At 37.2% G+C, this 51408-nt stretch carries 27 protein-coding genes; 12 read left to right on the top strand and 15 right to left on the bottom strand.

Translation table 11 applies throughout. The features are described from left to right. Positions 1-191: 191 nt before the first annotated feature. From QZ379_RS02440 to QZ379_RS02370, 15 genes are all read right to left on the bottom strand, one after another. On the bottom strand, positions 192-1643 hold the full coding sequence (locus QZ379_RS02440) for a sulfatase-like hydrolase/transferase (protein ID WP_291557932.1): 1452 nt from the start codon (positions 1641-1643) through the stop codon (positions 192-194). Between the two features lie 8 nt (positions 1644-1651). Further along, positions 1652-3229 carry a sulfatase-like hydrolase/transferase gene (locus QZ379_RS02435; RefSeq protein WP_291557929.1) on the bottom strand — a complete coding sequence of 526 codons (1578 nt, stop codon included), beginning with the start codon at positions 3227-3229 and terminating at the stop codon, positions 1652-1654. Positions 3230-3313: 84 nt separating this feature from the next. Further along, the gene (locus QZ379_RS02430) at positions 3314-4654 is read right to left on the bottom strand and encodes a hypothetical protein (protein WP_291557926.1); all 1341 of its coding nucleotides are present in this window, start codon (positions 4652-4654) and stop codon (positions 3314-3316) included. A gap of 79 nt (positions 4655-4733) precedes the next feature. Further along, entirely contained in the window at positions 4734-6572 is a 1839-nt protein-coding gene (locus tag QZ379_RS02425) for a hypothetical protein (RefSeq protein ID WP_291557925.1), read from the bottom strand. A gap of 27 nt (positions 6573-6599) precedes the next feature. Continuing rightward, on the bottom strand, positions 6600-7496 hold the full coding sequence (locus QZ379_RS02420; RefSeq protein ID WP_291557923.1) for a DUF1735 domain-containing protein: 897 nt from the start codon (positions 7494-7496) through the stop codon (positions 6600-6602). 17 nt (positions 7497-7513) lie between these two features. Continuing rightward, the gene (locus QZ379_RS02415) at positions 7514-9262 is read right to left on the bottom strand and encodes a RagB/SusD family nutrient uptake outer membrane protein (protein WP_291557921.1); all 1749 of its coding nucleotides are present in this window, start codon (positions 9260-9262) and stop codon (positions 7514-7516) included. 24 nt (positions 9263-9286) lie between these two features. After that, positions 9287-12097, bottom strand: a complete 2811-nt coding sequence (locus QZ379_RS02410) for a SusC/RagA family TonB-linked outer membrane protein (RefSeq protein ID WP_291557919.1) — start codon at positions 12095-12097, stop codon at positions 9287-9289. A gap of 15 nt (positions 12098-12112) precedes the next feature. Next, positions 12113-13948, bottom strand: a complete 1836-nt coding sequence (locus QZ379_RS02405) for a RagB/SusD family nutrient uptake outer membrane protein (RefSeq protein ID WP_291557917.1) — start codon at positions 13946-13948, stop codon at positions 12113-12115. A 14-nt stretch (positions 13949-13962) separates the two neighbouring features. Beyond that, positions 13963-17022, bottom strand: a complete 3060-nt coding sequence (locus QZ379_RS02400) for a TonB-dependent receptor (RefSeq protein WP_291557915.1) — start codon at positions 17020-17022, stop codon at positions 13963-13965. Between the two features lie 376 nt (positions 17023-17398). After that, a complete protein-coding gene (locus tag QZ379_RS02395; protein ID WP_291557913.1) occupies positions 17399-18988 on the bottom strand; it encodes a sulfatase in 1590 nt (529 codons plus the stop codon). 30 nt (positions 18989-19018) lie between these two features. Further along, positions 19019-20632, bottom strand: coding sequence for a sulfatase (locus QZ379_RS02390; protein WP_291557912.1), 1614 nt, complete (start codon positions 20630-20632; stop codon positions 19019-19021). 88 nt (positions 20633-20720) lie between these two features. Next, a complete protein-coding gene (locus tag QZ379_RS02385; protein WP_291557910.1) occupies positions 20721-22109 on the bottom strand; it encodes a hypothetical protein in 1389 nt (462 codons plus the stop codon). Positions 22110-22498: 389 nt separating this feature from the next. Beyond that, entirely contained in the window at positions 22499-24286 is a 1788-nt protein-coding gene (locus QZ379_RS02380; protein ID WP_291557908.1) for an alpha-L-fucosidase, read from the bottom strand. Continuing rightward, complete coding sequence (locus tag QZ379_RS02375) at positions 24283-26751, bottom strand: glycoside hydrolase family 2 TIM barrel-domain containing protein (RefSeq protein WP_291557906.1); 2469 nt, start codon at positions 26749-26751, stop codon at positions 24283-24285. Before QZ379_RS02375 ends, QZ379_RS02380 begins: the two co-directional genes overlap by 4 nt. 408 nt (positions 26752-27159) lie before the next feature. After that, a complete protein-coding gene (locus QZ379_RS02370) occupies positions 27160-27654 on the bottom strand; it encodes a carbohydrate binding domain-containing protein (RefSeq protein WP_291557904.1) in 495 nt (164 codons plus the stop codon). A gap of 222 nt (positions 27655-27876) precedes the next feature. Here QZ379_RS02370 and QZ379_RS02365 point away from each other — a divergent pair, with 222 nt between their 5' ends. The 12 genes from QZ379_RS02365 (at position 27877) to QZ379_RS02310 (ending at position 51247) form a co-directional block, all read left to right on the top strand. Further along, entirely contained in the window at positions 27877-29739 is a 1863-nt protein-coding gene (locus tag QZ379_RS02365; RefSeq protein ID WP_291557902.1) for a hypothetical protein, read from the top strand. 239 nt (positions 29740-29978) lie between these two features. After that, positions 29979-33002, top strand: a complete 3024-nt coding sequence (locus QZ379_RS02360; protein ID WP_291557900.1) for a TonB-dependent receptor — start codon at positions 29979-29981, stop codon at positions 33000-33002. A 30-nt stretch (positions 33003-33032) separates the two neighbouring features. Next, complete coding sequence (locus tag QZ379_RS02355) at positions 33033-35486, top strand: RagB/SusD family nutrient uptake outer membrane protein (RefSeq protein ID WP_291557898.1); 2454 nt, start codon at positions 33033-33035, stop codon at positions 35484-35486. 17 nt (positions 35487-35503) lie between these two features. After that, complete coding sequence (locus QZ379_RS02350; protein WP_291557897.1) at positions 35504-36082, top strand: hypothetical protein; 579 nt, start codon at positions 35504-35506, stop codon at positions 36080-36082. Positions 36083-36091: 9 nt separating this feature from the next. Then, positions 36092-38452: a hypothetical protein gene (locus QZ379_RS02345; protein ID WP_291557895.1), complete on the top strand. Its 2361-nt coding sequence runs from the start codon at positions 36092-36094 to the stop codon at positions 38450-38452. Between the two features lie 56 nt (positions 38453-38508). After that, positions 38509-40359 carry a sulfatase-like hydrolase/transferase gene (locus QZ379_RS02340; RefSeq protein ID WP_291557893.1) on the top strand — a complete coding sequence of 617 codons (1851 nt, stop codon included), beginning with the start codon at positions 38509-38511 and terminating at the stop codon, positions 40357-40359. A 197-nt stretch (positions 40360-40556) separates the two neighbouring features. Further along, on the top strand, positions 40557-42416 hold the full coding sequence (locus QZ379_RS02335; RefSeq protein ID WP_291557891.1) for a hypothetical protein: 1860 nt from the start codon (positions 40557-40559) through the stop codon (positions 42414-42416). Positions 42417-42557: 141 nt separating this feature from the next. Beyond that, positions 42558-43898, top strand: coding sequence for a glycosyl hydrolase family 28 protein (locus QZ379_RS02330; RefSeq protein WP_291557889.1), 1341 nt, complete (start codon positions 42558-42560; stop codon positions 43896-43898). 32 nt (positions 43899-43930) lie between these two features. Continuing rightward, complete coding sequence (locus QZ379_RS02325; protein WP_291557887.1) at positions 43931-45424, top strand: sulfatase-like hydrolase/transferase; 1494 nt, start codon at positions 43931-43933, stop codon at positions 45422-45424. Between the two features lie 12 nt (positions 45425-45436). Next, on the top strand, positions 45437-47050 hold the full coding sequence (locus tag QZ379_RS02320; protein WP_291557885.1) for a sulfatase-like hydrolase/transferase: 1614 nt from the start codon (positions 45437-45439) through the stop codon (positions 47048-47050). A gap of 79 nt (positions 47051-47129) precedes the next feature. Beyond that, positions 47130-49631: an exo-alpha-sialidase gene (locus tag QZ379_RS02315; RefSeq protein ID WP_291557883.1), complete on the top strand. Its 2502-nt coding sequence runs from the start codon at positions 47130-47132 to the stop codon at positions 49629-49631. Between the two features lie 62 nt (positions 49632-49693). Beyond that, entirely contained in the window at positions 49694-51247 is a 1554-nt protein-coding gene (locus QZ379_RS02310) for a sulfatase-like hydrolase/transferase (protein ID WP_291557881.1), read from the top strand. The last annotated feature ends 161 nt before the right edge of the window (positions 51248-51408 follow it).

Below are 51408 nucleotides of genomic sequence, written 5' to 3'. Positions count from 1 at the left end.
GATTTACTTGTGCATTGGTGTTTAATGTTACTATGCACATTATAGTAGGTAAAATGGATTTAATATAATTTTTCATAATTGTCAGTTTGAGAATTTAAGTATTTGTTATGACAGCAAAGTTAATGAACGAAAACTACATATTTGGGGGAGAAAAAATACTCATTTAAGTGGATTTTTCTTTTACAGTACTTTTATTTTGTTAAAGGAACAAATCTTTTTAGCTCATTTGCATGCTTTCTGTTTTCGTTTAATGAATTTCGCATTTCCCCCGGATCTTTGTCAGTGTTTACAAAGAATTCATTTTTTTCATTTAGAGTAATAATGTCTTTTTTCATCCTTTTACGATCGTAATAAGAATATTTATAACTGCCGCTTACTATAGTGTAGAAATTATTGTTTTCTATTCTTATAGCCTTTCTTTCAGGAATATCGCCTTTGTTTGTAATTCTTTTTGCTAGTGAAATACCGTCTGTTCTTCCGACTTTGATATTTGCCAGTTCACACATAGTTGGTAATATATCTGTTCCATTGCATACCACAGAATTGTCTTTATCGCCATGTTTAATTCCTGATCCCGAAATAATAAATGGTACTTTCTGACATTCTTCGTAAGGATATCCTTTTGTAATCATCTTGTGTGCTCCAAGCATTTCTCCATGATCAGAAGTAAATATTATATAAGTATTTTCTTTCAGTTTAGGATTATTATCAACCGCATCAAGAATGTCACCAATATGGCTGTCTACCAGTTTAACAAGCTCTCTGTAAATCCATCTGTATCTTCTCCAGTAATTTTCAGAAAAGTTTTTTGATGGCATTTTTATGTTTTGAGGCAGATTTTTTGTTTCTTCAAAATTGAACGGAAGTTCAGGAGCATGTTTCATAAAGAAATCCTTCTCATCTATGGCGTCAGCCTTGTCCCTTACACCTTGAACGCATGCAGCTCTTTCGTTCTTTTTTTCGTTCTTTTGGTCAGCCGGCATTTCTTTTTCTGCCCAAATACCTTCCATACAGATATCGTGAGGATTTATGAATGATGCCACAAGTAAAAACGGTTTACTGCTGTCGTCTGCTCTTTTATTTATAATTTCTGCGGCTTTAGTACCCACAATATCCCTTTCATCTTTAGTGTAATATACATCGAATCCGTAAGTTTTTGGAGGTTCGTACATACTTTTATTTTTAATATCTTCCGAAGAACAGGGCAGATGTACTTTTCCCCCATAGTAAGTGTCATACCCGGCCGACTTGAATAAATTACCCATTGCGCTTGATGGCAGCATATCTCTTATTGCTTTGTGCTTTGTTTCATCCTGTCCGTTATGTCTTATTCCGTAACTGCTGCCATATTGACCGGTAAATAATGCAAATCTTGAAGGCATTGATACGGCATTAGCACAATAAGTATTTGTAAATGATATACCATTTTTAACCAGTCTGTCCAGATTTGGAGTTACATAATCCATATTGCAGTTTGGATACACATCCTTTAAGGCTCCGATTGCATCGTAAGATTGCTGGTCGGTTATTATAAAGATGAAGTTAGGTTTTTCATCCGCTATAGAATTAATGGTTGCGGCCATACATCCGGCAATTATAAAGCCGGATTTTAATCCGACTTTATTTTTTATAAATCGATTCATAAGTTAAATTATTTTACAGGAGCATCATGATCAGTTTTATGTAAGTTGAAATGTGGTAAAATAGATTCCAGTTTTTTCTTTTCCATTTTATGAGCTTCTGATACTTTATTCCAGTCTTTAATAACCGGAAAACTGATAAGGTCTGATGGTGTTTTAGATACATCATACCATGTACCTCTTCCGTCTTTAAGAACATATTTACCTCTAATTAGCTGCATATTGTTTCTATAAGCATAAATCCATTCACGGTGATTGTCTTTCTTACCTGTAAGGAAAGGTACAATACTTTCACCGTTAATCTCATAATTTTTAGGTATTTCCACACCGGCAATTTCTGCAATAGTAGGAAGAATATCAGCCATATTCATCAGTATATCTGTCTCGCCTTTATGTTTAATATTCATACAGGGGGCATATATAATCATCGGAACGTGACAGCCCTTCTGGCAAATAGGACTTCCTTTGCCATATCTTGAAGTACCATTATCGGCACAAATAATGAAAATGGTATTATTATCAATTTTCAGTTCCTTGAATTTCTGCAAATACTTCCATATCTGATAATCAAGATATTTTATGTGATTGTGTATGCCTTCGTCAGAAAGAGAATTATTAAGATTATATTCTCCATTGTCGCCTGTTATTTGAGGAGCAGTTCTTACATACCTACCGTTTTTCCATTCTACTTTAGGTGTAGCAGGCCAGTGATTTTTGCTGTCAGGGTTTATAAAGTTGTATGCATCGTGCCCCAAGTGCGAAGTATGATAAATCATAAAAGGTTTACCGTCTTTCACCATTCTTTTCATAAAGTCGAAAATAAATTTCTGTTCAACATCCGGACCATAAGTATTCACACCGTATTCTTTTTTATCTTTATCTTTAAAAGGCCAGAAAGTAACTTTCTTTTTTGACTCAGGGTTGTTAACCAGCACTACCGACGGTTGCCAGTAATACGAAGTTTGCATATATGTATCTACAATTCTACCGTTGTCCACTATTTTATACATAGATTTTCCCTTAGCCTTTTCCATAGTAAAATCTGTGTGCGGATTATCCATGCTTAATTCGCCGGGAGTATAGCATCCTTCGTCAAATCCGTATTTTTCGATATCCGTACAGTTGGGCATTTGAGTTTTTCCTGCCCACATAGTGGCATAACCACCTTTTTGTGCAATATGTCCTATCAACATAGGTGAACTTTCATATAGAGGCCATTTTTCCTTTTTACCTTTTTCATTTGTATATGTACCTATATCTTTATTGTGCCACCATTTATGCAGATGCGCATACCTTCCCGTCTTCATCATAGCTCTACTTGGTGAAGATACAGTAGCAGCCCAACATGTCTTTACCATGCATCCATCTTTTGCTATCATTTCCATAACTGGGGTTTCTGCTCTGAACCTTAAATCTTGTGTGTCACCCCCATCAGGTTTCGACCATACAGATGATCCATACACCGGAAATTCTCTTGCGCTGATGTCATCTGCAAATAAAATTACAATATTAGGTTTGTTCTCTGCATGTAAATAAGAATTGGCAGATATTAGGAAGCAATAAGAATATAATAATTTCTTGTTTTTCATATTATGACATAAAGAGTGTTTAAAATAAATAGGTGCACCTTTATATGAAAATGTACCTTATATAATCTGACAAAGTTTAATTAATTATTTAATACATTTGAAACCGTATGAGTCTATTTCATAAGCTGAATTCAAATCGTCAGAAGCAGCTGGAAGTATATACGCAACAGCATAATATATATTATCAACAGACATTATGGCTTCTGTATCAGAAAGATTTATTTTTGCATATCCCGCATATAAATTATATGATTGTTTTGTAATCTCATTTTTGTTAACATCATATAAAGCAAAGACAACTTTACAGTTTTTGTCAGATGCATAAGTAAAACTGAAATTATACTTATTGTTTTCTTTATAGAACATTACTGCATGTTTATTGTTGAGATTTACTTTGTAACCGAAAACTTTTTCAACAGTAGGTTCAGGATATTCTTCATTTAAATCCTTAAGGATATATGAACGTATCCAGTCATAATAAGTCTTGTTTTTACTATCATCAGCCAGTTCTTCATCATTCGGCAATTCGATCCAAGGAGTTGGGTAAGTTTCAACTACCATATTAATTCCCATAGGTTCTGTTAAATAGAACGGGGCATTAGTATTTCTATTTTTGAATTGAATAGTCTTTCCTGACTTATTATTTAGATAGAATGTTGCAGAACTTTTGTCGTGCCACCAGCATCCGTAAGTATTAAAGTCATCCGAAGGAACTTTTCCATCGGGAAGGCTGAGTTTTGATTCTTCTGCTCTAATATCTTGTCTTTCGCTTCCGTCTGCAGGATCAAACCAGTAGTGAACGTTTGAATTCATTCCTTCATAGAAATATTTGCCGGAGAAATCACCTGTTCTGCCTATTGTTTCGCATATATCTAATTCTTGACTAAATCTCCCTGGTGCAGAATCTTCTGGTTGCTTTCCTTCTACAGGAAATGTACCAGTTCGGGTAGACATCCAAAATGTAGATGATAATGTAGTCTTGTTGGCCTTGAATCTACATTCATAGTAACCATAGTGTGCTTTTTGTTCCTTTGACACTACTGCTGCGCAAGATATGTTAAATTCTGTTCCATTGACGATTTTAGGTTCCTCCATTTTTATACCTTCAAGAACCATACATCCGTCTTTAAATGAAACACGTTCCTTTTCAAATAGTCCAGGAGCACGTCCTATCCATGTAGGATGTGGAGTTACCCATTTTGATTCATCGAGTTGACTGCTATTGAATTCGTCAGAAAACTGTTCGTTCAGTACCCATCTTTGTCCATCGGGAGGTAGTGGAATCGAATTTATAGGTTCGCTTTCATCAAATATACTGGGAACAATAATAGGACCAGGGCTTGAGTTATAATCGTCATCGTCACATCCTGTAGTTTGCAATGCTGATGAGAATAAAAGTACGTATAATAGATAATTTTTTTTCATGTTTTTTGTATTATAATTGTTAGGATTAAAAGAATCATAGTTCATGTTTTTTCATATGAACTATGATTCTTAGTATTCATCACTGAGCCGGACGGTATAATCTTTGTTTGAGAGTTATATTATCAAAGTATAGAACATGTCCAGGTTTTGATTTGAAATTTAGTGAAATGTTTGAATTGCCAGAGTTATTAATTACTCCTTTAGTAACTTTTGTTCCTTCAACAAATTCAAAGACACCTCCATGTCCTGATACAACTGAAGTATATGTAGATGGTGTGGTTTTTAAAGTATTAAAGCCTTGCCACTTCTTAAATATATCACCGTTTCCATGTTCACTTGCAATTCCAGATGCATATCTTAAAGACATATCATTTATTTTTGCGGTTTCAGTTTTATTTCTGAATGCGTCAAAGGTGAAAATAAATTCAGCGTCACTTGGTAGTTGATAACTTATTATACTTGTGAAATTAACCATCTTATCAGTACTGTTATCAGGCATGTCAATTTTTAATGTGCCGTTTTCCACACTTAAAATATCAATTGGCAGATTGTTATTTCCTGAAACAGCATTGAATCCAACATTACCGTCCTCGAAATCAAGTTTTATTATTGTTTCCGTATAACCTTCATAATTAACATTTTCTGGTGTGAAAATTTTCACATGCTTGTCCCCAATCTTAAATCCTGGATGGAATCCTGTGCGGTTGTAAATAATGTTTATTACATCATCTGCATATACTACTTCGGTTAATGTCAGGTTAAGAGTCTTACTGTCAACATACTCAATAGTTGCAATGGCTGGCATCATGACAGGAATATCATATTTGTTCTTGACTTCCAGAGAGAATGCAGCTACAAACTTATCATCAAATTCTGCAGCTTTTGTAATCCCTTTATCTAATTTCAATTCCAATTTTCGTGGTTCAACTGCTTTAATTGAAGTAATATTTACAGTTTCACTTTCAGGTGCCACTTCTTCTTCAAGATTTTCTGAAGACAAAGCTATGTCGTAACATTGATTTGATTGTAAGTTTATTTCTCCTGTTATGTTGGCGAATTTCTTTAGTCCTATTTCATCTTCCAGAATAATGGAAATACCTTTTTTAAATGTAGTTGGGGCAATTACAACATAATAATCATTACCTTTCACAATATCAGTACTTGTATTTGCCGGTAAAACCATAATTTCCGTAGCTGCACCTTCTTCATTAATGACAGTTGATGCTTCAGTACTGATTACACCATCGGCTTCAGCACCTTCCTTCACTGTAATATCAATGTTTCCTGCAATAAGTTCACCATTGTTTCCTTTAAGAGTTATTTTGTGTACTTCACTGCCAATGTTTTCATTTAAATTAATCTTTATAAAGCTAGCTGCATTGGTAAATTTTAATTTCATAGCAAGAGGATATTTGATTTCCTCCAATAGATATTTTCCAATGGCAACAGACGGATTAAGTCTGTTGTCAAAAGAACCTGCCACAGCTTTTTGAACATTGCTAAGTACTGTTGATATAGTAGCTGTTGATAATCCATTATCATCTACTTTCGTTTCTGATATTTTTGCATCAACATTAAATGGATATAACGCAAAATATGAATTATCAAATAAAGCTTTTCCTTTAAAATTTGCACTCAGGAAAACATTTTCTTCATCTTCATTGTCAATTGTAAACATAGAATTAACCTGTTTCGCAAATACTGATATCATGTCATCCTTACTCCATGAAATCTTATCTCCTTCATAGATGTTTGTTCTACTGAAGCTGCTGTTTTCTGAAGTGAAGACCATATCGATTTTCTCACCTTCTTTCGGTACAGGTGGAACATCTTTATATTGACTGAGGTTATAATCCTCACATCCTGCCGTCATAGCAGCAAATAAGGATAATGCAATTATATTCTTAATATGTTTCATAGTTTTTTTCTTGAGGTTTTTATATTATTACCATTCTTCAAGTTTAAGTACTGTTTTCAGATATATCAGTTCTTCCTGAACTTTATGTTTAAGACCATCCTCATCAGTATATTCATATTCCAGGTTGAAATGTGGATGATTATTCTCATCATAATTGAATTTTCCACTACCTGTTACCGATGATATGACGGAACCATCCATACCTTCTACAGAAACATTATTATCTTCATCAACCGAAATTTTCATAAAATGTTTTTCTACATTAAATCTTCCTATGAATGGAACCTTCAATGAGTTTTTTGATAGTGTAGTAAGTTCATGAATTCTGTTGTTCTGAACAAGGTCATCGGAATTATATTCTACTTTATCTGCTTCTGTACCGTCAGCATTGAATTTAGTATCTGTACCTTTTAGGAAATAAGTAGCATGGAATTTATTGAAATATTTCAATGCTATCAATGAATAATCCTTGTTTTCAAGAATAGAATCCATGTCGCACGATGTAATCTTGACAGGTAAAACATAAGTTCCGTTTAAGCTTTTCGGGTCGCTCATGAATTTATCTTTGTCAATCTTCACTTCTATTTCTCCTAAAATATTTCCTTCAGGCACCACGATATGATTACTGTTGGATAAAGTATAATATTCCTCGGGAAGAAGTTCTTTATCAGGATATTCTTCTAACAGTTCAGGTTGCACTTCATAATAAACATTCCAGTTTTTTTCATTACTGTATACTCCTGCCAATACTGTCCCAAAAGTAAATTTCATATCTTTGTTTTCCTCGTCAACTAAAGTTCTGAGAGGTTTCTGACGTGCGAAATAAGCGGTAGTATGGTCATAATCAAATTTATAATCTTCATAGCATGACTGGAATAACATAGCCATACATGCAACTGCAAATAGTTTTAATAAGATCTTCATGTTTTTTAAGTTTTTAATTACCATCCTTGGTTTTGTGTTATTGCAGGACATTTCAAAATTTCAGCTTTAGGTATAGGTTCATAATACATATAATCTTTATATACAGGAGACTGCACTATAGATATTGTACCCTTTTTATCGTTAGCATCGCTATAAATAATACCTTTTACCGGTTCGTTAAGGTTTTCTTTCCATCTTCTTAAATCGAAGAATCTATGATTTTCAAAACAAAGCTCAATGCGTCTCTCGTTTTTTATCAATTCCATTAGTTCTTCTTTCGTACGAAGAGAGCTCAAGTACTTATCATCACCCGAGCTGGCTATACCGGCTCTTCTTCTCACTTCTCTTATAGCTTGTCTTGCTGTATATCCCAAAACATTGTTGTCAGGACCGTAAGCCATATTTGCTGCTTCTGCAAAATTAAGGAAAACTTCTACTTTACGGATAAGAGCATAGTAGAAAAAGTCCTTAATCTGATTTCCTGCAATCAGATTTGCTTTTGAACTTTGCCATTTTCTTAAGAAATATCCTGTTCTTGTAGTATTTTTATCGTCTACTCCTACAGCTCCAGGCATACAGTTACCGCCATTGTATGTCTGTATTGTTACTCCTTTAAATACATCACCGTTTTTCAGTACAGTCATTGAAAGACGTTTGTCTCTGCCGGCAAACGGATTTTCAGGATTATAATTGCTCAGGCTTTGGTCGGCTGTAATGGGATAACCGTTTGCCATAGGGAAAGCATCTACCAGATTCTGTGATGGATTACATTTACCCTGACCTATAAGTCCTACGGCAGGAGGAAAGTTTCTCTGAGCCATACCTATCTCTCCTGTTGCATCACCTGCAACTCTACGTAATATAACTTCATTGTTTGCGGTAGTTATATTATTATAAAATTTGCTGGAGATATTACCCAAATCATATATATCCGGCAATGTTGTACCAATCATGTCTAAAGCAGCTTTTGCGGCAGCTGCTGCTTCTTCGTAAAGCTCATTTTTATTGTCCAGATTGTATAATGGACTTGCCGCATAGAGCAGAACTCTTGATTTAAGAGCCATACAAGCTATCTTGCTTGGGCGTCCCAATTGTGAACTACCCAAAATAGCATTATCTCCTGTATATTCAATTGGTAAGCCGGCTTCAAAAGCCAGATCCAAATCTTCAACAATTCTTTTAACGCAGTCACTAAATGAATCTCTAGGTTTCATTTCTATATTGTCGATATCCATATTCTCTGTTACAATAGGGAAACCCAGTAATTCACCATTTACGTCAATACCGGAAAAACGTCTTAGAAGTTCAAACTCGTTCCATGCTCTTAAAAAATAAGCTTCACCCGTAATTCTTTTGCGGTATGCCTCATTTTCTTCGGGATTTGTAGCCATATATACAAGATCCTCATCAGTTCCAATTCTTAGGAACTCATTTAAGTTTCGTATATTTTCGTAAGCGGCATTCCAGTTGTTGAGTGGGCTGTTTACGTCTGTCCAGTATCCATCCTGACCACTCATCTTGTTCATATTTCCATTCAGATTGTTTGATAATGCGTTATCTGTTGCACAATCCAGAAAATCACTTCCAAATGAATCAAAATTAGTAGGTATTGATCTGTAGGCAAAAGTTATCAGTCCTCTGATTACTCCTGTTTGTTCTGTTAATTGCTGTTCTGTCTTCTCGTTAGTAAGTTTTGTGTCAAAGAAACTGTCGCACGATGATAATAACAACAGTGAGCAGCAAGATGTTATTATAAACTTTTTCATTATTGTTTTCTTTTAGTATATAAATTAATAAGTTATATCAAATCCAAAAGAGAATGAACGGAACATAGGGTTACCGGTTATACCTGCATTTATATTCTCTGGGTCAACGTCTTTTATTGACGATAGAGTAAATAAATTGTCACCCTTTGCAAAGAATTTCAAGCCATTGGCACCAAATTTCTTACAAACTTTTTTAGGTAGTTGGTATGCCAGTTCTACTGTCCTTAGTTTGAAATATGAACCATTTTCCATCCAGTAATCAGAGTTTCTATAACTGTGACCTGTTGAAAGACTGGTCAAACGTGGGTATGTTGCATTGTCCTGGATGTTCCCAGTTTCAGGATTTACAATAGCTGTTCCAAGTACATTTACAGAGTATTTGTTTTCTCCTGTACAGAAATAGTATGAATTAGTCATCATTCTGTCAAATCCTGCAACTCCTTGACCTAACATATATAAAGAAAAACCTTTATACTCCAAATTGATATTAAGCGCATAGTTTACTCTTGGGAATGAGTTACCGATAAATACTTTATCATAATCATTGATAACATTGTCATTCAAGTCGTTTGTAACATTCAGGAACCTTATATCACCAGGTTTAATTTCTCCGTACAATGATGAAACGCCGTGGTCATCTATTTCTTGCTGGTTCTTATAAAGACCGTCCGAAACCCAACCCATAATGGCATCTGTAGATTTTCCAGTACGATTCTGGTGCTCATACAGATTATTTTCATCATAGACTTCGTGTATAGCTCTTGTAAACATAAAATTACCACCTATCTGATATTTCAGTTCACCAATTCTGTCTTTCCAGCTCATACCCACTTCAACACCTCTGTTACTTATTTCATTATAGTTAAGCATAGGATATACACTGCCATACCCTACATAACCCGGTATTAAGGTTTGAACATTTGTTGGTATATCATATCTATATTCATAGAAGAAGTTACCTTCCATGCTCAATCTGTTGCTGAAGAACGTACCTTCAATACCAATATTGGTTTCCCTTGATTTTTCGAAAGTGAAATTCTTGTTACCTATCTGGCTGGGTTTGAATCCATATTCAATTTCTGAGTTATTTTCGCCTACTCTATAGTTACCGTTTGCTGTGTAGAAGTTATCATAAACCATATAAGCAAAATTGTTGTCATATCCCATAACACCAAAGCTGCCTTTCAGTTTTAAGAAGTCTATCCATTCAATATCTTTCATAAACTCCTCATTAGATATATTCCAGGCAAGTCCGACTGCACCAAACAATCCCCATCTGTTTTCTTTCGTAAATTTGTCCGAACCCATCAGTGAACCGTCTATTTCAACAGCATATCTTCTGTCGTAAGCATAGTTGGCACGTAAAGCTATATTCATTCTTTTGTCATCCTGTACGGTTTTAGGACCGTCAAGAAGCATTTTGTCCATCTTTCTCTGTACGTTATAAACGAGGTTTGAAAGCACCTCATGCTTATCCCATCCTCTGCTGTAGTCTATTTGTCCTGTGACCCCAAAATTTCTGTAAGTATTATCACTGAATTTTGTTTCACTACCTTTTACTTCATCTTCACCAACCTTTGTAAAAGTCCCGTCATCTTCAAGGCGTAGTCTGGAATATTTATAAGTCTTACCTTTTGACAAAGCCGAAAATGCATCGTACGACATAAACAGTTTTGCTTTCAGTCCCGGAGTAATTTTATATAAGTTAAAATTTAAACCGATATTGGTCTGTGCATACGAGTTTTCATCGTCGGCATATCCTTTTCTTGTAAGTTCACCATAAAGGTTTGTGCTTTGGTTTTTACTCCATCCCAGCATGGTGTCGTCGCCATATTCTCCCATAAACAAAGGGTAGTCGTTAGGTCGGTGAGTGGAAATGGCATTGAAGAAATTATTATATGATATATTAGGACGTGACCACATATCCCAGCGTGCAGCAATATCCAGATATGCAGACATAAAGTCGTTAATCTTGTAATCAAGATTACTTCTTAAATTAAGTCTGTCGTACGAAGTTGATTTACCTACAGCTTCCAGACCGCCTTCGCCGTAATAACCAAGGTTAAGAAAATACCCTACGTTATTTTTATTACCGTTAACCTGAACATTTGCTCTGTAAAAGCTAGTATTAGGTTTAACAAATGTATCATAAAAATCCACATTCGGATAACGTAGTGGGTCCACACCTTCGGCATAACCAATCATATCTTCTTCTGTATAACGTGGAGTCAATCCGTCATTAATCATTGCCTGTCTGAAATACTTTACATAGTCGTATGATGAAAGATATTCAGGTGTTCTTGTTGCTTGTTTGAAACCATATTCACCTGTTGCCTTATATGTAGTTTTGCCTTTACCGCGTTTGGTGGTTATCATAATAACACCATTGGCAGCTTTGCTTCCGTACAGCATTTTTGCGGTAATGTCTTTCAATACCTGCACTGATTCTATTTCTTCGTTTGTTATACTTGAAAGCGCACGGTTGTTCATACCGTCAATAATAATCAACGGTCCGTCACCATTGTTCCCTCTTGAAAGTCCTCTTACTTTCCAAGTAAATCCTTCTGCACCGGGATTACATGAGCCGTTCATTACAATTAATCCTGTAGCCAGTCCGTTTATGGCTGAGTTCAATCCGAATTTATTGCTATGACTTAGCTGTTCTCCCGTAACAGTGCTTACAGCTCCCACATGTCTCTCTTTGTCTATCTTAGTATATGGGAGCGATATAATACTATCCTGCTGTCCGTCGAAAGATACAGGAGTATTATTTTGCGCGTATATGACACTTGTACCAAAACAAGTCATCAGTATAGATAAATATATATTTTTCATAATACTTTTTATAAATTACCAACCTGGATTCTGTTTGAAAACTGACATCATATTCATTGTAGCAATATCAAATGGATACCAGTAATGTTTATCTTCAAATACTCTGACAGCTACATCCAATAATCTTTTCTCGTATTTAAGTTCTCCGTTTACACTATGGATGTATGCACCGTATATACAATTTACATCTTTGAACAAATCTTTAGCTATTCTCCATCTTCTGATATCTGTCCATCTGTGGAACTCCTGATATAATTCTACAGCTCTTTCGTTATATATCCTTTTTCTGAAAGTTTCTTTATCTGTGGTATATTCAGGTCTTACGTCACACATACCTACTCGTCTGCGTACAATGTTTATGGCCTCTACTGCTGTTAAATCTGTATTTGGAACAGCTCCTGTAGGTCCGTATACTTCGTTTGCAGCTTCAGCAAAATCAAGGTACAACTGTGCTACCCTTATAAATGGGAATATTCTGTAATATTTTAATACGTTTTCCAGATTATTGTTTCCATTCCAGCGGTGCTTGTGATGGATATAACCTGTAAAAGTCAATTGTCTATTTTTAAACTGATTCCAGTGCCATGAACCTTCACTTGCGTCAAGTGTTTTAGGATGTTTGGCATCAGTCTTATCTTTCAAAGGATACATATCATCTCCGTGACAGTAGATAAACATTTTCAGTCTTGGGTCTCTGTTTGAGTATGGATCGTCAGGGTTGAAATCACCGCGTGAATCATTAACATCCCATCCTGTAGATGTCTCAAACCAGTCAACAGCATTCTGGGTTGGAGAATTGAATACTGTCCATCCCCCGTCAAAGAACGGAAGATACCATCCTGTGCCACTTCCACCATATTGTTCGATTACTGTCGTGTGAGTTAGAGGTGGTTGAAAGAGTGCTTCATCGCTTATTGGATGGATTTTTGAATAGAAATTCTCAAAATAGTTTTCCTTGTCATACATTTTATATCTTGTACCCTCCAGACTCTTTATAGCTTCTATTGATGCTTCAACAGCCCGTTTGGCCATATCTATATTATACAATTTTGAGTCAGAGCCGTATGGATTAAGGTCAGGATTCATGTTAGGACTTGCCGCATAAAGCAACATCATGGCTTTTAGAGCTTTTGCCGAAGCCTGAGTGGGACGACCTTTATCACTTGCATTTTTCCATTCTGTAGGAAGATATTTAATGGCTTCATCCATATTGCTTATCATCCATTCAGCTGATTCCAGATATGTAGGTCTGGCTACATCAAAGTCCTCATTATTATCGAAAACTCTGTCCATTATAGGCATACCTCCATATCTGTTTATTATCTGGAAGTAATGCCATCCTCTCAGGAAATAGCATTGTCCTAATAACTGGTTCTTCAATTCTTCGGGAGTATAACCGATTTCTTCGGGGAAAACAGTTAGTAAATCTATATTTGCAAGACATTGATTTACTGCACGGATGGCAGCTACAGCTTCACCGGCAGGCTCTCTGTTGTATCCTCTGTTGGCCGCATTTGTTGCAGAAGATTCATTCTGATTTTTAAAACCGAAATCTCGTCCTTTATAATCCAACCATAATCCCGGATTTACAGAATTTACTGTAGGCACACCTCCTTGCGCAGCCTGAGCTTCATCCGAAAACCCCCCAACTTCACAGTCCCAGTCGAATCTGTCAAATACGTAATTATGAACCAAAGCCGTTGCTCTGTCCATAGCCCCCCTAAAATTGTAATATTCGCCATATACTTCTTCCTTGGTAATACCCATCTCAGGATTTACATCAAGAAAATCCTCACAAGAGGTCATGGCTGCTATTGCTAAACTGTAGAGTATATATTTTTTTATTTTCATAATCATTCTTTTTTTTATAAAGTTAATCTGAAACCAAAATTAAATCTCTTGGATATAGGGTAAACTTCAAGTTTATTAGCTTCCGGGTCAAATGAATCTGGCAAGTCTGACCAAGTAAACAGATTCTGACCGTTAGCATAAACTTCTATGTTTTCCATCAAGAAATTCTTTTTCTTTAACAGACTTCTGAAACTATATTTCAATTCGAGATTACGTAAGCGCAAAAATGCACTGCTTTGTGTGCAATATGTACTTGTCTGCTGGTTATGGCTGTGCTTTTCGGCATGTAGAATCGGATGACTTGCATCAGGATTTTCCGGACTCCAGAAATCAAGCTGTTCGTTGTTATGAAGCATAAATCCTGACTGAACTGTTGTATCCCATTCCCAAAGGTATGCTCCTGAAACATATTTTGAAAGTCCGAACATACCGTTGAACATTGCGGAAACACTGAATCCTTTATATGAGAACCCTAATGAAAATGCATACGTTTTGGTCGCATAACTAGGATCTTTAATTGGAATCCAGTCATTCTTGTCAACAATACCATCGCCAGTGTAATCCATATAAATAAGGTCGCCCGGTATAAGTCCTGTTGTATTATATGAAGATACCGGATAGTTATAAATATCATCCCAGTTCTGGTAAAGTCCTAAATCAACAAGTCCTGAGCGCCATCCGATAGGTTTCCCTGCCTGGCGAAGGTATTCCGGAGTTGATTTGGCATCATCTCTGAAAACTATTCGGTTTTCTGTGAGCGACATATTTCCGGTAAACCAATAGTCAACCTTTCCTATTTTGTCATTCCATTTCAGCTCAATATCAATACCGTGATTCTTTGTTTTACCAAGATTTGCCTTTGGTGCTGAGTTTCCGAACCAATATGGTACAGTATTTCTTTGCATCAGTATTCCTTCACGTCTTTCGTTAAACAAGTCAACCGAACCTCTTAGTCTGCTTTTTAGGAATGTCATTTCTATACCGATATTCTGTTTGATTGCTGTCTCCCAAGTATTATTTACATTTGCCGGTGTTCCTTCAACATATACAGTTCCTATACCTGAAACCGGTTCGCCGTAATAAACATTACTGTTGTACGATGAGTATGTTGAAAGGTATGAATATCGCTGTCCGCCAAGTCCTCTATCGGAACCTATTTCTCCATACGAATATCTGATTTTAAAGAATTCCAGTTCTGGTAAATGATCTTTAATAAACTTTTCTTCCGAAACAACCCATCCCAACGCTACTGAAGGGAAGAAACCGAAACGCTTGCCCGGTGCAAAATTTTCATTACCATTATATGCACCGTTGAATTCAAACAAATATCTGTTGTCATATCCGTATGTTGCTCTACCAACCCACGATTCTTCCAGATTTGGGAATGAAACCTTACTTTGGTATTTTCTTCTGTTCATCAACGCTAAGAGACTGAAATCATGTTTACCAATTTTATTTTTATACAGTAATGAAAATTCGTAGTATAGACTCTTGTTGTAGTCTGCCAGATATTCAGCATTTACTCTTGGTGACTCAGGTAATTGCAGAGGGTCTTTCTGTATATATCCTGTATTATCCGGATTAGGGTGATAATATATTGGTTTAGCATCAATTGAACTGTCGTATCTTCTGTAATAGTTGTACGATAGTTTGGCAGTAAACTCAAGTCCTTTGATAATCTGCTGTTTAAGAATAAAGTCGGAGTACAGTCTGTTGCTTCTCCTCATCCACTGTCCTTCTTTTTCCATCATTGCCCAGTAATTAGGGTTCTCTGGAGTATTAGGTTCTGTACCTATAAGTCCGTCACTGGTAATAGGAGGAGCTCCAACCATTGCAAACTGATATAGACGAGCTAAATTTTCACCTCCTTGGGCTATACCACCATTACTTCCTTGTGTAATATAGTTACCATTCCAGTCCTTAACGTCGCCCGACAGTTTCACAGAGAATTTTGTAGTCTTTGTAAGATTGAAGTCCAGATTACTTCTCCAGTTATATCTTTTCTGGTAAGTACGCGGGTCAAATTCACTCTGTTTTTTTATGTCGAAGATATCACCGTCGTAGTTATAACCAAATGAAGTAAAATATTTCACAAAGTCATTTCCACCAGATATATTGAGGTTATAAGCCTGCGACTGACCATTTGTAAGAAGATAATTAATAAAGTTAGTGTAAGAGTAATAGTCCATATCTCTGTTCGGATCTTCCCATCTTGCAATTTCTTCTTGTGTATGAAGTTTTGAGAAACTGTTTTCATTTATAAGAGCCAGATTATGATGTCTGAGATTTGTAGGGTAGTCAGTAATATAATCTGTATCAATAGTAGGACTCTTTATACCAAAATTAGCCGAGAAATTAATTTTGGTTTTACCCTTTGCACCTTGTTTTGTTGTAATAAGGATTACACCATTTGCCGCCTTAACACCATATACCGCAGTGGCAGACGCATCCTTCAACACAGAAATTGATTCAATTTCATTAGGGTCAAGGTCGTTGAAATCACGTTCCACACCGTCAACCACGAAGAGAGGTGAACTGTCAGTCCAGGTTGATTGTCCGCGAATCAATATATTTGCAGCTGTAGAACCCGGCTGTCCTGCAGCCTGCATAGTAGATACACCAGGCATGATACCAGTCAATGCTTCAGAAACAGTTGTAACATTACCAGCCCTAAGCAAGTCTTCACCTTTTGCTTGAGTAATAGATCCAACGACACTTTCCTTTTTCTGCTGACCGTAACCTACTACAACAACTTCTTCAAGAAGTTCCGAGTTCTCGCTTAATGTTACATTTAATGTTTTCTGTCCTTTGTAGGTAAAAACTTTAGTCTGCATACCTACGTAACTGAATTCAATTTTTTCCCCTTCTTTCAAATTATTAAGAACATATTGACCGTCGAAGTCAGTAATAGTTCCGTCTCCTGTTCCTTTAACTAATACCGATACACCTATCAGTCTTTCATTATTGGTATCAGTTACATAACCTTTTAATGTCTGAGAATAAATTTCTCCCCATAGAAGATTAATACACAGGATAATAAAATAAATAAATTTGTTTGATTTTTCCCGTTGCATAATTAAAATTGTTTTTTTAGTAAAATTATAAGGTAAAAGATTTTATTATTATGATTCCCTAATATTCTAAATCATGGAGATCGGATAGGAATTTGTTTGGTTAAATGATTTAAAAATTGTGTTCTCATAATTGCATTTTTTTGTAAGTTTTTGCAAAAATGCATAAACCAATTAAATTTTATAGGTGTGTTTTTCTTTAATTTTAGAGGGGTATTTTTTATAATAATGCGATATCAGTTATTTATAGTTTCATAATGTAGGGAATGGATATTATGAATATTTATCAAAAATAATTTAATGAACCGTTCTCATTTGTTTAAGAACGGTTCATATCACCAACAAAATAATCATTTTAATTATGATAAAACACAAAGTATTACAATAGTTGCTTCTCTATTATTTCTTTAATTTTCGGATACTCTTCATCAGTATCACCGGTTTGTATTCTCAGTTCTTTAAGTTTTGCTTTCAAGCTTTCGAATACATCCTTGTATTTAGGGTCGTTTACTACATTATGCATTTCCATAGGATCCTTTTTCAAGTCGTAAAGTTCGAAAGCAACAGGAGTAGGAGCGGTAGTATTGCTTCCCTTAGTTTTTCTCTGCCATGGCATAGTAAGTTCGTTCTGTCTGTTTTCGTCATAATGACGTCCATAGAACAGAATAAGCTTGTAATCATTTGTTCTTATACCAATATGAGCAGGAATATCATGATGAATCATGTGCATCCAGTATCTGTAGTATGTTGCGTCCCTCCAGTTTTCAGGTTTCTTTCCTTTGAAAACAGAAGCGAAGCTTTTTCCGTCCATATATTCTGGTGCTTTACCTCCCGCTATTTCAATAAGAGTTGGAGCGAAGTCGATGTTATTAATCATCAGATCGCTATGTTTTCCTCTGTCTTTCTGTCTTGGATCCCTTACTATAAAAGGCATTCTCATAGATTCTTCGTACATCCATCTCTTATCCATAAGGTCATGCTCTCCCAGCATCATACCCTGATCGCCTGTATATACAATAATGGTGTTGTCCCACAAACCTTCTTTTTTCAGATAATCGAAAAGTCTTTTCAGGTTTTCGTCTACACCTTTAACACATTTCAAGTAGTCTTTAAGGTACCTTTGATATGCCATATAAGTATCTTTTTTCTTGTCTCCGGTATTTATTTTATACATATCAACATAGTTCCTGTACTGATGTCTTTGCGAAATAGAAGTACCTATGTAGTGTCTTAAAGAGTCATTCTTTCCTCTTGTTGCTTCCGAGCCCCATCCGTCCTGATTATATAGTGATTCAGGTACCGGTACTTCCACGTCATCAAGAAAATCGGCATAGAACGGATTGTATTCAAACATATCGTGCGGAGCCTTATAATGATGCATAATGAAGAATGGCTTGTTCTTGTCTCTTTTGTTTTTCAGCCAGTCCAGAGTTATGTTTGTAATTACCTCCGATGAATACCCTTGAGATGTAACCTGATTTTTTGGCCATTTTTCCTCCTCTACTTCATTTGTAAGGAAAGTAGGGTTGAAATATTCACCCTGACCTCCGTGACCGTTAAGAACCTTATAGTAATCAAAATTAACCGGTTCATTTTTCAGATGCCATTTACCCACCATGGCAGTCTGGTAACCCATTTTCTTGAATTCTTTTACCAGATACTGTCTGTCGGTACTCAATGAGTCATCTAATGTAAGAACCTTGTTATGATGCGAATATTGGCCGGTCATTATACATGCACGGCTAGGGGTGCTTATTGAATTAGTACAGAAACAATTGTCGAAAATCATACCATCGTTTGCCAAGGCATCTATATTCGGAGTGATATTCAATTCGGCAAGACGGCTACCATATACACCTATTGCCTGCGATGTATGGTCGTCCGACATAATATATATAACATTCATCTGCTTTTCTTCCTTACATGAAACAACAATAGGCAAAGCAGCTAAAATAAGATATTTATTCATCTCCAATAAAATTTTATAATGAGTCCTTGATTATTGATTTTTTAAAGCGTTGTCGATAATTTCTTTTATCTTAGGATAATTCTCGTCAGTATCGCCAACTTTTTCTCTAAGTTTTGCCAGACGCACTTTCATATCTTTCAGAACATCTTTATATTCAGGATCATTTGCTACGTTCTTCATTTCCATAGGATCCTTTTTCAAGTCATAGAGTTCGAAAGCAACCGGTGTCTGTACTACTTTATGACTACCTTTGTCTCTTAGCCACCACATGGAAGGAGTACCCATAGTCTTTTCGTCATAATGTCTTCCGTAGAATAGTATAAGTTTATAATCTTTTGTTCTTATACCGATATGTGCTGGAATATCATGGTGAATCATGTGCATCCAGTATCTGTAGTAAACCTCATCTTTCCAGTTTGCCGGAGTCTTACCTTCAAATACATCGGCAAAACTTTTTCCGTCCATATATTCCGGAGCCTTACCGCCAGCCAGTTCAATCAGAGTAGGTGCAAAGTCTATATTATTTATCATTAAATCGTTGTGTACGCCTTTTTGTTTGGATTTTGGGTCTCTCACAATAAAAGGCATCCTTATTGACTCATCATACATCCATCTTTTGTCCTGCAGGTCGTGTTCACCAAGCATCATACCCTGGTCGCCTGTATAAACAATAATTGTGTTTTCCCAAAGTCCCTCTTTTTTCAGGTAGTCAAACAGTCTCTTCAAGTTATCATCCACGCCTTTAACACATCTCAGATAGTCTTTCAGGTATCTTTGGTATGCTTCGTAAGTATCCTTTTCAGGGTCACCTGTATTTATCTTATAGTCCTCTGCGTAGCTTCTGTTCTCATGTCTTCTTGAAATTGAAGTACCGATGAAATGTCTCAGAGAGTCATTTTTCCCTCTTGTAGCCTCAGAACCCCATCCATCCTGATTATAAAGCGATTCAGGTACAGGAACTTCTACATCTTCAAGATAATATTTATATCGGGGAGCATACTCAAACATGTCGTGAGGAGCTTTATAGTGATGCATCAGGAAGAAAGGCTTGTTCTTGTCACGTCTGTTTTTCAGCCAGTCAATAGTTATATTTGTGATAACATCCGAAGAATATCCATTTGTCTTCACCTGATTTTCAGGCCATTCTTTGTTGCTTAATTCATTTGTAAGAAATGTGGGATTAAAATATTCACCCTGTCCTCCATGACCGTTAAGAACTTTGTAATAATCAAAGTTTGCAGGCTCGTTTTTAAGGTGCCATTTACCCACCATGGCAGTCTGATATCCCATTTTGCTGAATTCCTTCACAAGATATTGTCTGTCCACGTCAAGTTTTTCGTCAAGAGTAAGAACTTCGTTATGGTGAGAGTATTGTCCGGTCATTATGCATGCACGGCTTGGAGTACTGATAGAGTTTGTACAGAAACAATTGTCGAATACTACTCCGTCACTGGCCAGTTCGTCAATATTAGGAGTAGGATTAAGTTTTGCCAGACGGCTTCCGTAAGCTCCAATAGCTTGTGAAGTGTGGTCGTCCGACATGATGAATATCACGTTCATCGGTTTTTCCTGTGCCATACTCCACACAGTAGGTACGGCGGTAAATACTGCAGCCAAGCTGCAGTTAAAATTTAATTTTATCATGGTATGTAAATTTTTTATTTAATGATAAACTTGTTTTCCGGTTGTAATACCCTAAAAATGTATCGTTCATATTTCGTTATATATAGGCTTATAAAGTTTTCAAAACATATGAATCTGTCTGATAAGCCTTATTTATATCAGTTTCATTTTTCGGTAACAGATATGCTACAATATAATATACTTTATCTTTATCATATTGTATACTATATTCAAAATTGAAGCCGGCATATCCGGCAAAGAGTCTTTTCGAATCTCTACAAATCTCTTTTTTGTCTTTATCGTATATTACTAGTACAGCATTACAGTCATAATCTGCAGTATATATCAGCTCAGTGCTATATTTGTTTTCTTTATTTGTGAATATTCTGCTTACCTTATTTGTTATATTAATTTTATTGCCAAACACTTTATTGTGGCTTTCTTCAGCTTCCTTGTTAATATCAATAAGTTTATAAGCTCTTACCCAGTCGTAATATGTTTTGTTTTTTGTTTCATCTGCAAGCTCTTCATCGTCAGGAAGATCTATCCATGGGTATGGATAGGTTTCCACTACCATGTTCACACCCATAGGTTCAGTAAAATAAAATGGTTCATTAGTGTTTCTATTATAGAACTCTACACTTCCTGATTGGGTGTTGTTTAGATAGAAAGTGGCTGAACTTTTGTCTTTCCACCAGCAACCATACACATTGAAATCGTCCGATGGTACACCTCCATCTTCTCTGTATAGTCTTGTCTCCTTTGCTCTAATGTCTTTCTGTACATTTTCTCCCTCGGGAGTAAACCAATAATGAACATTTGAATTCATTCCTTTATAAAAGAAATTCCCGTTAAAATCGCCTGTCCTTCCAATACATTCGCAAATATCAAGTTCTTGTTTATACATCCCTGGGGCTGATCCTTCAGGCTGATTTCCTTTGGTAGGAAATTTTCCACCTCTGTTTGATAGCCAGAACGTCGACGAAAGTGTAGTCTTATTAGCTTTGAATCTGCATTCATAATAGCCATAGTGCGCTTTTTCTTCTTTAGAAACCACAGCTGCGCATGAAACATTGAATTCAGTTCCATTTATAATTTTCGGACTTTTCATTTTTGTACCCTCAAGAACCATACATCCGTCCTTAAACGAAACTCTTTCCTTTTCAAACAGACCTGGCGCACGTCCTTTCCACGTAGGATGTGGATTTATCCATTTTGACTTATCCAATTCACCTGAATTAAAATCATCTGTAAACATATCATTTACAATCCATCTTTGCCCGACAGGTGGTAAGGGAATAGTTTTTATCTTTTCACTAACCGGAAAAGTATTTTCAGGAAGTTCATCAACATTATTGTTATACTCACTTCGCTGATTATTGACAGATTCTTCCAGAGTCTCTTTTTTTTCATTTCCCGCAATAACAACTTCATTAGTATTTGCAAGAGTTATTGAAGTCAAGATTAATAAATTTGTAAGGCAGATTCTTTGTTTCATGATTTTCATTCTAAATTTTACAACAGTAGCAGAACTTAATCTGCCGCCGTTGTAAAAAAAATAAAAAAAATTACTTCACTTGTTTTTCATTTGTAATAAACATATACAAATAAAGTTTGTCTAATATTTATATTTTATAGTAATTGTAATATGTTCAATTCAAATTATGCGTATAGGTACATGTAACTATCTTTGTTTGTATATACTTTCTTAAATATATCTGTGTAACAAAATTATGATTTTCTTATGGATGATATAGTGGGTATTTTAAAAAATAAAAGTAGGTGTTTTCGTCTTTATATAATAATTTTTTTACTTATGGACTGAATTGATATAATATAGTCAGATGCTTACTTAAATATTCAGCATCTGACTATAAAAACTAATTATTATACTTTGTTCTTATAAACAGTGTTATTGTCTGCTTTTAGAACATATGTCCTCATATTCTTTGTATCTACATTATGAGTGAACACTTCTTCTTTTACTGTTGCTCTGTCAATGTTTACGCTCTGCATTTTTCTGTCATCGTCAGCAGTACTTTCCAGATTTACCTTAACAGTTTTGTCTCCGTGGTTCATAATTCTTACTGTAGAAATAAGCTTGTTGTCGGTCTTGTCAATTAACGGTTTAGCAGTTACAGTACCGCTAAGTTCAATTTTAAGAACGTGAGCATAGTCGGTAGGCTGCTGTTTTGGAAATTTCACTTTCAAACCTCCGTCTGTAAGTTTGTACTCAAGATTTTCGTCAGAACCAAGCATCTTTACAGATTTAATTTTGACATTCTCAGTAAATTCTTTTGCAAACGATTTTATCAGCACTTCATCGGCCCAAGCCAGTGATATCGCATACACATTGTTGTCGCGAGTTGTGAATCGGATATCCTGAGCAGTGTATTCGGTTTTTTCATTATCTGTCATGTAACCTGCAGTTCCTTTGTTTTCACCTTCGCCGGGAGTAACCCATGGACGTGAACTGTATATTGCTTCACCGTTAACTTTAAGCCATTTACCTATTTCGATAAGTACATTTTTCTGCTCATCGGTAATTGTACCATCAACTTTAGGTCCTACGTTTAGCAACAGGTTACCGTTTTTACTTACAATATCAACAAAGTCGTCAATAATGTGGTCCGGAGTCTTGTTTTCTTCGTCAGGACAGTAACTCCATGATTTTTTACCTATTGATGTATCGGTTTGCCATGAGTGTTTACGTATTCTGTCGCTCTTTCCACGTTCAATATCAAATACTTGAATATTATCACCATAACCGAATTTTGTGTTTACAACCACTTCCTTACCCCAATCGCGAGCATTATTATAATAATATGCCATGAACTTATAGAAAGTAGGTTGGAACGGATATTTACCTACAGTCCAGTCGAACCATATCAGTTCAGGCTGATATTGGTCGATAAGTTCGTATGTATGCAAAAGGAACTCACGTCTTGACTTTTCATTCGAACCTTCATATTTTCCGTAGTAAGGAGTCATACCTTTACCTTCCGGCTGGTGCAGACGTTCGCCGTAAAGAGAAATACTCATATCCTGAACATCCGATGGAGTCTGCATGCCATATTCATAGAACCAGGCATTTTCGCAGCGGTGTGATGACAGACCGAAATGAAGACCTTCGGCTGTAATAGCTTTCTTCAATTCGCCTATCACGTCACGCTTAGGTCCCATATCCACAGCATTCCATTTGTTGAACGTACTGTTATACATAGCAAATCCGTCATGATGCTCGGCTACAGGTACCACATACTGCGCACCCGACTTCTTGAAAAGCTCAGCCCATTCCTGCGGATTGAAGTTTTCTGCCTTAAACATTGGTATAAAGTCCTTATAACCGAACTCTGTAAGCGGACCGTATGTCTTAACATGATGCTTATTTATGGCATGTCCTTCCTTGTACATCCATCTTGAATACCATTCGCTGCCGTATGCAGGTACAGAATAAACACCCCAGTGAATGAAAATACCGAATTTTGCATCTTCAAACCATTTTGGAATTCTGTAATTCTGCGTTATAGATGCAGAATCAGGCTGGAAAATATTTGTCCCCTTTGGGGAAGCCGTAGTTTCAATGTTCGGTTTATACTCCGTATTGTTACAGGCACATAAGCATGCAAGTGTCGCTGCTGCTATAGAAGTACGTATTGCTTTCATTTCGTTCATTTTTTATTTTTTTTTACATTAACTGTTGTTGTCGCTTGTTCAAGCCCTTTTGATGTGGCTGTAATGTTCGTTATACCTTCTTTGTCTTTGTCCGACTGTACAATAAGCATACACATTCCGCTGAAAGCTTTTCTCTTAGGTTCGATGAATGATTCCAGAGTAGCTGCATTGCCGTTTCCTACAGCTCTGAAGTGTCCTGCACCTTCTACACTGAATTCCACCAGATTGTCGGCTTCAGGGCATAGATTGCCGTCCTTGTCTTCAATTCTCACAGTAATATACGACAAGTCTTTTCCGTCGGCAGTTATTACCTTTCTGTCCGGTATTAGTTTTATCTGTGCCGGTTTGCCTGCTGTCCTGATTGTTTTTTCGGCTTTCAGTTCACCTAATTTGTTGTAAGCCTTTACTGTGAGTTCTCCCGGTTCGAAGGAAACATCCCATGAAAGGCGGTATTTAGACTGGAAAGTTTTCGGTCCGTAATGATTGAACGAAACCAGTATTTCCGTAAGGTCTCTTCCCTTGACACGCTTTCCGAATGACTTTCCGTTCAGGAACAGTTCTGCCTCATAACAGTTGGTATATACATATACAGGTATATTCATCCCTTTTTTCCAGTTCCAGTGTGGAAGTATATGAACCATCGGCTCATCTGTCCATTGGCTTTGGTAAAGATAGAATCGGTCTTTAGGCAGACCGCAGAGGTCTACCGCTCCAAAGTATGATGACCTTGAAGGCCAGTCATCGTTCCAGTATCCGTGAGTTGAGTTGTCCCTTCCTCCGTATGGTGTCGGTTCTCCCAAATAGTCGAATCCGGTCCATACAAATTCACCCATAAATCGCGGGTTCATTTCCTGGAAGTAGAATTCAATATCAGGTGGATATGCCCATTTTGGACCGATAAGGTCGTAGCTTGTAACCTGATTGGTACCATTCTTTTCGTATTTTTCTATAGGCAGGTGATAAACACCTCGGCTGCTTGTGCACGATGAGGTTTCTGAACCATATAAAGGAAGGTCGGGATAAAGTTCCTGTACTTCGGCATATTTGGCCGGTTTATAGTTCATTCCCGCAATGTCTGTCTGCTGCGCCATATTGTTGTGGAATGGGGCAGGGTAATGATTGAACCCACATGTACTTGGACGCGTAGGATCAAGTTCACGGCAAATGTCTGCAAGATATTTTGCTACTGTAAATCCTTTGTTTTTATCACTTTGTTCCAAAATCTCATTACCTATGCTCCACATTATTACCGACGGATGATTTCTGTCGCGCATTATGAAGCTTGTAAGGTCTTTTTTACTCCACTCATCGAAATACAAGTGATAACCGTTGTCCACTTTTGCCTTTGTCCATTCGTCGAAAGCTTCGTCGAGTACTACAAGACCCATCTTGTCGCATAAGTCAAGAAATTCCGGTGAAGGAGGGTTGTGTGATGTACGAATGGCATTCACACCCATTTTCTTCATAATCTGAAGCTTTCTTTCATCAGCTCTAACGTTGACTGCAGCTCCCATAGGACCGTTATCGTGATGAAGACATACTCCGTTGAATCTTATTTTTTCACCGTTAAGGAAGAATCCGTCCTTCGTAAAGCTTATTTTACGGATACCGAAGTCGGTAAAATATGTATCTGTAAGGTTTTTTCCATCATATATTTCTGTTTTCAGTCTATACATATATGGATTCTCCTGACCCCAGATATTCGGATTCGTAACATTTATATATGCAAGAGTTTTTCCCTGTTCCCCGGCAGCTACTTCTACATTATCGTTTAATCTCGCTACCGTTTCCCCCTGAGCGTTGACAATGCTATGCCTGATATCGAATTCCCCATTGCCGGACGTTGCGTTTTTCACAGTTGTTTCTATCTGTACTACAGCTTTTGGCTCGGTTACAGTGGGAGTTGTTACATATACTCCGTGTTCTGGTATGTAAACCTTGTTGTCTACCCTTAACCATACATTTCTATAGATACCCGCACCGGGATACCATCTTGATGACAGATCTCTCGGGGTAAGCTGTACAGCCAATACGTTTTCTTCACCTATTTTGAGATGTTTCGTTATATCTATCTCAAACCCGGTGTATCCGTAAGGATGTTCGCCCACCTTTACTCCGTTTATCCAAACCTTAGCTTCGCTCATTGCTCCGTCGAAGCCTATTCTTACAATTTTGTCCTTCCATTGTGCATCCCCAATGAATGTCTTTCTGTACCAGCCGGTACCATGAAATGGCAGCCCGCCGCATCTTGCGTTGTACTTGCTGTCGAACGGACCCTCTATTGCCCAGTCGTGCGGCAGGTCGAGTTTTCTCCAAGAATCATCATTGAACAAAACCGTTTCAGCTCCTTTGATTTCACCTTTAAAGAAGCGCCAGTTTTCGTTGAACGATATTCCGTCCGTTACGGCTTTTAAGTTATTACCAATCATGGACGACAGGATAATCATTCCTAACAGTCTTTTCATGAAATTTTTCGTTTAAATAATTTTCTCGCTGCTAAGTTATTTTTATATATAGTAATACAAGGGGGGATTTTATATCCATTTAGGGTGAAAAAAAATCCCCCCCCCCTAAATTGTGTTTTTTCTGTCGAACCATTGTTTGGAAAACGTCAGTTCGTTTGAACAAAAACGTCGGTTCGTTTAATTTCAAGCGTCGGTTCGTTTTTGATTACAAGTGTAATATGGGAAATATAAATAACAAACGGAGGATGCCTCTGTTCTGCCTCCTCCGTTTGTTACCCTAAAAACTTCTTTATTATACCTTTAAAATACCTTGTTGACAAAAAAATAATTAACCATAATACTGTGGACTGCAATTAACTGCATCAGTACTTATTGTTGCTTATTTAACTGTTAATCTTGTTTTGATTGTTATTTAATTTTTTCAATTTTTACATCGTCCATGTAGAATGCTCCGCCTTTACCTTTTCCCGGTACAGCTGTAAATCTATATACGAAACCGTTCTTTTTAGCGTCAAACTCTACTACTGTGGCCTTGTAAGCATTTCTGTCTTTGGCAATATTTACATCCTTAATTAATTCCATCTTCTTTGTGTCGGGATTGTAATATTCCACTCTCAGGCACGGAGCTTCACCCCAGCTGTATTTTGTATATGCCGTAATTCTGTATTTTGCACCTTCAGTGTATTTAATGTTAAACCCTTGCCATAAACCGTTGTTAACCATGGCGGCGTATATGCCCGAGTGTACATTCTTTTTTTCTTTGATAACTTTGACTTCTTTTTTCTGCCATGTGTTCCAATTTTCTGTGTTTCCATTTTCGAAACCTGCATTTTTAAATTCCTGAGCATTAGCTGATATTCCTGAAAATAATACAGCCATTAAAGGTAAAATTAGTTTTTTCATTGTTATTATGATTTATTTGTTTCTACGATTGCAAATTTACATATAATAATGTATATGCTACGGGGAATTTTCCCTTCTAAAAAGTGGGGTTTTTGAGTGGGGCGACAGTAAATGTATTAATTGCGATATATCCCCCTATATTTAAGCTTTTATCCCCCCTGCCATTCGCTCATAATAAAGTAATTTTGTATACAGTTAAAATTTAGTGCTAAAAAAGGAAACATGAAAAAATTGGAATTAATAGAAATACACCCTGTCTTGTTTGGTATATTGTTGCCGGTAATGACTTATTCGCAGAATGTCAAAGTAACAGCAGACTTTTCAGTGTCTAAAGAATATGGAGCAGTAAAATCTCTGGAACGTGAAAAATATTTCAATTCACATAATTCTCCGGGAAATGAATTTTCTGCCGAGGAGTGGGATTATCTCAATAAGGTAAAAATGGGGATAGGCAGAGCGTTTATGATTCCGGGTGGTGGTGCATCGGTTGCAAATGGTATGTCGACAGAAATGTTGAAGAAACATGCAGCAAACTGGGGAAAGTTCTCCAAGAAATATCCATGCTATTCGCCCGATATGTATAAGGATATGATAGTGACGTCTCATCCCACTCCCGGTAAAGTGAAGAATTATGCCTTTCACTGGAAAGGTACCAATGCCGATTATACAGAGGAAGCAAAACTTATGGCAGATTTCTTTAAAATTCAGTTTATTGATAACGGATACTCTTTGCCGGGTTATTATGAACCCATGAATGAGCCATACGTTCATGCTTCCGATTACAGAAAAAAAGGTATAAAGGAAGCTACTGATGAAAAAGTAAGGAAGGAAATGGCAAGGTATCATAAGGCTGTTGCTATGGAACTTCACAAGCATTATCCTGAACTTAAAGTGGGAGGATTTGCATCGGCATGGCCATTTGTGGAAGGTTTTCATTCCGACTTCCAGCACTGGAACGAACGAATGAAGATGTTTATTGATACTGTAGGTGATGAGATGGATTTTCTGTCGGTTCATATTTATGACGGAAAGAATGTAAAGGGTGAGGATACTTTCCGCAGCGGAAGTAATATGGAAGGTATTATGGATCTGATGGAAGGATATACATTTATTAAATACGGACATGTAAAACCTTTACTTATTTCCGAACACGGAATGACCCGCCCCGACTGGCTTACACAGCCTTATTCTGAGGAAAGAGACTGGAAGATAATACGTTCGTTAAACCATCAGACAGTACAATTCATGTCGCGTCCCGACAATCTGTTGAAATGTATACCGTTCATATCGGGTAAAGCATCATGGAGAAAAGACCCGAATCCTTATCCGTGGGTAATATCAAAAAAAGATGCAAAAGGAAACTGGGAGTGGACACATCTTGTAAAGTATTTCGAGTTCTGGAGCCGTTTGAAAGGTAATTATTCAAAAATAAACAGCTCGGAGATAGATATTTTACCCCTTGCTTTCGTTGACGGAAAGAAAGCATACGTTGTATTGAATAATCTTGAAGAAAAGAAAACCGTGAATCTTGATGTGGCGGTCTTAAAGAACAATACGGTAAAGAATATAAGTGTTAGTCGCCTGGCACAAAAGAATGGTATTCCGGTGCTTGAAGAAGAAAAGCTGAAGAATGGTAAAAATGTGGTTATAGACATAGATAATGGTGAAACCTGTATTGTGGAGTTTGAGTATAAAAACAGGATTAGCAGAAATGGTGTAATTAAAAACCGCAAATTCTACGCTTCATCATATCTGAAACCTGTTAAGCCGGGAGAAAATATTGGTTTCGATATAAATATTGATAAAGGAAGTATTGACAAAGCCGTATTGCAGATTGGTATAGCACGTCCGGTAGGCCAGAAGGTAAATCCGGAACTGCATGTTAACGGCAAGAAATATCAGTTCCCTACCGATTGGAAAGGTTACGATCAGAAAAACCGTACGAAGGAAGGGTTTTTCGGGGTAATTGATATTAATATTGATAAAAGCGATATAAAAGCCGGAAAAAATAGAATATTGCTCAAATTCACCGACGGTGCCGGAACAGTAAGTACTGCAGCTTTAAATGTGGACTACATTAATTAACAACTATAAAAACTTTTAACCATGAAATTTAAATTAGAAAAACGGCAATGGAGTATACTTCTCATGCTATGGATTGCTTTGGCCGGTTTTGCACAAAAAAAGGGTACGTAAATAGAACTGTGTCAACCCTTTAGCCTGTCATTTTTTGGGTTTAATATTACTTTGGATTTATTTGATTTTCAGATATTTATCCGAAAGTAAAATTAGAGATAATTTGGCTTGTTAGGGATTGACACAGTTTGAATTACTATCTCCAAAAAAATGCAAGGCTGGCAGGAACAGTGCTTTCCGATACAGACGGTATGCCCATTATTGGTGCAAATGTATTTTGTAAAGAGACCAAACAGGGTACGATAACCGACCTTGACGGTAAGTTTTATTTCAACAATCCTAAAAAAATCAAGACTTTAAGAGTCAGTTTCGTAGGATATGTAACTCAAAACATCCAGGTTAGACCCGGTGTGCCGGTAGTGGTAAGTCTGAAAGAGGATATTGCACTTATTGACGAGGTTGTTGTGGTTGGTTACGGTGTCCAGAAAAAGAAAGAAGTGACCGGAGCTGTCGGCTCTGTAGGTGCCGAAGAACTTTTAAAGACAGCCGGAGCCGATATAGGTTCTGCAATGCAGGGACTTGTAACAGGTGTAAACGTGCAGGCTAGTTCGGGTGAGCCGGGAAGTATGGCCAATGTACAGATTCGAGGTATAGGTTCTGTTTCGGGTAATAATCAGCCACTGTACGTTATCGACGGTATACCATACGACGGTGTTCCTTATATAAATTCTAATGAAATTGAACGTATGGACATCCTGAAGGATGCTGCATCGGCATCTATATACGGAACACGTGCATCGAACGGTGTTGTACTTATTACCACCAAGCAGGGGCAGTCGGGAAAAATGAAGGTTAACTTTAATGCATATTATGGTATACAAAACCTTATGCATACCGATATACCGATGTGTAATGTGGCAGAATATAATTATGTAAATTATCTTCGTACCGGCCATAAGAACGGAAATTTAGGATATCTTCAGTTGTACTATAATCCTTACGGGGCCAAGTATGATACAAACTGGCTCGACAAGCTTATCGTAAACAATGCCCCCATGCAGGAATACTCATTAGGATTTTCGGGAGGTAGCAAGGAGTTTGTATATAATCTTACTGCAACATATTTTTCGCAGGACGGTACAATGATAAATTCCGATTTCGACCAAGCTTCGGTAAGATTTAATTCCACATTTACCAGAAATAAATTCAAGGTGATAACCTCTTTGTCCGGTAATGTAAGGAACCGTACCAGATTCCCCGGTCAGGCCATAACATATGCTGTGGCTCAGAAACCGTACTATAATATTCCTTTGGACGGAAGTACAGAAATATTTGTTTCGGATGATGACCCTACATCATCAAGTGCATCGCAGGCGGCTCAAAACATGGCTAATATGAGCCAGAAATTTGTGCAAGAAAACAAAGAAGAAAGTACGTCGGCAAATGCCAATCTGCAGATTATGTATAATCCGATAAAGGGACTTACTGCAAGTGCTAAACTTGCTTACATGATGGGAAATACATTCTATTCGGAATATATGCCAAAGATGACGGTATATATGTCGGACGGTTCTTTGAGTAATCAGAGCGACAAATTCAGGTCTTATCTTATCAACAGATTAAACAGAAGCAACAAAATAAGTATGGAGTATGCACTTAACTACACTGCATCCATAAAGAAAAAACACAATATCAATGCTTTGCTGAACTTTTCGTACGAGAAATCGGAAAACGGAATGTTCTATGCCAAGAACTTTGATATCCTCTCCAATGACATCAAGGTGCTTGATGCGGCAACGGGTAATGCCGTGGCTTCAGGTAATGAAAACTGTGAGGTGCTGATAGGAACATTGGGCCGTTTACAGTACAACTACATGAGCCGTTATATGTTGAGCTTATCGGCCCGTCTGGACGGTACATCACGATTCTCGTCATCAAACCGTTGGGGGTTATTCCCGTCAGTAATGGCAGGATGGAATGTCTCGGACGAAAAATTCTGGAAACCGTTGAAGGAAACTGTTAATACATTCCGTTTGCGTGCGTCTATGGGTATGACGGGTAACAACAGATTCTCCAACCTATACATGGCGCAGACTGTTCTGGAAGAAAAATATAATTATATTTTCGGTGATGAAGAAAAAGTAGCTCTCGGTATGATACAGAAAGCCTTGTCGAACGAAGACCTTAAATGGGAGACATCTATTTCAAACAACATTGGTTTTGACATGGCATTCCTGAACAATAAGATAACATTTGGTGTAGACGCATATATCGCAAACAAGAAAGACATGCTTTTCGATGTTTCTGTACCACCGTCTGTTTCGGGTGCAACAAATCAAAAAGTGGTTTTGAATGTGGGAGATATGAGGAATTCGGGTATAGAATTGGACTTAAAATACAAGATGCTTAGGAAAAAACATAATCTTACACTTGGCTTTAACTGGTTTACAAATTCTAACAAGGTCACTAAAATATCGGATGAAACGGACATGATGTTTATAGGCACGCAAATAAACAGTATCAGTATGCTTGCCATAAAGAAAGGTTACCCAGTAGGTTCATTCTTCCTTATACCTACCGAAGGAACTATAAAGAATGATGAAGAGCTTAAGGATTATATTGAAAGAACAGGCGATGCTACGGCACATGTGGGTGCTATGAAATATGTAGATACCAACGGTGACAAACGAATTAATGACTCCGACAGAGTTTATTACGGAAGCGGAACTCCTGAATGGGAAGCGAGCTTTAACATTAATTACTCATATAAGAACTGGGACTTCTCTGCACAACTGTATTCTGCCATCGGAGGTAAAGTTATGAATGTAACCAAGCAGATAGCTTTTGAAAACGGAACTCACAGAGACCTTATTTATTCTTGGAGTACAAATAATCCTACATCGGACATACCTCTTGTCTATGAATCGAAGGAGGCAAGTTACCGTATATACAGCGATTTCTTCCTTGAGGACGGTGATTTTATTCGTCTGAAAAATGTAACTTTAGGATATACACTTCCTAAAAATGTCTGTACCAAATTGGGAATTTCCAACTGGCGTTTCTATATATCGGGACAGAACTTGCTGACATTGAGCAAATATACGGGTTTCGACCCTGAAGTGGGCGGTAACGGACTGTCAACCAAAGGTATAGACAACGGCAGTTATCCGGTAAGTTCGCAGGTAAGAATAGGTACCCAGCTTACTTTCTAATTCATTCTTTAATAAAAACTGAATCATATTATGAAGTACATATATACTTTACTTTTATTGTTTTTTGCATCCTCATGTGTGGATGACTTAAATCAGTCTAATCCTAATAAAATAGAGAAAGATAGGTTTTATGAGGATATTGACGATGTTAATGCCTCATTAAACTCAGTTTACAGTGTGTTAAGGGCAAGCAATACATTAGGCGTTACTGAGGAACCGTTGCGCAGTGACATTGCCATAACAGGAAACAGACGAGGTGTTACCAGCAGTAATTATCTGTATAACCAGAATTTTGACTTCACTACTGCACAGATTAACAGCAGATGGGCTTATCTTTACAGAGGTATATTCTATTCAAATCAGGTTCTTGAGGCTGCAGACAGGATAGAGAAGCAAAAAGGTGAAGAAGGATTGGGCGAAGCTGATGCTGCCAAAATGAAGCTGATAAGAGCACAGGCACATTTCTTCAGAGGACTGTTTCATTATTGGGCTTCGTATCTGTATAACAACGGTGAGATTATAATAAGGACTTCTGTTCCACAGGATCCTGAAGATTATCCGGCAAAACGTTCCCCGAAAGCTAAGGTTCTTGAGTTCTGTATTCAGGAGTTCCTTACAGCTTATAAGGATCTGCCCGAAAAATGGAGTTCAAAGGAGCTGGGACGTGTTACCAGCGGTGCTGTAGCGGCATATCTTGGCCAGCTTTATCTTTATGAAGCCAATTATGAAGAAGCAAAAAAATGGTTTAAGGTTGTAATGGATCACCCGGACAAACCTACCGAAGAACCGTATTACAAAGAAGGAGCAGAACCTTATAATTATGAGCTTACTCTTAATCTTGACGATAACTTTTATGATGTGCACGAGTTTAACAGTGAGTCTATTTTTGAAGTCAATTATTCCACCGAATTCTATCCTGAAGAAGGCGGTAACAGTGACACAGGTCTTGCAAACTCGTTCTCTAAAGCAATTGCTCCTAACGGACAGGGCAGCAGCATTGGCGGTAATAGTGCTGTTTTGCCTCCGTTCTGGCTTATGGATTCGTTGAGAAACGAAAAAATGGATTTTAACGATACTCGTAACTTTATCAGCTACGATGATCCTGACTTGGGTGAATACCTGAATCTTCCTTATATACTCGATGCTACAGGAAAGAAAATAGTATCGGTAACAAAACATAAAAGGAAAATTCCGTTGAGAGCAGTGCAGACTGTAGCTTTTGTTGATGATGACTGCGAATCTTTATATTATGGATATCCGCCCTACTATTGTGAGAACAGAGTAGCCGGTAAGTCGATAATAAGTTATAACAGTGACAACTATTCTTATTTCAAGAAATTTACCAATTGTAAAACTCTGAAAAAAGAAGATATTGTGCTGAGCCGTTCAGGTATAAATTTCCGTCTGATGAGACTTGCCGATGTGTATCTGATGTATGCCGAATGCCTTATTGAAGGAGGTATCAATGAAGCGTACGTACAGGAAGCTCTTGACTATATCAATAAAATAAGACAAAGGTCGGCTCTGGTACTGCGCGGACACAAATCGGCTTCAACAGGTATTGACGCGTCAAGATATAAATATACAGGTGACGGACCTACATACGATGAACAGGACTATACTGCCGCTCAGGTGATGAATGCTCTTATGTGGTGCGAACGTCCTTTGGAGTTGTGTCTTGAAGGTTTCTCCATGCGCTCGATAGACCTTAACAGATGGGCAAGGCGTTTTAATGACAATGATTTTGTATACAACAGATACAGATACATTAACAGTTTTGAATATCTTAGCAGAACGGTTAACGGTGTGGGACAGAATTATTGTTTTTATGAACAGTACAGAAATGAACCGAATGAATCATTCCTTACCGATGCAGAAAAATCTGCTGGTTATAAGGTACCGGTTACTGCCGCACCGAACTATACCCCTCATATTTATGAACTTTTGAACAGTAACGATGAAGTTGTAGCATATATTCAATTTGGAAACTTAACGCAGTTCCAGCTCCAGAAAGGAGGTACAAACAAGCCTTGCATGGACAATACTCGTGAATATATTCCCGGTAGTGGTATATTTTATATAGACCACTTGGTTAAGCGCTGGAATGACGCTACTGCTTCGCAGATTGAAGACAGAATGCAGTATGTACTGAATTTTACCGACCTGCCTCTGCTGTCGTATAAAAGTACCGAAGAACAGTTTGCCATTGATGCAGCTGCTTTTGGTCTGAAACAGGGACGTAAGATACAGGAAGGTACATATTACGTAAAGAACGAAAAGAACGGAAATATAAAAATAGCTGCCCCAGTAGCTAATGCAACCTACAGGCTTCCTTTACTGGAAGTAGGTGAAGTGCCCGGTACTGATGCTAAAAGCGATTTTGACAATGCAGTCTTGAACTATACGTTTGAAGCGAATTTTACATACCCTATACCTCAGACAGAAGTTCAGAATAACCCAATGGTAAACGAAATTAATGAATAATATTAAAATGAATTATTATGAACAGAATATATTTATTGTTTTTTGCACTGATAACGCTACTTGTTTCTTCATGCTCGAAGGAACCTGACTATAAACTCATTGATTTTGCCGATTTTTCGATGGTACCGATAATGAGACAGCTTGGTGACGATGGTAGCTGTGGGTACCCTAATACAGACAAAGTGGGAAGCGGTGATCCTTATATAATGAAGAATCAGGGTGATGTGTTATCCTTTCTTGACATGTCGGTGGGAATGACCGACCATAAATTCATAATTTCGGAAGGTTGTGAATATATTGATACCGAAGGCAATGCTTTGCCGGGACTTGAAACGGAAGATATAAAAGTGCATGTAAGGTTCACTCAGCCGGGCATTCACATGGTATCGGTGAGAGATAACTTTGACAAGCCTTTCAAATTTGCCTACAATGACTACAGAAAGGACGGAACAACAGATTTCAAGCAAGCCGGTGGAGGTTGCTGGAGTGCTTACGATAAGGATGGAAACACTATAAAATCGGGCGATATAGTAAACGGTGAAATATTTTATACTATTTACATATATGTAAAGGAAGTAGTTCAAACATCTAAATAATAGCGAAAAATGAAAACTTACAGTATTATAAACAGAATATTTTATGCATTGTCGGGTCTGCTGCTCTTCTGTTTTATGGCTATTTCGTGCAGTGATGAAATGAAAACTGATACGGACAGTTATTTTATATCGGAGCTTGTCCCTAAATATGCCAATAATCAGGATACATTAATGATTGATATCATTACAGACGGCAAATGGTTTGTAGAATTTGAATCATCTTTTGAGGATGATGACCTTGCTTGGGTACATCCGTCGGATACCGAGGGTATGGGTAGTGCGCGTCTTACTGTTCTTATGGATGCAAATGACAGAGACGAGCGAGTTCTTACAGTTAATGTAATTACTGACAATGAAACAAAAAGTTATTATGCAAAACAGGATGCCGGCTCCAGAATATTGGGAATTTCAGATATTAGGAAAAAACTCGCAGAATCTTTATCAAGAACCGACGGTTCTACTGTACTGACTTATACCCACAACTGGTTTATTAAAACAATTGTTGCGGCATCGGGTGAGGAAGACGGGTATATGGACGGATATTTAGCCGTTATGGACTCGCTTAAACCTAATTCAGGCTTGGGAATGGATATATCAAACATTACAGATTATATACCTGTTATGGGCGACTCAATTTTAATTCCACTTAGAAATGCTGAATTTACAGTGAATGATGTTTTGAGCTTTAAAATTGCGGAAGAAAAGATTGGATTGCTTAAAAAAATATCTGTAGGCGAGGTTACATATAATGTGATTGAAAATGCAGGGCAGTTGCATGAATATGAATCTATGCCTGTTGTAATTAAACGGCATTTCCAGGCTTCGAACGTAGAACAGATAGGAAAATCTCTATATGAACTTGATAACACTCTATTGACATGCAGCCTGGGAGATGACTTGTCGCAGACTGTAGATATTAAAGTTCCTGCAACTGAGGGTGATAAGAATGTTTTCCTGCCTTCGTCGGCAGCAAGTGAGATAAAAGGTTTTTCGGCAGGAAGCTCTTTGGTTGTGTCGGCCGGTTTTATAAAAGAAAATATGAATGTGGAAAGAATTCCGGCACAGAATGATCCAGCGAGGCCTGTTCTTGGAATTCCTTTTATAGACGGTGTTATTATGAAAGGTACAGGATTATCTGCAACCTTGAATATTCCTTATTCATTTGGTAATTCTACAGAATATACATTCACAGTCGAGTCGGATATAAAAATCATAACTGTTGATACTGAGGGAGTAACTATAGAGAACGGTAAAAGTGGTACTTTGGTTTTCCCTCTGGGAGGGGATTTGCCAAAGGATTTGTCTGGTGAAGAAGTCAACCTCAAGATCTCTGCTACACCGGAGTTGCCTGTTATCAGTTTTACAGCTCCTATAGAAGGGCTTTTACCGCTTAAGATTACTGATGTGTCTTTTGTAGGCGAGTTTCTTAATGCCGGTGAAGCTGTAGGCGAAAGCTTTATCCGACTTTCTTATGAGGACGGATATAAGAGAGAGCTTGTCAATTTAGTTGGTACTGTAAGTGGATTGACTTTACAGGATTTCTCTTCTATTAATGTTGAAATGGGTGCCGGATTTATTGATATTCCTATAACCGGTACAGTTGGGAATATAGGTACAGAGTATTTGTTTAATATCAGCTTTGGGGGATATAATAATGAAACAATGGTTATCCTTCCTGAAAATAATAAAGATTTGACTTTAAGTGTTAAGGTTGAGGATTTAAGACTTGCAGAGTGGAATTTCAGTACTCCAAGTTTTTATGATTCTGCAGCTGCAGGAACTGATTTATTAATTAATGATAATACTAAAATGGCTTGTTGTCCATATTCAACAGATGAATTAGGACTGGATAATGGAGGTAAACCTGATAATCTTGCAGGTAAGAAAAATGGTTATTCGGCATCGGGAATTCCTGCTATTATATTGAAAGAGAATTGTAATAATCAGGTTTGCAAGGCTTCAAAATGGCTTTCTAACATATATAATTATATGGCATTTAATGCTGATGCTAAAACGGAAAGTAAGATAATATTTGAAATACCTTTGCCTTCCGATTATAAAGGAAGTGATATTGAACTTTCGATGGATTTCCGTCCTTTGAGTACATCACCCAAAAGCTGGAAAATATATTGTGCCGACGTGGACGGTGAGATACGAAATTATGATTTAATGAATATTACAGCTTCTAATGCTACACCTAATATAATTGAAAAAGTATTTCCGGTGATGACAGATAATTCAGGTAACCAGACTGTGAGGATAATTTTAGAGCCGATTGGAGAAGTTGCAGGAGCCGCACATAATAATATGGCATTCCTTATGAATAAGGTAACAGTAAAACGTCATTCAACATACGGATTCAGAGAATAAAATATTTTAGTGTAATAAACTTGATGAACGGGGGTTTATAAAATTTAAAAAAAGAAATGAAAAAATTACTGACAACTTTGTCATTACCTTTATATACAATGGCAATGACAGCACAGGATAAACCTGATATACTATGGATATTGACCGATGACCATAGAGCCGATGCCCTTGAATGTTTTAATATGGCAACAAGGGGAACTAAAGAAAGCAGATTGGGTTATGTTTCATCGCCTGCACTGAACAAGCTTGCCTCGGAAGGTGTACTGTTTACTGCTTCGTATTGCAACAGTCCGGGCAGTGCTCCGTCGAGAGCATCCATGCATACAGGTTTGTATCCTCATCACAGAGGTGTATACGGATTTGAATATTTTCATGTTCATCCGGATTTTAATCCTGTCACTATGCCCGAATATTTATCAAAAGCTGGCTATAATACCACAGGCTTTGGTAAGCTTGGTGTACGAAGCAAGATTAAAAACAAATCTGGCAAAGATTCAAACTTTATTATGTATGATACTTTTTTCAATACAAAGGATATTGAAGCAAACGGATATTTTGACTGGACAACCGAAAAAATATGGAAGGGTGAAGATGCCGGAGGAAAATACGTTTTCCAGTATCCCGACGGAAGCCGGTATGAGTATTATACCGACAGAAAAGATTCCCAACTGAGAGAGAGTGACATAGAGGCTGCAAGGAAATTTCACGAAAAACAGGATATACTGTTAAGTTACACGGGAAAAAGACAGAAAGGTAAGGGGGGATATCCTAATACTATATTGGGAGGAGAAAACACTATGCCTACCGAACGTACAAACGACGGATATCTTAACCAGGAGTTTTACGGATATCTTGACAGCATGAATAAGAAGTACAAGTCGCTTACCGGGGTTACTGTGGACGGACCTGCCGACGATGAACCTCAACTTTATTATATAGGATACCATTTCCCGCATACTCCGGTTATGCCATCGAAAACTTTCAGAGACAAGTTTAAGGATAAAGTGTATAATATTCCTGAATTTGACAAGGAAGAGCTTGCAAAGATGCCGAAACAGATTGTGAGGTGGTACGAAAAGACAATGGTTGACAAAATGAAGACTGAGGAAAAACAGCAGTTTATCCGTGACTATTATGCATTTTGTGCTATGGGAGATTCGCTTATAGGGGCTGCAGTGGATAAATTTAAGGAAAGCTGCAGGAAACGTAACCGCGAATATGTGATACTTATCGTATGTGGTGACCACTCATGGCATCTGGGTGAACAGGGAGCCTGCAATAAATTTGCTGCATACGAGCAGTCGAACCATACAGCGGTAATTGCAGTTTCGTCCGGCAAGAAGAGATTCCCTGCCGGAAAGGTTGTTAATGATTTTGTGGAGCATGTGGATTTTATGCCAACGCTGATGTCGGCAGCGGGATATAACCTTAATGATAAGAAATTTTACTATCTTGACGGATATGATCTGGCTGCTGTGGCCTCTGGCAAAGCAAAGAAAAGACAGTATGTGATAGGTGAGATTAATCATGTGTGCAGACCGCATGCAATGATAAGAACCAAGGATTTTCTGTTTACTATGCGTACACGCAAGGATGGTGCCATTCCTACAATGGGTGTAGATGCCAACAAGGACATGAAATGGGCTCTTGATGTATCGCTTGAAGAAGCTGATGCTGCACTTTACGACTTGAGGGTTGACCCACTGGAGAGAAACAACGTGGCATACGAAAAGAAATACCGCAAACTGGCCGAATGCCTCAGAAAGAAGCTTGGTAATATAGTTCTGGGAGACGGCCGAATAGAGTGCAACTGGCAGAAAACCAATGAGTATAACAGAAGTACTTTTGCCTTGGGTGCAGATGATAAGGTTATTGAAATAGACGAAAGCATTATTCCTGAAATTTAAATGTAGCTTATGAAAAAATAGTACCTGTTTAGGACTGGCAGTCGACACAAAGGGTACCTGATGATGAAAACGAATAGAGGGTGCTCGCAGGTGAAAATTAATGAATTAAAGCAACATTCGGCTATAGCTGCTGACTTTAAAAACGACAATATATAATATTGGGAATGTACAGGTTTTATGAAAATTTTATTGAAAATATGAATTTGAAAATTAGTACTTTGGCACTGGCTGTAATAGTAGCTGGTGGAATTAATGCGCAGGTAACGGTAACAGTGAACCCTTCGACAAAAAAATATCTTGGAAACGAGTCGGAATTCGCCAGAGAGAAATTTGTAAATATTCATGCTCTGTTTAATGAGCCTGATTCTGATTTCGAGAAATTCAAAAAGGATTATAATATAGATGAGGATTTTATAGGGTCAAGAAGATTCTATTATCCTATTGGAAAAATTAAGAAAGGCAAAATACCTGGTGTAAAGAAAAAATATAATACCGTTAGGGAAGTGCACAATTATGTTGCCACTGCGGCTCCGGGAGCATTGTTTTATGATAAGACATTGAATTACGGTAAGATTGATTTTATGCCATATATAAACGATGTATCAGAATATGTTGCCGAATCTTTTAAGGATGAATGGGATTTAGTCCCGGAATTTCTTGAGCCTTTCAACGAGCCGATGGTGCATGCTGCTGTTTTTACTAAAGGACTGAAAGGTACTGAGAAAAAACAGGCAGTTGAAGCTGTAATTACATATATATGTAAATATCACCGCGAAGTGGCGCGGGCAGTGAAGAACACTCCTGAGTTAAGTGATATGAAAATAATGGGATTTGGCAGTGCATTCCCTGAATTTGAAGCAAATAATTTCGGATTGTGGAACAATCGTTTTAAACAGTTTATTGATATTGCCGGAGAGGATATTGATATATTATCAGTACATCTTTATGACGGATCGGGAGTAAATAATGCCGGTGGACACCGCTCGGGTTCAAATCTTGAAGCTATCCTTGATATGCTGCAGACTTACAGTTATATAAAACTTGGTAAACCTCTGCCTATTGCTGTTACTGAATACGGACGACTGGTACCTAATCAGCCTGAATGGGAAAAAGCTACAGGTGCTGTGGAAAATAAATTGGAGAAAAAGGTAAAGACTAATGTGAGTAACTATCATCCTGTAACTAATTCTCAGGCTGTGAGATCGCAACTTCACATGGTGATGAGTTTTATGAACCGACAGAATGAGTTGGTGAGAACTATTCCTTTTACTATAGGAAAGGCACCTCAGTCGGCTATGTATGCCAAGTCGTCGTTATGGGTGAAGCAAGAAGACGGAAGTTATGAGTATTCAAACAGAAAGTATTTCTTTGAGATGCTGAAGGATATTGAAGGCGAACAGGTTCTTGTTAATTCGGATAATGTAGATGTTCAGGCACTGGGATATGCTGACGGCAAAAAGCTTTATCTGATGCTCAATAATCTTAATGACAATGAACAGAAGGTAAAACTTAATCTTAAAATGGGGGACAATCTTAAAAAAGTGAGTGTAAAAACTCTCAAGATTTTTGATGATAAGATTCCGGAACTTAAAGAACTTGATTATAAGACTGCTCCTTCTGAAATAAATCTGGCTTACGGCGAAACTGCTGTTATCACTTATGAATATAAGAAAGATATCAAGTTTGATAAAGAAGTGAGACGTAATAAATATTATTCAAAGAATTATCTTCAGCCTGTAAAATCGGGTAAGGATATTGTATTTAATATTGATGGAGTGAAGAATGCTGCCGGAGGTAATGTCGTTTTACGACTCGGTGTGGGACGCGCTCATGGATTGGCTGTTGTTCCTTCTGACATAAAAGTTAATGATAAGACTGTGGAAGTGAAAGGTGATGTTATAAAGGGATACGACCAGAATACACGCAAGCAGTTTTTTGGAGCTCTTGAGATTCCGGTAGACTCGAAAATTCTGAGAGACGGTAATAATACCGTATCTGTAAAATATAACGATAACGGAGGTTTTGTTACTACTGCCATTATGCAAGTTGAGAAATAGAATGGTGGGTTAGATGATATGAATTTTTGGGGGATAAAGTGCTTTTTGCATTTTATCCCCCTATTTATAATATTTTATTACCGCTCTTAAGTGATTTAAAAAGAATATTTTTACTTGGAATTTTAAAATCTGATTATCATTATGAAAATAAAACTTTTAGTATCGCTGTGTTTGTTATGTCACTGTGCTGTAAATGCAATGACTATTGATGTGAGAAAAAACGGTGCTGTCAGTGACGGGGTAACTGATAATACGAAAATTATCCAAAAGGCAATAGACGACTGTAGTGCCGGTGGTGGTGGAACTGTTTTGCTTACAGGTGGCGGAAAGTTTATGACCGGAACTTTATATCTGAAAAGTTATGTAACGCTTCATGTTGCTAATGGTACTACACTTTTGGGTAGTCCGGATATAAATGATTATGCACGTGATACTCATAAAATAATGTACAAACGTGAGAAACACATGGACAGGTGTTTTATATATGCCGAAAATGCCGAATCGGTAGGTATTGAGGGGTTGGGTACTATTGACGGAAACGGACATCAGAAGTTTTTCAAATCGCAGCGCCCCATGCTTATCCGTTTTAAAGATTGCAACAGAATAACAGTTAAGGATATAACTCTTGTAAATCCTGCTGCATGGACTTCGGCATGGCTATATTGTAATGATATATCTGTAAGAGGTATCAGAATAGTGAGCCGTGTAAACAAAAATGGTGACGGACTTGATTTTGACGGTTGCACTAATGTGAGAGTAAGCGACTGTTCGTTTGATACAAGTGACGACAGTATCTGCCTGCAGACTTCAAGAAAAGACAAACCTTGCAAAGACATTGTAGTTACAAACTGTATATTTAAAAGTAAATGGGCAGGGTTGCGTATAGGACTTCTTTCGATGGGTGAAATTAGTTCGGTTACAGTTTCGAACTGTACATTCCTTGATATTGACGATTCGGGTCTTAAAATCCAGCAGAATGAAGGCGGATGTATGAAGAATATGGTGTTCAGCAATCTTGTTATGAAAAATGTTCCCCGCCCTATTTTTATGACATTCTGCAAGCAGAGAGCTTGTGTGGATGCTCCGATTGACCAGCTTGACTCTTTACAGTATATGAAGAATTTTGTGTTCAGCAATTTTATAGTTGACAACGAAGAGCTTGATAAAAATTGTGGTATAGTTATTTCAGGAATACCTGGACATGATATAGAAAATATAACTATTGATAATGTAAATATGCATCTTGCAGGTGGTGGAAGCAAGGCTGATGCAAAAAGAGTGAACATTCCGGAATTTGATCTTAATTCAATGAAACATCATTGGCCTGAGTATTCTTGCCTTGGCGGAGCATTGCCTTCGTACGGATTTTTCCTTCGCCATATTGACGGTATCAAGATAAGAAACTGTGAGGTTTATACAAAAACGGGAGATGAGCGTAAACCTCTTGTAAAGATAGATGTAAAGAATTTTGTAATTAATTAAACATATAAACTGCAATTTAGAAATTAATAACCATGAAACTTAAACTTCTACCTATGTTTTTATCTGTTATGCCTGCTCATGAGATTATGAGCCAGGAAAAACCTAATATCCTTTTTATTTTTGCAGATGACATGACTGTTGATGCTCTTGACGCTATCATGTCTGAAAGAGAAGTTATAAGTCCTAATCTTGACAGATTGAGAGAATCAGGCACTTTCTTTACTCATGCATTCAATCAGGGATCATGGTCGGGAGCCGTTTCGGCTGCAAGCCGTGCCATGCTTACTACGGGAAGATATTTATGGAATGCTTGTAACAGACAGCCTGATAATCCTAATTTTGCAAGACAAATGGCTCAGAACTGGCCTAAAGAGTCTAAACCTTATGTTCATAATTTTGTTCAACAGGAGAAATACTGGCCTCAATATATGAGTGAAGCGGGTTACAAGACATATATGACTGGTAAATGGCATGTAATAGCAAGTCCTGACAAAGTGTTTGATGTAGTGAAACACGTGAGAGGCGGTATGCCAAAAGAGTCAATGGATTATTATGAAAGAAAATTCATAAAAGGACGTGAAGAGGTCTGGACTCCATATGATAAAAGTAAAGGTGGATTTTGGGAAGGTGGTAAACACTGGAGTGAGGTCACCTGTGAAGATGCTTTGGAGTTTATAGATGATGCTAAGGGACAGGATAAACCTTTCTTTATGTATATTGCTTTTAATGCCCCTCATGACCCAAGACAGTCGCCAAAGGAATATATAGACATGTATCCTGCCGACAAAATTTCTATACCCAAAAGCTTTGCGCCGATGTATCCGTATAAGGATTTTATAGGATGCGGTCCAAAATTGAGAGATGCAAATCTTGCACCGTTCCCACGTAACAGATACTCTGTTCAGGTTAACAGACAGGAATATTATGCCTTAATTACTCACCTGGATGTTCAGATCGGTAAAATTCTTGATGCACTTGAAAAAAGCGGTAAAAAAGACAATACTTATATATTCTTTACTGCCGATCATGGTATAAGTATAGGTGAAAGAGGATTGTTCGGTAAACAGAATATGTATGACGAAAGTGTGAGGGTTCCTCTTATTGTTTCGGGGCCTGGTGTAAAGAAAGGAAAGACACTGCATAATATGGTTTACTTGCAAGATATTATGGCATCGGCTATGGACTTGGCCGACAGCAAGGATATGGATAAAATTGATTTCAAGAGCCTGATGCCTTTGGCTAAAGGGGAGACTAAAGAGTCTAGAAAAGCTATTTATGGAGGCTATTACGGATTACAGAGAATGGTTCGTACTGACAGATATAAGATGATTATATATCCTATGATTAATGTGGTGAGGCTGTATGACATTAAAAAGGATCCGTTGGAAATGAATGATATAGCTGCTGATCCTCAAAATAAATCTTTGATGGATAATCTGCTGCTTCAGTTGAAAGACCTTCAGAAAGAAGTAAACGACCAGCTTGATGTTACTCCGTATTATAATAATTTCTTTAAAACACTATAAAGGGTTTGTAAAATGAATAGTAATTATATCAAATACCTCCTGATGTCATTGCCATTGGGATGTTATGCTGCAAATAATGTTGCCGACAATGGTGGAAAACGAAATGTTCTGGTAATCTTGTGTGATCAGCTGAGACCGGATTTCCTTAACATATATGGAGGGAAAATGGTTGAAACAGAAGGGATAAACAGACTTGCACGGATGGGAGTGGTGTTTGACAATGCGACAACAGCTTCGCCTGTATCCGGACCTGCACGTGCTTCAATTATGACTGGTTTATATCCAAGCTCTCACGGTGTGTGGACAAATGACCATATTTTTAATGAGGGACTGGATTATCTTCCAAAGCGTATGACAGATAACGGATATATTACGGCTGCTTTCGGGAAGCTGCATCATGCACCAGCAAATGACTCAAAAGGTTTTAATATTTATATACCTATGGAGGAGAGCCGACTGAAAGATAATGAACCTTATGTGAGATATATGAGGAAAAAATATCCAGATGAGAAAATTCAGCGGTACAATCATTTCAGTAAAGGATTGAGCTTTGCCAAGCCGATGAATGAGCATTATGACTATTGGACTACTGATAATGCTTTATGCTTTCTGGATGATTTTAATGCCGGAGTATTCGGTGATAGACCTTTCTTTCTGTGGTTGTCTCTTCAGGGACCTCATGGTCCTTATGATCCGCCTAAGGAATTGAAAGGTTCGGCCGATGAAAGTAAAATACCCGACAGAATAAAAGTTTCTATGAATGAACTACCTTCTGTAATCAAAGTGAGAAGTCCTTATTTTAATAATGAAGAATTATTGAAAAAAGAACGTCTTGCTTATGCCGAAAAAATAAAGCTTGAAGATAATCAGATTGTGAGAATTCTGGATTTCCTTAAAGAAAATGGCCTTCTTGAGAATACTACAATTATATTTTCGGCCGATCATGGTGACCAGATAGGTGACCATAATCAGAATCAGAAGGGACCATTCCCATATCCTTATCACCAGAATATTCCTATGATTGTTGCTAATCACCCTGATTTGAAGAACGGTGACAGATGCGACGCTTTAGTGAGCAATCTTGATATTGCAGCAACTTGTCTGGAAATAGCTAATGACACTGTTCCTTTGGGCTTATCCAGATCAATGTCAAAGATGGTTAATGATAAATCATTCCAAAGAGATGTTAACTTCGCGGAATTTTGTGATTCTTATAAAATGGTTGAAGATAAGCAATATAGAATGGCTTATTTCCCGTTTGAAGGCGAGATTATGCTTTATGATAAAGTGAAGGATCCGTACTATAAGAAAAATTTGGGACGCGACAGCAAATACGACTCCGTGAAACTTTCTTTTATGAAACATTTGATGGATTTCCAGATTATATGTAAGGGTATAAAAATTGAAGCACAAGACTTTACAAATGAAATACAGAAGGAAGTGACAAAGAAAAATCCTTACTGGAAAAAAGACTTCAAGATTTATTTCCCGCTTACTTATTTTAAATGGATATCGTTGAAGGAAAATGGAGTTGATAATACTTATAACGATTTCTGTATCCCTATGAAGGTGGAAAATGCTTATGGCGTTTTCTGGGAGGATAGTAGATATGGAAATATAAAATAGAGTTATATATAGAATGAACAGTTTAGTTAAATTGGTTACTTGTCTGTTTGCTATTGTACCGGTAACAATTTCGGCACAAATGGACAAAAAATTTTTCAAGAAATTACAAACAGAAAAAATTATTTCTTCCGACCGACTGGAATGGAAGCAGTTTGGTCCTGGAATGGCCGGTTATTGTGAAGAGTTCTGGATTCACCCCACAAACGACAATGTAATGTTTATGGGTCCCGATATGCATGTAAGTTATGGTACTTGGGATAGAGGACATTCATGGCAGACTTTGAAAGATTGTGATGGAACCGGACAGGATATGAAACGTGTAATTGAAATGGATTTCTCTCGTCAGAATCCTGATTTTGGTTTGGCACTTGACTGGAACGGTGAAGTTTATAAGACAGATGACATGGGACATACATGGAATTGTATTTATAAACTGGGAAAACGTCATTCGGCTCTAGCTGTAGATCCTAATAACGATAAAGTATGGTATGCCGGTGCCGGTGACTTTTGGAACGTAAAAGAAAATCACCGTAGTTTGAAGAACTTGAATGGTATAAAGTTTAAGTTTGCTGCTTACGGACATATTTGGAAAACCACCGATGGTGGCAAATCATGGGAGAAACTTACAAATGGTATACCGGAAGGTGCCGATATAGGAAAAATAATAGTTGATCCAAGAAATTCTGAAGTTGTATATATGATTTGCGGACAAGGTATGTATAAAAGCATAAACGGTGGAAAATCGTGGAAAGTTTCAGCCAATGGATTGCCTAATAATCTTCCACGTGACTTGACATCATATTATGATAAAAAAAGTAAGGAGTTTATTCTTTATGCAATAGACCAGACATATTATGAAAAGTCAGCTTCGGGTGATATTACTTTTAAAGGAGGTATATACAAAAGTACTGATGGAGCTAAATCATGGACTGACATAACAGGAAATATGCCAATAGACATGACCAAAATATCTAATGGCAGTATTAAGAATTTCCAGTATATTAAAACTCTTTCATACTGGTTCGGTATTTCTACAAAAGAGACTTACAGCCTTTTGAAAAAGCAGCCAAAATCTATAATTCCTGTGTTTAACAGACTTGTTGTCAATCCTAGTAACAAGAATGAAATTTATGTAATTTCGAATGCCAAACATGACCGTTCTTTTACAATAGGTGAAGTAATGAAGACTGAGGATGGCGGTAAAACATGGATTGCATGTGCAAGAACTGGTAAATATTGGGATGAAAAAAGAGATGCGGATTATTGGACTTCAAGGAATAATCCATTAGGATGTAATATGAAATTTGCTCATTTGCAAAAGTCATTAGACATGATCGACTATTCTGCTGGTAACAGATTTATTAATATAAATTCTAAAGGTGATGTTTACATTGAAGTTGATCAGCAAACTCTGTGCTCTACAGACGGAGGAAAGACTTGGGAACAGATAGACGATTATGAAACTGAACCAGGAAGCTGCAAATGGGTAGGCAGAGGCGACAGTAATCTGCCGGGACGTAATATATTGCTTAACACAGGAGTGAAAGACAGAATCTTACTGTGTTGTGGTGAGCATGGCTTGTGGGAAACTACTGATCCGGGTAATTATCCTGACAAATCTGCTGTAGCTGTAAAACAACTTGAAGGCCAGTGTAATAAGGATGGGGCTCATTCTGTTGCAGATGTAGCCGTAAATCCTAAAAATCCTGACGAAATTTATATTTTGTTGTTCCGTCAGGCACACAGAGGACACTTCAGAGTTTCAACTGATGGAGGAAAAACATGGACTAACAGAGCTAAACCTATAGATTATAATAATCCTAATATCTCCGGAAATCATATTTATCAGAATTCATTGATTGTTGATTATGATAATCCAAATAACATTTATTTCTGTGTTCACCGTAGAGCAGTGACAGAAGTAGGAGAGGGCAGTAAGATTAGCGATTTTGACGGTTACGGGATTTATGCCAGCCATGACGGTGGATATAACTGGGATATGGCCAATATTGGTTTGCCTGATGGTTGTAGTATTAACCGTTTGTGTATTGACCCTAAGAGCTCAAATGTTCTTTATGCTGCATCAAACATGGTGAGAAATGTTAAAGGAGGATTATATAAATCTGTTGACTGTGCCAAATCATGGGAAAGATTAGACATTCCGACCGAAATCAAGTCAGTTAATAATGTATTTGTTGACAAGAATAATGGTTCCATATATATTTCCTGCGGTAATAAAGGTGGTAATGTTGATGAAGGCGGTGTATGGCGCAGTAATGATAATGGAAAAACATGGAACAAAATATTCGAAATGCCTTATGTATGGCAAACTGAGACTTCAATACTTGATTCAGATATAATCATTGTCAGTTCTGCGGGCTATCCTGGTTATAACAATAGAGAAGCATTGTTAAATCCTGGTGCATACCTGTCGCAAGATGGTGGTAAGACATGGATAAAAGTGAATAAGAATCTCGGACAACCTGATAAAATTGTTGATATCAAGCCCGACATCAATGATAAAAATATATTCTGGTGTTCACTTTGGGGAAGTGGATGGTATAAAGGTATTTTTAAATAGAACTGTAATATTGCTATGGAGAAGATATTTTTTTAAGTGAATTCAAAATAAACATAAGGGATATGAAATCAATACTATTAAGTGGTACATGTCTTTCTTGCATAGGACTATATATGTGTGCAAACAATTTATCAGCAAAAGACGTAAATAAACCAAATGTTGTAGTTATATATACAGATGATCACAGATATACAGGAATACACGCATTGGGAGGTGAAGCTGTTATCACTCCAAATCTTGATAATCTGGTTTATAACGGTATCTGTTTTACAAATGCTTATCTGCAAGGGGCTTTTACTGGAGCTACTTCTGTTCCAAGTAGAGCCATGCTGCTTACAGGAAGAAATCTGTTTTCTCTAAATGGAATCGGTCATAATATTCCGGTTGAGCATACAATGATGCCTGAAGCATTTAAGGAAGCTGGATATTTTTGTTATCATATAGGGAAATGGCATCAGGACAATAAATCATTAGCACGTTCATTTAATAGTGGGAGTAGAGTGACAGGCCAACCTTTGTATCTTCTTGACAAATACAGAATGCCGTTCTCATATTGGAATAGTGAAGGAGAATATAGTAAAAAGAACTGTTATTTGTGCGAATATGATAAAAATGGTAATACAGTCAACAGAATTGTCGGCAAAGAACCATATGGACCAATAGGCAATGAAAATACAGCTCCGCATATCATTGAACTATTGTCTGGTGATGCTATGAAATTCATTTCAGATTATGATAATAAGAATCCTTTTTTTGTCTATCTTTCTTTACCTTCACCTCACGATCCTTGTCAATGTCCTAAAAAATATAAGGATATGTATCCTGCCAACGAAATAAATCTTCCTCCATCATTCATGGCGCAACATCCTTTTGATAATGGAGATTATGTGAGCAGAGATGAGAAACTGGCTTCATGGCCACGAACGCAAAATGAAATAAAGGAAAAAATATCTGATTATTATGCAGCCATAACTCATACAGATGCACAAATAGGACTTGTAATAAAGGCATTAAAGGATGCCGGATTATATGATAATACAATAATAATTATGGCAGGTGACAGCGGACTGGCAGTTGGTAACCATGGTCTTATGGGCAAACAGAACTTATATAATGAGGATGGAATCCATGTACCTTTTATTATCTCAGGTGGCGCTTTAGATAAACAATACCATGGAAAAAGATTTGATGCCTTATGTCATATACATGACATAATGCCTACTGTTCTGGATATAACTGATATAAAGATTCCTAAATCCGTAAATGGAAAAAGTCTGTTACCGGTGATAAAAGGAAAACAGAAAGATGTCAGAGAATATTGTTACTTTGCATACAGACAACACCAACGTGCAATAAGAATTGGTAATTACAAACTAATTGAATATGTTAGAGCTAAGGATTACAATAAGCAAACTGGTAATTTTATATCTGGCTCAAGAGTTACACAACTCTTTAATATAAAAACAGATCCTTGGGAAACAAATAATCTGGCAAATTTCCCGGAATATACAGAAATGATAAAGGACATGCGTGAGAAAATGAAAATTGCCTCTTCGGAATATAATGATACCTATGATAAAAACAGATCTGAATATAGCTTTTGGGAGTTTTATTAATGATTATACATTTTTGAAAGTCTAGAGACTGTCATATAAACAGTTGACATATCTTGAGTATAACCGAATTATAATATCATCTTTTTTTGCATTAGTATTTGCAGCGTGAAGTTACGAAAAGAGTGTAATTTATTGGAAATGAGCGTAGGTTAATTGCTCTT

It is taken from the genome of Bacteroides sp. (genome assembly GCF_019417265.1).
GTDB lineage: Bacteria > Bacteroidota > Bacteroidia > Bacteroidales > Bacteroidaceae > Phocaeicola.
The sequence above is the reverse complement of the archived record's forward strand: the minus strand, read 5'-3'. Positions and strand labels throughout refer to the sequence as shown.

What these genes read in the sequence shown, in the direction of transcription:
- QZ379_RS02330 (WP_291557889.1), top strand. Translation starts at nt 42,558, where the DNA reads ATGAAAATAAAACTTTTAGTATCGCTGTGTTTGTTATGTCACTGTGCT.
- QZ379_RS02420 (WP_291557923.1), bottom strand. Translation starts at nt 7,496, where the DNA reads ATGAAGATCTTATTAAAACTATTTGCAGTTGCATGTATGGCTATGTTA.
- QZ379_RS02365 (WP_291557902.1), top strand. Translation starts at nt 27,877, where the DNA reads ATGAAAAAATTGGAATTAATAGAAATACACCCTGTCTTGTTTGGTATA.
- QZ379_RS02440 (WP_291557932.1), bottom strand. Translation starts at nt 1,643, where the DNA reads ATGAATCGATTTATAAAAAATAAAGTCGGATTAAAATCCGGCTTTATA.
- QZ379_RS02385 (WP_291557910.1), bottom strand. Translation starts at nt 22,109, where the DNA reads ATGAAACAAAGAATCTGCCTTACAAATTTATTAATCTTGACTTCAATA.
- QZ379_RS02345 (WP_291557895.1), top strand. Translation starts at nt 36,092, where the DNA reads ATGAAAACTTACAGTATTATAAACAGAATATTTTATGCATTGTCGGGT.
- QZ379_RS02340 (WP_291557893.1), top strand. Translation starts at nt 38,509, where the DNA reads ATGAAAAAATTACTGACAACTTTGTCATTACCTTTATATACAATGGCA.
- QZ379_RS02430 (WP_291557926.1), bottom strand. Translation starts at nt 4,654, where the DNA reads ATGAAAAAAAATTATCTATTATACGTACTTTTATTCTCATCAGCATTG.
- QZ379_RS02400 (WP_291557915.1), bottom strand. Translation starts at nt 17,022, where the DNA reads ATGCAACGGGAAAAATCAAACAAATTTATTTATTTTATTATCCTGTGT.
- QZ379_RS02415 (WP_291557921.1), bottom strand. Translation starts at nt 9,262, where the DNA reads ATGAAAAAGTTTATAATAACATCTTGCTGCTCACTGTTGTTATTATCA.
- QZ379_RS02405 (WP_291557917.1), bottom strand. Translation starts at nt 13,948, where the DNA reads ATGAAAATAAAAAAATATATACTCTACAGTTTAGCAATAGCAGCCATG.
- QZ379_RS02325 (WP_291557887.1), top strand. Translation starts at nt 43,931, where the DNA reads ATGAAACTTAAACTTCTACCTATGTTTTTATCTGTTATGCCTGCTCAT.
- QZ379_RS02350 (WP_291557897.1), top strand. Translation starts at nt 35,504, where the DNA reads ATGAACAGAATATATTTATTGTTTTTTGCACTGATAACGCTACTTGTT.
- QZ379_RS02435 (WP_291557929.1), bottom strand. Translation starts at nt 3,229, where the DNA reads ATGAAAAACAAGAAATTATTATATTCTTATTGCTTCCTAATATCTGCC.
- QZ379_RS02410 (WP_291557919.1), bottom strand. Translation starts at nt 12,097, where the DNA reads ATGAAAAATATATATTTATCTATACTGATGACTTGTTTTGGTACAAGT.
- QZ379_RS02390 (WP_291557912.1), bottom strand. Translation starts at nt 20,632, where the DNA reads ATGATAAAATTAAATTTTAACTGCAGCTTGGCTGCAGTATTTACCGCC.
- QZ379_RS02395 (WP_291557913.1), bottom strand. Translation starts at nt 18,988, where the DNA reads ATGAATAAATATCTTATTTTAGCTGCTTTGCCTATTGTTGTTTCATGT.
- QZ379_RS02315 (WP_291557883.1), top strand. Translation starts at nt 47,130, where the DNA reads ATGGACAAAAAATTTTTCAAGAAATTACAAACAGAAAAAATTATTTCT.
- QZ379_RS02425 (WP_291557925.1), bottom strand. Translation starts at nt 6,572, where the DNA reads ATGAAACATATTAAGAATATAATTGCATTATCCTTATTTGCTGCTATG.
- QZ379_RS02335 (WP_291557891.1), top strand. Translation starts at nt 40,557, where the DNA reads ATGAATTTGAAAATTAGTACTTTGGCACTGGCTGTAATAGTAGCTGGT.
- QZ379_RS02375 (WP_291557906.1), bottom strand. Translation starts at nt 26,751, where the DNA reads ATGAAAAGACTGTTAGGAATGATTATCCTGTCGTCCATGATTGGTAAT.
- QZ379_RS02310 (WP_291557881.1), top strand. Translation starts at nt 49,694, where the DNA reads ATGAAATCAATACTATTAAGTGGTACATGTCTTTCTTGCATAGGACTA.
- QZ379_RS02355 (WP_291557898.1), top strand. Translation starts at nt 33,033, where the DNA reads ATGAAGTACATATATACTTTACTTTTATTGTTTTTTGCATCCTCATGT.
- QZ379_RS02370 (WP_291557904.1), bottom strand. Translation starts at nt 27,654, where the DNA reads ATGAAAAAACTAATTTTACCTTTAATGGCTGTATTATTTTCAGGAATA.
- QZ379_RS02380 (WP_291557908.1), bottom strand. Translation starts at nt 24,286, where the DNA reads ATGAACGAAATGAAAGCAATACGTACTTCTATAGCAGCAGCGACACTT.
- QZ379_RS02320 (WP_291557885.1), top strand. Translation starts at nt 45,437, where the DNA reads ATGAATAGTAATTATATCAAATACCTCCTGATGTCATTGCCATTGGGA.